Genomic DNA, 44789 nt, shown 5'->3' with positions numbered 1-44789 from the left:
TGGATCAATTTTGAATCCCTGATTATTGTAAATATCAAAATGACCAGTTACTTTCTCTTTAACAATATTGAATTCAGCAGTAATATTAGATCCTGTGAAGTTCTTATTGCCGTCAACAGGTTTTAATACTACAGTACCTTTTCCAGCTTCCTTATTTTCACCATAGGATACAATTTCAAACTGGTCAGTTACATCATTTCCATTTAAAGTAGCTTTAAATGTACGTGGTCTCACCTGCTTGCCAGTATAATCCTGATCATCAATGGATACTTTTACATCAGCTGTATTTGCAGCTGTAATTGTAAATGTTCCATTTGCAGTTCCTGCATATCCAGTCTTAGTATTCTCATTATAAAGACCTTTTACAGTAATTTTACCAGTACCAACATTTACAGCATCTGTTATAGAAACTTCTTCATACTCTGCTTTAGAATCGTCTTTCAGCTCACCTTTTTTGTAGAGTACGATAGAACCATCAACTACAGAATAAGTTGGTGTGATTTTACCACCAGTATATGTGTATGAAGATGGGCTTACAACTACCATAGCGTCTGTCAGTTTTCTGGCAACAATCTTTGTGTTGTTAGCAAAGTTCTTTAATGTAACAGTTTTTCCATCAACTGTATTCAGGATATAGTTTTTGTTTGTGATTGTTACAGTTGGAACAATTTCATTGCCAACAACGTTTCCATCAGTTGGAGTTTTCCAAGCATAATCTACAGTATAATCATTGGCTGTCAGAGTTTTTTCAACTTTTTTGCCGCTTTCATCTTTGGCAACAACAGTCAGACCTACTTTATAATCTGCTGCAGTTTTATTAGCTTTATTGATAGAAATATCTTTAGGAACAGAAACGTAAGTTGTTTTTACCTCTAATGGTTTGATTGTAAACGGAATAGCTGCTGTCTGATCTTTATAAGTTCCGCTTGTAATCTTAATATTTGCATACGCAGTTGGTACAGGTACTGATTTCCGTTGTTAGAACCATACTGAGTAGTTGCATCTGTATTGTTTGAATATCCAGTAATCTCATAAGCTGCGGAATCCAGAAGTTCTGTCTTTGTAGCACCATCAGTTCCGATATAAGTAATAGACAATTTTCCTAAATCGGATTTAGAAGGCTGAATTGCATTTCCTGTATAAGATGTTTCGTATGTTTTATCAGCAGTTACAGATTTCAGAGTTGCACTTGTTGCAATAACATTAAAGGTCTGCTCATTCTTGCACTTACTATCATCTTTGGCTCTTACAGTTACTGTATAAGTGCTTCCGTTTGTAAGTACATCATTTTCACCTACAGCACTACCATCAGCTTTTTTAACAATTACTACGTAGTTGCCTTTAAGATCTAAGGAACCACCTTCAACAGCAGTAAATGATAAATAATTATCTAAGGTTGCTGGAGTAGCAGTTACCGGAACATATCCACTGGCTGTATTAACAGTAATCTTTGTTCCACTTGTAGAAAGATCACGTTTTGTAATCTCTACTGTATTGGTTGTGGTAAGAGTTTTTCCGTCAAATGATTTAAAATTGGAAAGTTTACTTCCATCAAGTGTTACGGAAACAGCATTATTGCCAACTTTGCTTCCATCTACTGTAGCAGATTTGAATGCGCCGGACAAATCAGCTCCACCAAGTTTTCCATCATCACCATTATTGCCTGATTTTGATTCTTTTACAGTGATCTTATCTTTTGGAAGGTAAATTGTTTTACCAGTATACTGATAGCTTGTTCCTTTTGTAACATCAGCAACGATGTCGCCAGAAGCATAAGTCTTAGGATCAATTGTTATAGTTTTTGAAATACTTCCTTTATATGGTGAACCAGCCACCTTATCTGCTGATGCTGTAACAGTTACTTCTGCATATGCTGCTGTAGCACTTGTTGATGTAAGTGCATAATTGCTTGCATCAATAGTAGCTGCTCCTTTTTTCAGAATGACTTTTGAAGTATCAACTGACTGAGAAAATCCTTTGTATGTAAGTGTTCCAATACCATCAAATGATGCAACGTCTTTCAGATCCTGTTTTTCAACTGTAACAGTGATTCCTGTATTGATATCATATAATGTCTGGTTGTCTACACTGAGGTCATATACATAAAGTGTAAGTGTTTTTCCAGCCAGACTAGAAGTAGCAGTAAGATTCATATCTGCAACTTTTGTTGCATTACCTGCCAGTTCTTTACCGCTATTATCTTTTTCTACAATACCATCACTGTTAACCCAACGATATTTCCAAGATGCGGCAGCAGAGCCATCTTTATTAACAGAACCTGTGATTTCTACTTTTGAAGCATCATCCCATACAATACTAGATTTGCTAGCAGTTAAGTCAAGAGACATATTACCTTCGTTTATAATTGTAGATGCAGGAGCAGTTTCTGTAGCGTCCTCTACAACAGGTGCTTCTGTTTCGTCTGCAAATTCTGCAGGAGCTTCAGTAGCTACAGCAACATCTGTTCCATCGCTGAACTCAGCAGCCCATACCGGCACATTAGAAGTAGCAAGCATTGCAACTACAAGTGACATACTTAATGTCTTTTTTGCCATGCCCTTCTTTGTGTTTTTAATCTTTGTCATGATTATAGTTCCCCTTTGGGTGGTGTACAGGTTCATAAGTGGAAAAATATTTCCTGTTTAATGGTGATGATACGGATAGATTGTTCTTGTATTGAGATTTATAAATGGTGTTTTATTCCATAATATTTTGATTTTATACAGTTATATACAAGCATAGTAGCTCTAACCAAAGATATTCGGCAAAACTGGCAGTGGGGATATATCGGACAAGTGTTGGTTCCTGATGTTTGTCGAAAAGTTATTCTGGCAAATAAACAATTGTTCTGATAATATAAGTACAAAATATATGTCAGGAGGTGACACCCATCGTACGCCAAACCAATCTGGTGCAGACGATAGACCTTGCTGCAAGTCGTGCAAGGTATGATGAATGCGCTAAGAAATTACTAACTTACAAGGCAATTGTTGCCTGGATTCTCAAATCCTGTACGAAAGAGTTTTCTCAATACAGTGTCAGATTTATTTGTGATAATTGTCTGAGGGATGATATCGAAGTTTCCAGTTGTGCGGTACATCAGGATCAGCCTGACCGCGATGAAATGCTGAATGGAAATGAACAGATAAGCAGTCTCAACTCCGAGGCTAATTCGATCAAAGATCAGACGGTGTATTATGATATCCGGTTTAAAGCATTATGAAAAGCACCAGGAAGATTTTGGCATTGCCATGACAGAAGAATTTGAAAGCGAGGTGCAAGATATGTGTAATCTGGGAAAAGCGCTTGTGGAACAAGGAATCGAACAGGGAATCGAACAGGGCATTGAACAGAAAAATCTGGATCTTGCCAAAATGATGCTCAAAGATAAAGAACCCATTGACAAGATTGTGAAATATACAGGGTTTGCTACAGATAAACTAGAAGAAATGGCCAGATCCATGGGATGCTGCCAGCTGGAAACTTAACGCAAGAATCTGGCAGATATGCTTGAGATTCCTGAAAAAGTCCGTCCAATGGTGTCGGATTATAAAATGAATCTGCTTCAGCTGAGGGCAAGTGAGACCTGTGATTTTCAAGATCCAGAAGTTAGATACAAAAAGCCGCATACACCGGTACAATCTGGTAGTGTTCTTTACTTTTGAAGTCTTCTGTGGAGAGAAGATACATCTGTTTAAGCTGCTCCAGAGGACATGAAGAGTCTGTCTGGTGTCTGATATTGTATAACCGCATAAGATTCCTGCATTTCTGATGCGGGGTAATGCGGTAGTCTACAGCTATAAAGTGATTATTTTTGGACAGTAAAAATGGAACTTCTGCCTGGTTGCCGCTGGACCAGTAGGAGAGTGTGTAACCGTTCTGGATAAACTGCTGTGCGAGGAAGGTTTCTGTGCAGGCAGTGTTTGCAATGCTTTCTTCGCCAGTGAGAAGCTGATAAGCAGGGATTTTGAGCATGCGTGTGCAGAGTCCTGTGTCTATAGGATACAGATGCAGATTAATTTGTTGTCTGGCAGCATTTTTGCCATCCCGATTATCATGGCATGGCAGCACAAGTCCGTTTTGGATGAGCCACTGCAATGGTTCCTGGTAGGTTTTGGCGGTGGCGCCTTTGGCGATGCGTGTATATTGAAATTTACGGCTGGTTCTTCCGAGTTGCGATGGGATGGACAGCCAGCTGTTGCGGCAGTATCGTGTAGTTCCTTTGGGAGCGAGCGTACTAATATCATTGAGAAACAGATCGAGAAGCTTTTGCTGGGTATCAGGTACCATCAGAAGCTTCTTTTCTTTTTTGTATTCCATAATGGCAGCAGGCATTCCGCCGATGATCTGGTAGAGATGAAATTGCGAGAGGGCTTTTTGATGAAGGTCTTTTCCCATAGGTGTAAAACTGGTGAAATGGGCACGGATCTCACGGGCGAGAGCAAACTCGGCATTTGCCCAGAGAAATTCTTCGAAATCCAGAGGATAAAGTGTGAGGATATCGAAGTCGTGGTGTGAGTAGAGGTCAGAGTTTCCCACACTTCTGGTAACAGCGGCGATGTGATATTGTGGAAAGTCTGCGGCGATTGCAGAGAGGAGTGTGGAAATCTTAAGGGTGCGTTGGATGTTGTCGAGGATCAGCAAAGAGGAGGAAGGCCGCAGGGGGTTGTCTGCGTAGGTTTCCAGAAAGAGAAGCGCTTCCTGTGGGTCATGGGGAGTTGAGAGGTAGCTGGCAGCAGGCTGGTCTGTTTCGAGATTGATGTAGAGAGTGTTGTCGTATTGTTTGGAGGCAAAGTCCATAAGCAACCAGGTTTTTCCTGTCTGGCGGAGCCCCTGCAGAATTAAAGGCTTTCGTGCTGGGGATTTTTTCCAGTGAATCAAAGAGTCGGTACATTTTCTTCTCATAAAAAACCTCCTTTTTTACTGAAATTGCGGAGCGGTTAATAGTTATGTTTGAATTATAAATGGAAATCCAATAAAAATCTACACATAAATGTCGAAAAATGTCGATTTACACACTTTTGAATATTTGTTATCGTAATTGTATTGACAATATAACGGTTATGATAATGTAAAGGAGGATTTCTATGAAGAGAATTAACGCAATTTATGCAAGACAGTCAGTGGACAGAGCGGACAGTATTTCTATTGAGAGCCAGATTGAGTTCTGCAAGTATGAATTAAAGGGCGGTGCTTTTAAAGAATACAAGGATAAGGGATATAGCGGGAAGAATACAGTCAGGCCTCAGCTGCAGCAGCTTTTGACGGATATCCGACGTGGGGAAGTGGAGAAGGTGATCGTTTATAAGCTGGACAGAATCAGTCGTTCTATTCTTGATTTTTCAAATATGATGGAGCTGTTTCAGCAGTATCAGGTAGAATTTGTCTCTTCGACAGAGAAGTTTGACACTTCCACACCGATGGGGCGTGCAATGTTGAATATCTGTATTGTGTTTGCGCAGCTTGAGCGAGAAACGATACAGAAGCGTGTCAGTGATGCTTATTATTCCAGAAGTCAGAAGGGGTTTCGCATGGGTGGAAAGCCTCCTTATGGATATCGCCTTGAGGAGATCATGATGGAGGGAATCCATACGAAGAAGCTGGTGGAGGAGCCACAGGAGGCGGCAATCGTGCGGGAAATCTTTGAGATGTATGAGAAACCTTATACCTCTTATGGGGATATTACCAGATACTATGCGGAAAAAGGGGTGCAGTTTTATGGGAAAGAGCTGATACGCCCAATGCTCGCGCAGCTTCTGAGGAATCCTGTCTATGTTCGCGCGGATATGGATGTATATCGCTTTTTTAAGAGCCATGGTACAAATATTGTCAGCAGACAGGAGCAGTTTGACGGGATTCATGGATGTTATCTGTACCAGGGAAGGGACGCAGCGGCAGATAAGCTGCAGAATCTGAAAGGGCATATGCTTGTGCTTGCCCCGCATGAGGGACTGGTATCGTCGGAACAATGGCTGAATTGCAGGATCAAGCTCTTTGGAAATAAGACGATTCAGGCGAACAGAAAGGCTGTGAATACCTGGCTTGCCGGGAAGGTGAAATGTGGCCATTGTGGTTATGCTCTTATGAGCGTAAAAATACAGTCCGGTAAACAGTACTTGAGATGCACGAAGCGCTTAAACAACAAGGCATGTCCGGGATGTGGCAAAATTTATACAGAAGAAGTGGAGAATTATGTATATGGAGAAATGGTGCGCAAGCTGCGTGATGCGCAGACTCCGGTGGGATACACGAAACTGAATGAAAATCCGCAGGTAAAGCAGATCTACCGGGAAATTGAGGAGATTGAGGAGGAGATTTCGGTGCTTGTAGATTCCCTGATTGGTGCGGGAGAAACTCTTACGAATTATATTAACCAGAGGGTAGAGCAGCTTGATCATACGCGTCAGTTAAAGGCGGAGGAGATGACGACTCTTGCGGAGAATCATGCGACACCTGAGCAGATGGAGAAAGTGGTGTCCAATATAAGCCTCTGGAATGATATTGATTTTGATGAAAAACGATTTACAGTTGATAAGATGATTACATTGTTAAAGGTACTTCCTGGCTCAATTCAGATACAATGGAAGTTCTGAGGCGGGGGAGACGAGAATATGATGTAGAGATATGAGTTATGTTCGGGGCACAGAAGGTATGACATATTTATGGAGTGGAATGATTCTTATAGGAATCATATATGGAGCTCTGACCGGAAACTTTAAGGCGGTGACAGAGGCGGCTGTGTCTTCGGGAAAGGATGCGGTGACTTTATGTATTTCTATGGCCGGAATCGTAGCGATGTGGTCGGGACTGATGAAGATTGCACAGGAATCCGGGATGGTGGAGAAGCTTTCCGGGAAAATGCGTCCGGTAATAAGGTTTTTGTTTCCGAGGCTGCCTCTGGAATCGGATGCCTGTAAATATATTTCGCTGAATTTCTTATCAAATATCCTTGGACTTGGCTGGGCAGCTACGCCTGCAGGACTGAAGGCAATGGAGTGTCTTGCTGATCTGGAAGAGGAGAGGATTCGTTCGCGTGTAGCCAGCAAAGAGATGTGTACATTTCTTATCATAAATATTTCGTCATTGCAGCTGATTCCTGTAAATATGATCGCGTATCGTGCACAGTATGGAAGCATAAACCCGGCGGCGGTGGTGGGACCGGGAATTGTGGCTACTGCGGTAAGTACTGCGACAGCGGTGATTTTCTGCCGGATTATGAACCGCAGAGGGAGGGGGAGATGAAGCTTCTTTCTTTTCTGTCGGATATGATGATTCCGGTTTTTATGCTCTATATTATTCTGTGGGGCTTATTTGCGAAAAGGGATGTTTATAATGATTTTCTGGATGGAGCGAAAGACGGGTTAAAAACGGTAGCAGGCATCTGTCCGGCACTGATAGGTTTGCTGACAGGAGTTGGGATTCTCAGAGGTTCGGGATTTTTGGACTTTGTGGGAAATGTGTTGGGAAAGTTAACGTCAGGTTTTGGAATTCCTTCAGAAATTTTGCCACTGACTATTGTGAGGATGTTTTCTTCCAGTGCAGCGCTTGGGTTGTTGCTGGATATTTTTAAACAGTATGGGACAGATTCGAGAGCTGGGTTTATGGGAGCGGTGATCCTAAGTTCGACGGAGAGTCTGTTTTACTGTATGAGTGTGTATTTCGCAGCTGTGAAGATTGAAAAGACAAGATATACGCTGCCGGGAGCGCTTCTGGCGACATTGACCGGGACGGTAACGGCAATCGTATTGACTGGAATGTATATTTGAATGAAAAAAGCCTTATCATACATAAATTGAATGATAAGGCTTTTAGAATTTGCAAATATCTGGCTGAATCAATTCTGGGTAAGAGGTTTATTCTTTACCAGCATCTCATGAATAATATTCTGCGTGTATTCTCCGATATGTTTTTTATCTTCTTTGCTCAGCTCATCCGGGTAGATTGGCTTGCCGTATTCTACCACAACTTTTGCAGGTTTTATTTTCGGAAAGTGGGCTTCGAAGATATCGGCAGAATTGCTGATTGCGATCGGAATGACCGGGCATTTTGTTTTTGTAGCGATCTTGAAGCTTCCTTCATGGAATGGGAGCATATCGAGCTCGTCCTGGTTTCTGTTTCTGGTCCCTTCCGGGAAGATACAGATGGAAATTCCGGATTTTACTTTATCGACCGCTGTCAGGATGGTTTTCAGACCTTGTTTGATATCTTTTCTGTCAAGGAAAAGGCAGTGAAGGTAATGCATCCATGTAGACAGGAGCGGGATTTTCTCCATTTCTTTTTTGGCAATGTAGCCTGTGCGGATCGGGCAGCGGGAATAGGTAAGAAGAATGTCGAAGTAGCTTCTGTGGTTGCCGATGTAGAGCACTGGCGTATCTTTTGGCACATTTTCTTCTCCGATCACTGTGACTTTGGCGCCGGTAATCCAGAGGATGAAGCGAAATACTGCCTGGATGATCCGGAGAGAGCTGACATCCTTTGTCATAGGAGAAAATTTGCCTATGATCCATTCGACCAGAAGAATAGGAATGGACAGGATCAGATATCCGATCACCACGATACAGACGAGAATAAATCGTATCATTATTTAATTCCTTTCCGGGCATAAAAATGCTCATGTAATGTGACTGTATGTAATCATTCAGCAATCTGCTATCCTGTAAGATTGTTCAGGAAATTAACCAAATCAAGTAAGTCCCCTGCTTCAATTGCGAAGAGCAATAAGCAGTGGGTGGGGACTTGCTTGTATCAGAAGGGGTACAAGCCCCTTCTGATAAACTGCGAAGCAGTTATTTGGTTATGAGCAAGTAGCGAAAGCGGATTGCGAATATCCGATTGACCTTGTTGGTACACCAGGCGTTGAATGATTACGGTGTTCTTTCTATTATAAAGAATTATGGGATATCCTGCAAGAAATAAAAACATAAATTCACGCTGTATGGCTAAGGATTTGTTGCTGTGAAAAGAGTAAATCAGTAATATGCATTTCAGGAGAATCACATATGAACAATAGTAATAACCATCCGGATTAAAACATAAAATAGCTAGTAAAGAATGAACAGGGGTGCATTATGGGCAAAAAGGCCGCAGGGCTGGTCTGCATATTTCTGCTGATGGTCATATTAACGGGCTGTCAGCTGATCAGAATTGAAGAGGGGGAACGGACACCTCTGAAATATACGATCGTAAAACAGGAAGAAATCCCGGCGGAAGCTGTGGAACTGATGGAACAGAAGAAGGAGAAAACATTTCAGATGACATACCAGGTGGGAGATGTACGGTATCTGATGAAAGGATATGGGGAACAGCTTACGGGAGGTTACAGCATTCAGGTAGAGGAGGTTTCTGAATCGGAGAATGCAGTGTTCTGCAAAACAAGGCTGATAGGACCGACCGAGGAGAAAGCAGGAAGTGAGCCGTCTTATCCATGTATTGTTCTAAAGATAGCAGAAACAAAGAAGCCTGTGGAGTTTTCCGGTTGATTGAATCCTGAGTATCTAATTTGAGGGTACAGTGTGCCGGTGGCATACGTTTTGCGTTGGTCAGAGTAAAGGTGAAAAGGTATCATATCAGGAAAGGAATGAAGAAGATTGGAATTAAAAAAAGAGAGTATCCAAATGCTGCGTATCAAGAATAAAGCAACAAGTCAGGTGACTTTTGACGAAGATTATAATGTACCGGATGTGAAACCGGATATCGGCAGGATGGTACAGAGTAAAGCAGAAGTCTCTATGGATGAAGTCCGTCTGAGCGAGGGGAGAGCCCTGCTTAAGGGAACGCTGAATGTGGATTTGCTTTACGTGGGGGAAAAAGAGGGAAAAATATACAGTCTTTCAGCGAAGCTTCCGATGGATGAGGTCATCAACCTGGAGGGAATCGAAGGGGGAGATAAGCTGTGCCTGAACTGGGAGATTGAGGATCTCAGTGTTCATGTGATTCATTCCAGAAAATTAAATATCAAGGCAATCGTAACGTTTTATGCGGTGGTGGATGAGCTGGCAGAGGTTAAACTTCCTGCTGCTCTGGATGATGCGGAGATTTCTGTAAAGAAAAAGACAATTCCGCTTATGAATCTGTGCGTACATAAAAAGGACACTCTGCGTATCAAAGATGATATTACCCTTGCATCAAACCGGCCAAATGTGGAGAATCTTTTGTGGTATACCATCGAACCGCGAAATCTTGATATCCGTCCGGAGGAAAATAAGCTCCGGGTAAAAGGAGAGCTGGCAGTTTTTGTTTTATACACAGGTTCGGAGGAAGAAAATCCGCCGCAGTGGCTGGAGTATATTATGCCATTTAATAATGAGGCAGAATGTACCGGCTGTCTGGAGGAACTGATTCCGCATATTGAGGTATCGCTGATTCATCAGGGAATGGAAGTGAAACCCGATCCGGATGGGGAAGAGCGCATTTTGCAGGTGGACGCAGTTCTGGAGTTAAACATGAGGATGTACAAAGAGGAAGAACATGAGTTGCTTCTGGATGCATATAGCCCTGTAAAGGAGTGTGTTCTGCATAGAAAAAATGAGATGCTGGAGAGTCTTCTGGTACGCAATTTTTCCAAATGCAGGCTGACGGACAGAATAGAAGTGAAAGAGAATCAGGGAAAAGTTCTGCAACTTTGTCACAGCAGTGGCAAGGTAAAGGTGGATAAGACCAGAATAACGGACAAAGGAATTGTAGCAGAGGGAATTGTAGCTCTTAAGATTCTATATATTATAGGAAATGATGAGATGCCATTTTATTCCATGGATGCTATGCTGCCGTTTACGCATCTGGTCGAAGCGAAAGATATCGGGCAGGACTGTACGTATTTTCTGCAGGCGGATCTGGAGCAACTTTCCACTGCAATGGCGGATGGGGCAGAGATTGAAGTTAAGGCGGCAGTGGGATTGAATGTGCTGGTGTTCAGACAATGGGAAGAACAGATTATTGAATCGGTGGAGGAACAGCCGCTTGACCGCAAAAAGATTGAAAGTATGCCGGGAATTACGGTTTATATTGTTAAAAATGGGGATACTTTGTGGGACATTGCAAGGAAATTTTACACGACTGTGGATGAGATCTGCAATGTAAACAGTCTTGCAGAAAAAGAGGTGAAAGCAGGGCAGCCACTAATCCTGGTAAAGCAGGTGCCGCAATGATTAACAGAGATTATATTTATATGCTGATATTTTGCAATGATATTCTACAATCCGGGTAAATTCTGTGCATTGCGAAGAGTGTTACCTGGCATGGAGTGAATAGGAATCAATTGAAAAAAATTTTCCACAAAAATAAAGAAACATATATTGAAAACAGCTATGAAATGTTTTAAAATATGTACAAAATATTTTATTGTATACAAAGTACAAGAGAAAATCGGAGGGAATTATGCGTTTACGTGCATTTGCAAAGATAAATCTGGGATTGGATATTCTCAGAAAGAGGGAGGATGGTTATCACGAAGTCCGGATGATCATGCAGACAATTCAGATGTATGATGTACTGGAAATGAAGAAGGTGAAGAAACCGGGAATTTCTCTGTCTGTAAATTATCCGTATATTCCCAGCGATGAACGAAATCTGGTGTATAAAGCGGCGAAGCTTTTGATGGATGAATTTCAGGTAAAAGAAGGCGTAGATATCCGTCTTGAGAAATTTATCCCTGTTGCGGCAGGAATGGCTGGCGGAAGTTCAGATGCGGCAGCAGCGATGGTAGGAATTAACCATCTGTTTAAACTGGGGCTTAGTGAGAAAGACCTGATGGATCGTGCAGTGAATATAGGCGCAGACGTTCCTTATTGTATTATGCGTGGAACTGCGCTGGCAGAAGGAATTGGCGAGAAACTTACCAGAATCGCACAGGTTCCGGACTGTTATGTGCTGATCGGCAAGCCGGGAATTGGTGTATCTACAAAGACAGCTTATGAGAGTCTGCAGCTTGATAAGATTCAGTCCCATCCGGATATTGACGGAATGATCAGGGATATTGAGAATGGTAATCTTCTGGAGATGACGGATAAGATGGGAAATGTTTTCGAATCAGGAATCATCGGGAAGTATCCGGTGATTGGTGAGATTAAAGACCTGATGGAAGCGAACGGAGCGCTTAAAGCGATGATGAGTGGGAGCGGTCCGACGGTGTTTGGCATTTTTGATGATCGTGAGAAGATGGAGGCTGCGGCAGCAGTACTCAGACAGAGTAATCTGGCTAAGACTGTTTTTGCAACAGAAGTAACGAAAGTAAGGGAGAGACACAAATGACAAGTGAATTTTCAGTAAACATGAATGAATATCTGCCATTGAGAGATGTGGTTTTTAATACATTGCGTCAGGCAATCCTCAAAGGAGAGCTGAAGCCGGGCGAGAGACTGATGGAGATTGCCCTTGCAGAGAGACTTGGAGTGAGCAGAACTCCGATCAGAGAAGCGATGCGTAAGCTGGAGCAGGAAGGGCTGGTCGTGATGATCCCGAGACGTGGAGCTCAGGTTGCGAACATTACAGAGAAGGATCTGAACGATGTTCTGGAGGTTCGTATTGCCCTTGAAAACGTAGCTATTGAGAAAGCCTGCGCACGTATGTCAGAAGAAGAGATGAGTAGACTCTGGCTTGCTGCCAAGGAGTTTGAGCATACGATCACAGAGGGAAATCTTGTAAAGCTTGCCGAGGCAGATGTTGCGTTTCATGAGATTATTTATCAGGCTTCGGATAATAAGAGACTGATTCAGGTTCTCAACAATATGCGTGAGCAGATTTACCGTTATCGTGTGGAATATCTTAAAGAAGGAGAGACAAGAGATTTGCTTGTGAAAGAGCACGAGGAACTTACCAGGGCAATTAAGGAACGTGACGTCGAACGTGCGAAACAGCTTTCCTTCCAGCATATTGAGAATCAGAGAATGGCTATTCTGCGTTCAATTGAGGCTGAGAATGCAGAACGTGAGCGCTTAGAGAAGGAGAAATCCAGAGGTCGCAGATAGAACAGTGTTGGGATTGTGAATTGTTGCGTATATAATTTTTAATATCGGGAAATTCTAAGAGAGGCGAAAAGCCTCTCTTTTTTTGTCAGGCGGAGAATCCTGCAAGCAGGATTTTTATAGAAACGAGGTGATAACTGTGAAAGAACCGGAAATTTCCCGAAAGGTATCTGCAAATCTGCGGGAGAATGAAAAGTATCTGCGAAGCAGACTGGAGAATTGTGCTGATATTCTGATCCGTCCGATGAGACTCGGAGAGAACCATAAAGTAGACTGTCTCATGGTTTATATAGAGGTTGCGGTTTCTAATATGATGCTGGACGATTCTGCCATTGGAAAGATGATCAATCATTTCTGGGAAATTTCTCCCGGACAGATTCAGGAATTTGTTCAGCATAACAGCCTTGGAATCGCAGATGTGAAGAAACTGGAAGATCTGGACGAGGCCATAGAAGCCATGCTGACCGGAAATGCCATATTTTTTATAGATGGCTATGACAAAGCAATGAAAATCTCCAGCAAGGGTTATCCGTCTATGGGAGTGATGGAGGCCGAATCAGAGAAAGTTCTCAGAGGTTCCCGGGAGGGATTTTCAGACAGTGTAAAGAGCAACAGCGCATTGGTAAGAAAGAGACTTAGGGATACCAGACTTAAAGTGGAAGAGTATAAGATCGGAGTGCGTTCTCATACCCTGACTCAGGTATTGTATATGGATGACCTGGTACATGAAGAACTTCTGGAAAAGGTAAAAGAAAGGCTGGAGGAGTTTCAGATTGATGGGATTCTGGACAGCGGTATGCTGGAACAGCTGACGGAGGATGTATGGTATTCGCCTTTTCCGCAGTATCAGACAACAGAACGGCCGGACCGCGCTGTGCAGGAAATTCTGAACGGTAAGGTTGTGATTTTATGTGATAATTCACCGGAAGCTTTAATTTTGCCGGGGAATTTCAACAGCTTTATGGAGAGCAGCGAGGACTGGTATCACAGATTTGAAATGGCTTCTTTTCTGAGGATACTGCGATATCTGGCGGTGATTATGGCAACAATTCTGCCGGGACTTTATCTGGCAGTGATTCGTTTTCATACACAGATTCTGCCATCTTCGTTGATTTTGTCTTTTGCTGAGGCGAGGGAGGGTGTCCCTTTTTCAAGCGTAGTGGAACTTATTTTTCTGGAGCTGGCTTTTGAACTGATCAGGGAGGCAGGGGTGAGGGTTCCGGGATCGCTTGGAAATGCCATTGGAATCGTGGGCGGCCTGATTATTGGACAGGCAGCAGTAGATGCAAATCTGGTAAGCCCGATCGTTGTAATGATCGTGGCTTTGACAGCACTGGGTTCAATGACGGTTCCGAATGAAGAATTTGCAGCGGCATTCCGATTGGTAAAATATGGCTTTCTGATTCTGGGTGGATATCTTGGAATTTATGGGCTTGTATTAGGAGTATATCTGCTGGTGAGTCATCTGGCAGGACTGATGAGTTTCGCGGTTCCATATCTGGTGCCTTTTATAAAAAAAGAACAGGCGGGCAATGGAGGAGAAGGAATCTTGAGAATTCCTTTGCGAAGAAGAAGCTTAAGACCACTTTTTGCAAGAGAAGAACAGAAAATCCGGTTAAAAAGGAGGGGATCCGGTTCATGAGATTTGCAGAGAATAACAGAATTTCTCACAGACAATTATACAGACAGATGATACTGGCACTTCTTGCACCGTTTATGCTTTGTATTTTTGGAAAAGGTGGAATAAATGGGATCAGCGCTGTGACAGGGACTGTGCTTGCATTGATTTTACTTGGTTTCTATGTGATTTTGCTGATTCGCCTCACGCCTGCTTTTGATGATCTTGTAAAATCTGCGGGAGGTTTTGTTGGGCGGCTGATTGGGATTTTCTTCTTGCTTTATGTATTGCTGGCAGGAGGATATCTGTTGGCACTTTTAAGATATCTGGTTCCTGCGAGTCTTATCACAGGAGTTTCCGGCAGATGGATTGCGTTCTGGGCAATAGTGGCGTGTTCGCTGGGAACTTATAAGGGAATGCAGAGAAGAGGGCGAATGGCGGAAGTTTCCGGAGGCCTGCTTCTGGGGGGAATTGTGATTATGCTGGCACTTTGCGTACCTCAGGCGAAGGCAGAGTATTTTATGGAAGCGTTGCAGTGGAATGAGGTTACAGGGAAGAATATCCGGCAGTCTTTTTACGGGATATTATGTGCATTTTCGGCGGTTGCATTGTTGCCATTTCTGATGGGAGATGTGGAGAAATATGGAAGTGCAGGGAAGACTGCAGCGGGTGCGATCCTGACACTGGGGGTGCTCCTTATAGGAATGGAACTTCTGCTTCCGGCAGTGCTGGGATATGACAGGATAAAAGCGGAAAGTTATCCGGTTTTACCGTTATTGGACGGCGCTGATCTTCCCGGAAATGTGTTGGCGCGTTTTGATATTATATGGATGGGATTTTTGTTATACAGCCTGCTTTTTGCGATAGGAAGTTTGCTGCATTATGGACATCAGATCATCCGAAAAGCACACCTTGGTACGGGGCGGTTATGGATGCCGGTGATGATATTTCTGATATCACTTCTGGAAGAGAATGGAAATGGAATCTTAAATTATTTTGGGTGGATTCTGGCATATGTTTTTGTTCCGGGAATTTTAATCTGCCAGGTTTATCTGTTTTTCAGAGGAAAGGAGAGACATAAGAATCACAGGAAGAAAGCGCCTGCTGTGGTTGCCGGAATTCTGGCGCTCAGCTTTTTCCTGGGAGGATGTGGTGTGGCTGTGGAGCCAGAAAAGAGAATATATCCGATGGCGCTTGGCATGGACGCTTCGCCGGAAGGAATTCTTCTGTCTTATGGGATGCCGGATATGTCGGAGAGTACCGGACAGGGGAAAGAAGAGGAAGATGGCGGGGCAAGACTTCTGCAGATCAGTGGTTCTGATTTTACGCAGATTGAGCAGGCATATGACCGTTCGCAGGAGAAACTTCTGGATATGGGACATCTGCAGGTGCTGGTTATTGGACAGACACTTGTAGAAGATGGACGTTGGAGAATGGTCCTCGATTATCTGAAACAGGAGGCTTTTGTCGGGGAGGATTTTTATGTATTTGAAGCGGAAAATGCGGCAGAAATTCTGAACTGGCAGGGGGAGGATAATTCGTCGGTGGGAGAATATATTTCAGGGCTGCTTGAGAACAGAATGTTCGGGGAAAATACAGAGATGGTGACTCTCAGGGAGCTTTTTTATGAAAAGTATAAAGAGGATAAGCTAAAGGAATTGCCCTATGTGAATATCAGGAATGGAAGTATAAATCTTCAGAATGTGTAAATAATTTCAATAACAGAATTAACAGGAGGTTTATGCAATGATAAATAGAAGAAACGCAATGATAAAAAGAAAAACAGGTATAGCAGGAAAGATAACAAAGAAATTGACCATTACGATTATAGGAGGGCTTGTAGGTGTGATTCTGGCGGGAACGATGCCGCAGCAAGTACAAAATTTCGCACAAAAACGACAGGAACAGACAGCAGTTACCGCATGGTGGGGAACGCTCTATCCGAAATTCTGTTTCTCTCAGATCCCTGAGGAAAATAAAGACCAGAAAGATGACGTAAAGATATCCTTCTGGCTTGCGCGGGCTCTTGATTGGTGATAGAATAATGGGACAATCATTATGAAAGATAATGAACAATCGTAACAATTCAGCAGTCTGCTATTCCGCGAGGTACTGAACAGTTACGAACAATCAATAGAGATGGAGAGAAATTAATGAATATAGACAGAGAGGCACCGATTGGAGTATTTGATTCCGGTGTGGGAGGACTGACTGTTGCGCGTGAGATTATGCGCAATCTTCCTTCAGAGAAAATCGTATATTTTGGTGATACGGCGAGAGTGCCTTATGGAAGTAAATCGAAAGAGACAATTATCCGGTACTCCCGGCAGATCATCCGTTTTCTGCAGGAACAGCAGGTCAAGGCAATCGTCATTGCCTGTAACACGGCAAGTGCATTTGCACTGGATGCAGTAAGAGATGAATTTGATATTCCGATCATTGGTGTAATAGAACCAGGAGCTGAGGTTGCAGCAGCCCAGACTAAGAATAAAAGGGTTGGAATTATTGGTACTGTAGGAACAGTAGGAAGTGGTATACATGCAGAATACCTTAAGAAACTGGATCCAACGATCACAGTCTTTGCAAAAGCATGCCCCCTTTTTGTACCGTTGGTTGAGGAAGGATGGCTACATGATCCTGTGACAGATGAGGTTGCTGCCAGATATCTGAAGGAGCTGCAGGATAAAGAGGTAGATACACTTATCCTGGGCTGTACGCATTATCCACTGCTTCGATCTACGATCAGAAAGATCATGGGAGAGGATGTGTGTCTGGTGAATCCGGCTTATGAGACTGCGCTTGAGCTGCGCAGATTGCTGGATGAGAAAGGACTTTCCAGCGAAGGTACAGAGAAGAATGAATTTCCGTACCGCTTCTATGTAAGTGACCTGGCGGATGAGTTTAAGGCATTTGCCAATTCGATTCTGCCGTATGATGTGGAGATGACCAAGAAAATAGACATAGAAAAGTATTGATATATTATAGCTGCAAAAGAGAAGACAGTGTGATTGATTATATGAACTGTCAGGTACTGAATTATAGTGATTCTTAAAAATATTGTAGCAGCTGGAATGATACATAAAAACAAAGCTATAGAAGAATATCAGGAGTATGAGAGAAATGGATAAAGAAGTACTGATTCACGTAAGGGGACTTCAGACAATAGATGCAGATGGCGATCAGGAACCGGTCGAGATCGTTGTACCTGGACAGTATTATTTCCGGAATGGAAGTCATTATCTGCGCTATGAAGAGATTCTGGAGGATTTCGCAGAACCTACGATTAATTACATAAAAATATCACCTAAGGGCATGGAAGTCCGCAAAAAAGGTGTGGTTAATGTTCACATGGTTTTTGAACAGGGTAAGAAGAATATGACTTACTATACGACTCCTTATGGAACAATCGAGATGGGAATTGCTGCAACGAATATGAATCTGGAGGAAAATGACGGCAGCCTTGATATGAAGGTTGACTATGCATTGGATATGAATCAGGAGCATGTGGCAGACTGCTATCTTGCGATTAAGGCACAGCCGAAGGACTGTAAGGATTTCACGATTTAACCGAATCAAGTAAGTCCCCTGCGGAGGTTGCGAAGAGCAATAAGCAGTGAGAGGGGACTTGAATGGAACCTATAAATAGGAGAACTTACAGATAGGTGTAAAACGATTAGAATTAAATAAAAGACCGATGATCTTATATGGGGATATGCTGCCTGCGAAGCAGGAGACATATCAAAGATCATCGGTCTTTTTCATACAGTAAATATTCACCTGACTGATTTAACTGGTGATTATTTAGCAGCTTTATCTTTCTTAAATCTTGCGAAGAAACCTTTCTTCTTAGTAGCCGGTGCTTCCAGAGAACCACGGATTCCTTTCACGCCTACGATATAAAGACCGCTTACTTCGGCTTTGATTTCTTTCTTAACCGGAATCAGATCGAAGACTTTCTCATCTGCGATCATGATAGCAATCCTTGGTCCGACTTTGGCTTTAACGATCGGAAGTTTGGAACGGCGCATAAGCTTAGGTGTCTGTTCAATTACCATCTGAGGAAGTCCGGATTCTTTTAACGGCATCCTCTTTTTATCGATAACCAGCATGGAAACGGTTTGTTTTGTTGCTTCAATCTGAGCCTGCTGTTCTTCCTGTTTCTTCTGAGCTTTTTTGCCGAAGAAATATAAACCGATCAGTGCAGCGATCAGGATAACAAGAATGACCAGAAGGACTATTGTTACTGTACTCATTTGCATCCTCCTAATATGTGTGTTTTCACAGGGGCTGTTACAGATAGACAGCCCATTGCATAAAAATTATTTTATCATTAAACAGGACAAAACGCAATTATTAAAAAAGAATTCTTGGGATTTTGGCAGGTGTATATAAAAATATTTTGCGAGAAAGTGTAGTACGAATAGTAACTGGAAATTTGTATTATTATACGTTATAATTGTAGTAAAAACATTTTTACAGGATGGAAAGCCTGTGTGTGGTTATAATATGGTTATCCAGATAACAATAAAAGTACTGAACAAAAGGTAACTGTTCACCAATTACTTATTCAGAGGATAAAAAGGAGGAAAGTATGAGCAAATTAAAGCCTGACTCTGAAAATACAGAGGAGAGACTTTCAGATAAGGAAGAAGTAACTAAAAATGAAACGGCTGCAAATACGGCAGATAAGAATGCAGTAGATACAAATATGGCAGATGCCAATACAAATGCAGAAGATACAAAGGCAACAGATACAAATACAGAAGATACAAATGCAGATAGTGCTTTGCAGGAATCAGAAACAGAGAAACAGGCACAGACTTCAGAGACAGAAGTACAGGATAAGTCATCTGAGGAGGAAGAACCTCCGGCTGCAAGTGAGGATGAGGATTTCTTCTATGACGACAATAAAGCATATGAGGCCCGAAGAGCAGCCAGACTGGAACGGCGCAATAAACTTCGCCGCAGAAAAAAGAGAGTGCGTATTGCCGGTGGAATCGTAGTAGTGGCAGCGGTAGCAATCGGAATCGGCGTGGGATTTTACGGGGAAGAATTGCAGACATTTTTCAGCGAGCAGCAGACAAAGATCACTCAGATGGCAAAGTCATTTGGTACAAGGAAAGAAAAGACTGCCCAGACAACTGCAGAAGCAGAGGGAGAAGCGGAAGCTGAAAATACAGCAACACCTGAGGCAACGCCGGAAGGAGAGAGTCTGAGCAAAGAAGATAAAGCTCTTTACAGACAGGCAAAATATGCGGCAAATCAGTATGACTATGATAAGGCTATTGCTTTGCTTCAGGGCAGTGACACTTATCAGACAAGTGAGAAATTCCAGCATGCGGTCAAGGTTTACCAGAAGAAGAAAGATTCCTGTGTTTCCTGGCCGTTAGATCAGGTGACACATGTTTTCTATCATACACTGATCAAAGATACCAGCAAGGCATTTGACGGGGATTATAAAACAGGGGATTATGACCAGGTTATGACAACGATTGATGAATTTAATCAGATCACGCAGAGTATGTATGATAAGGGATATGTTATGGTCAGCATTTATGATATGGCGACAGCAGATGAGAATGGAAACATGAATATGGGAGAAATTCTGCTTCCGCCAGGTAAAGTGCCGTTTGTCCTTTCGCAGGATGATGTATGTTATTATCATTATATGGACGGGGACGGATTTGCCACGAAACTTATTGTGGATGATGAAGGCAAGGTCCGTAATGAATATGTAGAAGATGATGGCAGTATTTCTGTAGGAGATTACGATATGGTTCCTCTGATTGACCGTTTCGTGGAAGAACATCCGGATTTCTCATACAGAGGAGCAAAAGGAATTGTAGCGCTTACAGGATACAATGGAATTCTTGGTTATCGTACAGACAGCAGTTATGAAACCCGTCCGGATGATTTGGATGCAGATAAAGTGAAATGGCTTGATGAACATCCGGATTTTGATCTGAATACAGAGAGGGAAGGCGCTGCCAAAGTTGCGCAGGCCATGAAAGATGAAGGATGGCTGTTTGCGAGTCATACCTGGGGCCATCAGAATGTAAGTCAGGTAAGTCTGGAGAGATTACAGGCAGATACACAGAAATTTAAAGAGAATGTTGATCCGCTGATCGGTGGAACAGATATTATTATTTTTGCATTTGGTGCAGATCTTACCAGTGTAGAAGATTATTCAGGGGAGAAATTTGAATATCTTAAGGGCCAGGGGTATAACTATTATTGCAATGTGGATTCCAGTCAGTACTTCGTACAGATCCGTAGCAACTATTTCCGCCAGGGAAGGAGAAATCTGGATGGATACAGAATGTACTATAATCCGGAACTTCTTTCAGATCTGTTTGATGCACAGGCAGTGTTTGATTCTTCCAGACCGGTGCCGGTCCCGACTATGGGATGAGAATAATAAAGGGGACGAACAGTGTTCGCTGACAGAATAAAGGAGACGCATAATTGAAAGGGGCAGAATATGAGAAAAAAAGCAGCATGTGTGATGGCAGCAGTTTTATGCGTATCACTGGGATTTAGCGGGTGCGGAATCCTTCCGTTTGAACAGGATATTCCGTTCCTGAATTCCAAAGCTGGAAGTACAGAAACAGAGAAGGGAACAGTACAGACAGATGGTAGTCAGGATGCTGATACAGAACAGAATACTGATACAACAGAGAATGAGCAGCAGGATACCAGCCTGAATGAGGGAGAGCAGGCTGAAACACAGGAATCTCCGCTGGAGCAGGCTTCACTTATGGCAACACAGTACAATTATGATGGAGCCATAGAACTTCTAAAAAGTCAGCCGGATTATGATAGTAATACAGATATGCAGAATGCGGTGGCTGATTATGAGAACACGAAAGCTACCTGCACAGAATATCCGCTCGAACAAATCACACATGTGTTTTTCCATACACTGATTAAGGACACCTCGAAAGCTTTTGACGGAGAGTCGGATTCTGACGGATATAATCAGTATATGACAACAATTGATGAATTTAATAAGATCATACAGAGTATGTATGATAAAGGTTATGTAATGGTCAGCCCCCATGATATGGCAGTTGTAAATGAAGATGGAACAATGTCCAGAGGCAGTATTATGCTGCCACCGGGAAAGATTCCGTTTGTTTTATCACAGGATGATGTAAGTTACTATCACTATATGGATGGAGATGGGTTTGCGTCAAAACTTGTTGTGGATTCCAATGGTGAAGTTAAGAATGAATATATAGAGGACGACGGAAGTATTTCCACAGGAGACTACGATATGGTTCCGTTGATCGATACCTTTGTAAAAGAACATCCGGACTTTTCTTATCATGGAAGGAAAGGTATCCTGGCGATGACAGGTTATAATGGCGTTCTTGGCTATCGTACGGACATTGCATATAAAACAGGAAAGAAACTCCAGGATGACCAGAAGAAGTTTCTGGAGGAGAACCCGGATTTTGATTATAAGCAGGAAGTAAAGAATGCAAAGAAGGTAGCGAAGGCTATGAAAGCAGAGGGCTGGGAGTTTGCCAGCCATACCTGGGGACATAAGGATGTTGGAGCTACTTCGCTGGATGATTTAAAGAGAGATGATAAAAAGTGGCAGAAATATGTCGCTCCGATTCTTGGGAAAACAGATATGATCATCTTTGCATTTGGAGCAGATATCGGAAGCTGGGAAGGATATTCTGCTGATAATGAGAAATATGAATTTTATAAGAGTCAGGGATACCGTTATTTCTGTAATGTAGATTCCAGCCAGTATTTCGTACAGATTACAGGTGATTATTTCCGTCAGGGAAGAAGAAATCTGGATGGATACAGAATGTACTATAATCCTGAAATGCTCAGTGATCTTTTTGACGTATCAGAGGTATGGGATTCATCAAGACCGACTCCGGTACCGGGAATGTAGAAGGGAGTATTATTTATTATGAAGAAAAAAATATATCTTGCCATGTTTGCGGCCTGTTTTGCACTAACTGCATCCGCATGTGGTGATGGTGCGGCTGTTATTACAGACAATACAAAAACAGAAAAGTCTGCCGATAATAAAAAAGCAGAAGTGGGAACAACCAGGCTTGTGTCGGTTGAGAATGTAGATAAATATATTACGATTGGAGAATATAAAGGACTGACTCTGGATAATACAGTGGATGCAATCACAGATGATGATGTGCAGGCACAGATTGACCAGGATCTGCAGGATAAAGCAGAACCTGTATCTGACAGTGCCAAAGAAGGTGATCTGGTAACTGTGAACTATGTGGGAACTAAGAATGGACAGACTTTTGATGGCGGGACTGCCAATAATTATGATTTTGTGATTGGTCAGGGGCAGATGTTTGATGAGTTTGAGAATGGCGTAATCGGAATGAAGAAAGGCGAAACAAAGGAAATCAAGATTGATTTTCCGTCAGATTACGCAGATGAAACTCTGGCAGGTCAGGAAGTTGTATATAAAGTCACTGTACAGAATGTGCGCCGCGCAGGTGAACTTACCGATGAGTGGGTAGCAAAGAATACAGATTATACGACTGTGGATGAATATCGGGAAAGCGTTCGCAGCCAGCTGGAGGAAGAAGCGAAGAATTCAGCACAGGAAGTTCTTAAAAATACTGCATGGAGTACAGTACTTGAGAATTCGGAAGTGAAAGAGTATCCGCAGGAGGATGTGGATTCTGCAATTTCTGAGTTTAAGAGCAGTATGGAAGTTTATGCAAAACAAGCGGATATGACTTTAGAGGAATTCATAGACAGCCAGGGGATTTCCCAGGATGATTTTGACGAGCAGTGTCAGCAGTATGCAGAAGGTAAAGTGAAACAGAATCTGATTGTACAGGGAATCATGGATGCGGAAGGGCTGTCTCTTGATGATAAAGAGAGCCTTCAGCTGCAGGAGGAACTGGTGGAACAGATGGGTGCCGGTGATATCGCAGAATTGGTTGGAACATACGGGCAGACTTATGTAGACGAATCAATTGGTCTTCTCAGAGTAGAGGATTTTATTATAAAGAATGCAAGCGTTAGTGATAAAGTCGCGAATGGCGATGTGATCGCGGATGATGCAGAAGCAGCTGCAAAAAATTCAGACTCAGACAGTGAACAGGATATGACGGATACAGAAGATACGAATACTTCAGATGACGCGGGAAATTCAGATGACAGCGATAGCAGCACAAATCAGAGTGGTTCTGATGTTGACGTAAATCTGGAAGAGGAACTGGGGACAGAAGAAGTGGAATAATTGTTACCGGGTTACTGTTCACACACCACTATTCCGCGAGGTGTTTTGGCATGAATATGCCAAAATCCCGAGACATACAAGCCAAAATTCCATTGCCGCAGGCAATCTGGAATGAATTTTGGCAACGTTACTGCGAACGGAGCGAACAGTAACGTTACCGGGCACGGAGTGAACGTTAACGAATAATTGGCATTGTATTTGCCGGGTAAATGAGTTATGATTGAAGTTACAAAAAGAATGACAGTAACTTATGAAGCTATTCAGCAGTTGCAGATAAACGTTCTTGGCTAAATTAATGTAAATAGAAACGGGGAAAGGAAACAATGGATAAGCGGGTTTTGCGCGAGAGGATGCGCAGAAAAAAACGCCAGATGATGATTCGTCATTATACGAAGATCGGACTTTCCGTGCTTGGTCTGATTCTGGCTATTGTATTTGTGGTGAGAGGAATCATTATTCCAATCGCTCATCATGTAGCCGGAGGCGGAAGCAGTAATCAGACTGTGCAGGCCCAGGCAGATACGGAAGAGGTTCAGGCTAATTCTGATGCGGCTGTGAGACAGCCACTGAAGGGTAAATCAGATACGGATAAGATCTCCACGATGACAGCAGGCTGGCATGAAGATACTAACGGAAAGTGGTATCAGAATGCAGATGGTACATATTTTGCAAATGGATTTCAGGATATTGACGGTGTGACATATTCATTTGATGAAAACGGATATATTCAGACTGGATGGGTGACAAAGGGCGTAAAAGATTACTACTTTAATGATGATGGATCTTATGATCCGAGTCAGGTACGGCCGATGCTGGCATTGACCTTTGATGATGGTCCGGGACAGTATACAGATGAGCTTCTGGATTGCCTGGAGGCGAATAATGCACATGCAACATTCTTTATGCTTGGACAGAATGTAAGTGCATATCCGGATGCACCGAAACGTATGCTGGAACTTGGCTGTGAGATCGGAAGTCATTCCTGGGATCATACACAGCTGACTACGATTGACCTTGATTCAGTTGCCAAACAGTTTTCTGATACGGATGATGCACTGACTCAGGCCTGTGGACAGGCAGCGACAGTAGCACGTGCACCGTACGGAGATGGAAATACAGATATTTATAATACAGTAAATAAACCATTCTTTATGTGGTCTTTGGATACGGAAGACTGGAAGCTGATGGATGCGGATGCGGATTATAATGCAGTAATGAACGGAGATCTTACAGATGGAACAATTATCCTGATGCATGATATCCATGAGCCGTCTGTACAGGCTGCCATAAGACTGATTCCGGATCTTATTGCAAGAGGATATAAACTTGTGACGGTAAGTGAGATGGCAGAAGCTAAGAATGTAACATTACAGAATGCATGTTATGTTGATTTCTGGCCGAGTACACTCAGCAACGGTGGTGTTCCCGGATATCAGGGCGGAGCAGATGCAGCAGCTTCTACGGATTCCACAGATGGTACAACTGATTCATCAGATTCTTCTGACGGAAACTCAGATTATTCTGATGGAAGTGAGGATGGAAGTACAGATGACAGCAGTTCAGATGGAAACTATGACGACGGAAGCGGCGATTACAGCGATGATTCTTCGGAAGATTACAGTGACGATTCTGTGGATTACGGAGATGACTCTGAATATTAAAGGACAATAAAAAGTAATAAAAAGAGCAAAGAAATGCGAAAGACAGCGTTTCTTTGCTTTTTGTGTTTTTTACAAAAATAACACAAAAAACGCATGAAAATTGTTAAATATACACATATTTTTAATTGACGTAGCGAATGGGGGTTGGTATAATAAAGCTTATAGAATGACTAAGAGTCAGTTCATAGCCCTGCCGGGCCGGATCGCATTGCAGCAGTAAGGAAGATGTTGTCTGGAACGATCCACCGCAGGCTGAGAATCCTGCTTTGCAGGGTTCTTCTTGTGTTATTGTTTATGTTGCAGTGAGCAATAATATTTTCATATCCGTGAAAAGATAGAAACATGAATATTAAGGGAGGACTCCAGATGGGCGAGAGTATGAAATTTACGGATTTAGACCAGTATTTGTTTGGACAGGGAACCAATTACGAAGTATATAAGAAATTGGGCGCTCATCCTACTACATATCGAAGAAAAAAAGGCGTATATTTTGCGGTCTGGGCACCAAATGCCCAGTCAGTATCTGTAATTGGTGAATTTAATGACTGGGATGAAGAGGCCAGTCCGATGAAGAAGGTAGGACCGATCGGTGTCTATGAAGTGTTTGTTCCGGGAGCCAAGATTGGACAGTTATATAAATTCTTTATCGTAGGAGCACATGGAGAGAAGCTTTATAAAGCTGATCCGTATGCAAATGCGGCTGAGAAGCGTCCGGGAACGGCATCCAGGATTGTAGACATTACAGATTATAAATGGAAAGATGCCACATGGATCAAGAACAGAGAGAAGTTTGACGAGACAGTACAGCCGATGGCAATCTATGAAGTTCATCCGGGTTCCTGGATGAAACATCCGTGGACAGAGGAGAATGAAGAAGGATTCTATAATTATCGGGAACTTGCACATTCTCTGACTGCATATGTAAAAGAGATGGGTTATACTCATGTAGAATTAATGGGAATCGCCGAGCATCCGTTTGATGGTTCCTGGGGATATCAGGTAACCGGATATTATGCACCGACTTCCAGATACGGAACACCGCAGGATTTCAAATATATGATCGATTATTTCCACCAGAATAAGATCGGCGTTATTCTTGACTGGGTACCTGCACATTTCCCGAAAGATGCCCATGGTCTGGTGAATTTTGACGGAACTGCAGTATATGAGCATGCAGATCCGAGACAGGGAGAACATCCTGACTGGGGAACTAAGATTTACAATTATGGCCGCCCGGAGGTTAAGAACTTCCTGATCGCAAATGCTCTTTACTGGATTGAAGAGTGTCATGTAGACGGACTTCGTGTGGATGCGGTTGCCTCTATGCTTTACCTTGACTATGGTAAGAAAGACGGAGAATGGGTTGCGAATAAATACGGAGGAAACAAGAACCTGGAAGCGATTGAATTCTTTAAACATCTGAATACCGTTGTTCTCGGCAGAAATCATGGAACAGTGATGATCGCTGAGGAATCGACAGCATGGCCGATGGTTACAGGAGATGCTGAGAAAGACGGACTTGGATTCAGCCTGAAATGGAACATGGGATGGATGAATGACTTTCTGGAATATATGAAACTGGATCCATATTTCCGTAAATTCAATCATAATAAGATGACATTCTCCATGACTTATGCATACAGTGAGAGATATGTACTGGTTCTTTCTCATGATGAAGTGGTTCATCTGAAATGCTCCATGCTTGAGAAGATGCCGGGCGAACTGCCGGATAAATTCAAGAATTTAAAGGCGGCATATTCCTTTATGACCTGTCATCCGGGTAAGAAGCTCCTTTTCATGGGACAGGAATTCGGACAGCTTCGTGAGTGGAGTGAGGAGAGAGAACTTGACTGGTTCCTGCTGAATGAGGAACCTCATAAAGATCTGCAGAATTATGTACATGATCTTCTTACTATTTATAAGAAATATCCGGCGCTCTATGCGGCTGATAATGATCCGGAAGGCTTTGAGTGGATCAATGCCAATGACGGAGACAGAAGTATTTTCAGCTTTGTAAGAAAATCGCCGACGAAGAGAAATAATATTCTGTATGTAGTTAACTTTACACCGGTTGACCGTCCGGATTACAGAGTTGGTGTTCCGAAGAAGAAACAGTATAAGCTGATCATGGATGAGAACGGACTGACAGAGCCAAAGATATTCAAGGCTGTGAAACAGGAATGCGATGACAGACAGTTCTCATTTGCATATCCGCTGCCAGCTTATGGAGTTGCAATTTTTGTATATTAAGGTTATTGCTCAGACACCATTATCCTACGGGATATGTTGCTAAGAGCGGAGTGAACAATAACATATTAAGTTTTGACCGGAACAGGACTTGCGTTATTTAGCGATATTATAACTAAGCGTATGGAATACCTGGAAAATTCGTGCAAAATCAATAATTGCTTTTTGTATATAACTGCGTTATAATTAGCGCGAAAACAAGGAATAGAGAGAAAAGTTTACATGTTGAAAGGAGAATGAACATGAAAGTATCTAACATTAAAGATATTGAGAAGTTTTTTGAGGTAGTTGACAGCTGCGAAGGAAGAGTAGAATTAGTAACAGGCGAAGGTGACAGACTGAACCTTAAATCCAAATTATCCCAGTATGTGTCTCTGGCAAACATTTTCTCAGGCGGAGAGATTCCGGAACTTGAGATCGTTGCATACGAGAAAGAAGATATTGATAAATTAATGAGCTTTATGATCAACGGTTGATCATTAAAATACGAGAGGGGACATGATATTGGATCATGTCCCCTTCTTTGCGTGGGACAGGCTTGAATATGGAAGAAAGCTTGTGTATAATAAATGCGTTACGGACAAATATATAAGTAGATGGGATATAAGCGAATATGCCAAAATTCCGAGACATACAAGGTAAAACTCCATCGCCAAAGGCGATTTTTAACCGTAACTGTGGAGGTACTGAACAGTTACAATTATTTCATATCTGCTTACAAGATAAATTTGTAAAAAAACATAAAAATAGAAAAGGAGAAACAAAACGATGGCAACTAAGATTGATATTATCTCCGGTTTCCTTGGAGCCGGTAAAACTACATTAATCAAGAAGCTTCTGAAAGAGGCTTATGCAGATGAGCAGGTCGTACTGATTGAGAATGAATTCGGTGAGATCGGTATCGACGGTGGGTTCCTGAAAGAAGCAGGAATCCAGATCCGTGAAATGAATTCCGGATGTATCTGCTGTTCTCTGGTTGGAGACTTCGGAACTTCTCTGAAAGAAGTTGTTGATAAATATCATCCGGACAGAATCCTGATTGAGCCGTCAGGTGTTGGTAAACTGTCAGATGTTATCAAAGCGGTACAGGGTGTTCAGGGAGATGTAGATATCGTACTGAACAGCTACACAACTGTAGTAGATGCAAAGAAATGCAAAATGTACATGAGAAACTTTGGTGAGTTCTTTAACAATCAGGTTGAATATGCCGGCGCAATCATTATGAGCCGTACAGACATTATTGATGAGAAGAAAGCACAGCAGGCAATGGAACTTCTTCGTGGAATCAATGCAAAAGCAGCAATTATCACTACTCCGATCGAGAAACTGGATGGAAAGAAAATCCTTGAGGTTATGGAGAAACCGGTATCTCTTGAAGAAGAACTGATGGCAGAAGAAGAGGTATGCCCGGAATGCGGACATGTACATGAGCATGGCGAACACCATCATCACGACCATGATGATGAATGTGGCTGCGGACATGACCACGACGAGCATGAACATCATCACCATGATCACGATGATGAATGTGGCTGCGGACATGACCACGACGAGCATGAACATCATCACCATGATCACGATGATGAATGCGGCTGCGGACATGACCACGACGAGCATGAACATCATCACCATGATCACGATGATGAATGCGGCTGCGGACATGACCATCACGACCATGATCATCATCATGACCACAATGATGAATGTGGCTGTGGACATGATCACCACCATGATCATCACCATCATCATGCAGATGAAGTATTTACAAGCTGGGGACGCGAGACAATTAAGAAGTATACAAGAGAAGGACTTGAGAAAATGCTCGAAGCTCTTTCTGCTTCTGAAGATTACGGTATCATCCTTCGTGCAAAAGGAATGCTTCCGGCAGAAGATGGAACATGGATCTACTTTGATATGGTTCCGGAAGAAACAGAGATTCGTGAGGGAGCACCGGAATATACGGGCCGTCTCTGCGTGATTGGTTCTAAATTGAAAGAAGATAAACTTGCAGAGTTATTTGGCCTTGCAGAATAAAAAACAATTACCGCGTCCGGTAATAAAAAAAGTTACGGCTTACAGATAAACCGTAGCGCAGTGACAAAATAATCAGGATAAAGGAAATAGAATTATGGATGATATCAGAGTTCCCATTTATTTGGTAACAGGATTTCTGGAGAGTGGAAAGACAACTTTCCTGGATTTTACATTACAGCAGGACTATTTCGCCATTGATGGAAAGACACTGCTGATTCTTTGCGAAGAAGGCGAAGAAGAATATGATATGGATAAACTGAAACTTACAAACACAGTTATAGAAGTGATCGAGGATGAAGAAGATCTGACTCCTCAGCGTCTGGCTGCGATGGATATCATCCATCAGCCGGAACGTGTTGTGATCGAATACAATGGAATGTGGCTTGTAAGTAAATTCGAGCAGATGGAGCTTCCGGACGGCTGGGGTATTGAGCAGGAGATTACCTGCGTAGATGCGACAACTTATCAGGTTTATATGGCAAATATGAAGTCTCTGTTCATGGATATGGTGAGAAATACAGATATGGTTGTATTTAACCGTTGTAAAGAGGGAGATCCGCTTCCTGCATACAGACGTGGAATTAAGGTCGCAAATCAGAGTGCAGAGGTTATTTTTGAGGATGAAGAAGGTGAAATGGACGACATTTTCCAGGATGAGATGCCGTTTGATATTGATGCACCTGTCATTGAGATCCAGCCGGAAGATTACGGAATCTGGTTTGTAGATGCAATGGATAACCCGGAGAAATATGTGGGTAAAACTGTACGCTTTAAAGGTCGTGTTATGAAACCTCGTGGAATGGGAAGCAAATTCTTTGTTCCGGGACGTGTTGCAATGACTTGCTGTGCAGATGATACTACATTTCTTGGATATGTGTGCAGAAGTGATAATGCATCTCATATCAAAGAAGGAAGCTGGGTAGAGGTAACTGCAAAGGTTGCTTTTGAAAACCGTACAGAATATCAGGGCGAAGGCATTGTGCTTTATGCAAGTGATGCAAAAGAATGCGAACCTCTGAAAGACGAAATGGTATATTTTAATTAGGAGACGCGCATATGTATTTAGTAGTGGGACTGGGAAATCCCGGGAGAGAGTATGAAGCAACACGGCACAATATGGGATTTGACACCATTGATCATCTGGTAGAGGACTACAATGTTCCGCAGGGCGGCGTGAAATTTAATGCCATGTACGGAAAAACGATGATTGGCGGAGAAAAGGTTATTCTTATGAAACCTCTTTCTTTTATGAACCTGAGTGGCGGACCTGTCCGCGAGATGGCGAATTATTTCAAAATTGATCCGGAGACAGAACTGATTGTTATTTATGATGATATTGATCTGGAACCGGGACAGCTTCGCATCCGTAAGCAGGGAAGTGCAGGTGGACACAATGGAATTAAGGATATTATCCGTCAGCTTGGCACAGAGAAGTTTCTGCGCATTAAAGTAGGTGTAGGAGCTAAGCCAAAGGGATGGGATCTTGCAGATCATGTACTTGGCAGATTTTCCACAGAAGACAGAAAACTTGTGGATGAAGCAATAGAAAAAGCGGCAAAGGCTGTGGATATCATGATCTCACAGGGCGTAGATGCGGCGATGAACGAATATAACAGAAAAGTACCTGCACAGAAGTAAGAAGCGGCAAAGTGGTAAGTGGCACATGCTGGCTGCTTTTAATGGAAGAAAAGGAAGAAAAGCGGTGACTGTTAATGATGCTACAGCAGGAAAACAGGTGCCGCTTTTATCTTGCCACAGTGTTCTGGAACTTTTGACGTAATATTTTTAACCGAATCAAGTAAGTCCCCTGCTTCAATTGCGAGAAGCAAAAAGCAGTGGGTGGGACTTACGAATAGCAATGAATGGCAGAAAGATTTATTTATCGGAGACATATAAGAGGTGAATATGAAAGCATTTATGGCACCTCTGCAGGGACTTGCAGAGTTTGAACAGATTAAAGAAAAAAGTAAAACAAATAAGGGGATTCTGCAGGTTTCGGGATGTATGGAATCGCAGAAATCCCATCTGATGTACGGTCTTTCCGAGACTGCGTCATATCGTCTGATCCTGGCAGAAGATGAACGCCGGGCCAGAGAAATCTATGAAGATTACCGGTTTTATGATAAGAAAATATATTCCTATCCGGCAAAGGATCTTCTATTCTTTCAGGCAGATATTCATGGAAATCTGCTGATCCGGCAGAGAATGAAAGTAATCCGGGCATTGCTGGAGGAAAAGGAACTTACAGTTGTCACAAGCATTGACGGATGCATGGATTTCCTGGAACCGCTGGAAAAAATAAAAAGCCAGCTGATTCATTATGAAAATGACAGTACGATAGACATGGATCAGTTGAAAAATAAACTGGTGGATCTGGGATATGAGCGTGTAGGTCAGGTGGAAATGCCGGGACAGTTTTCTATTCGCGGTGGTATTGTGGATATCTATTGCCTCACAGAGGAAAATCCATGGAGAATCGAACTGTGGGGGGATGAGATCGATTCTATACGAAGTTTTGACGCTGAGAGCCAGAGATCCCTCGAGAATCTGGAGGAGATTACGATTTATCCGGCAGTAGAACATATCGGGGAATCTGATATGGTTTCTTTCCTGGATTATTTTCCAAAGGAGAAATCGGTTATTTTTCTGGATGAACCGAATCGACTGACGGAGAAAGGTGAAGCAGTAGAAGAGGAATATCGCCAGAGCCGTATGCACCGCGAGGAAAAAGGCAGCCAGAATCTGCCGGACAACTGGCTTTGTTCTTTTGAAGAACTTCAGAAAGAATTAAATAAGAGAAACTGTATTTCTGTCTGTGCGCTGGAACCGAAGCAGGCGGGCTGGAAGGTCCGGGAGAAATTTTATCTGGAAGTAAAATCAGTCAGTTCGTATAACAGTAGCTTTGAACTTCTGGTAAAGGATCTTCACCAGTATAAGAAACAGGGATACAAGATCGCATTGCTCTCCGGTTCCCGTACCAGAGCTGAACGACTGGCGAAGGATCTCCAGGAAGAAGGACTGGCTGCTTTTTACGGGCAGGATTATGACAGGGAGATTCTGCCGGGTGAGATCATGGTGGTTTATGGTCATGCGAAAAAAGGCTTTGAATATCCACTGATCAAATTTGCGGTGATGACAGAGTCGGATATTTTTGGTCAGGAACAGAAGAAGAGAAAGAAGAAAAAGAATTATAACGGAAAGCGTATCCAGGATTTTGCAGAGCTTTCTATCGGGGATTTTGTGGTTCATGAGAAGCATGGGCTTGGTATTTATCGCGGAATTGAGAAAGTGGAAGTGGACAGGATCGTTAAGGATTATATTAAGATTGAATATCGTGGCGGCAGCAATCTTTATATTCTGGCAACTCAGTTAGACTGTCTTCAGAAATACTCGGGCGGTGATACGGCAAAAACTCCGAAACTGAATAAGCTTGGAACGCAGGAATGGAATAAGACGAAAAGCAAGGTCCGGGGAGCTGTCAAAAATATTGCGAAAGAGCTGGTAGAGCTCTACGCGGTACGTCAGGAAAAGGAAGGCTATGTCTGTGGTCCTGATACGGTATGGCAGAGGGAGTTCGAGGAAATGTTTCCATATGAGGAGACAGAAGATCAGCTTAGCGCCATTGAAGATGCCAAGCGGGATATGGAGAGCACGAAAATCATGGACCGTCTGATCTGCGGTGATGTAGGTTATGGTAAAACAGAGGTTGCTCTGCGCGCCGCATTTAAGGAAGTGCAGGAGAGCAGACAGGTGGCGTATCTTGCCCCGACAACTATTCTTGCACAGCAGATATACAACACCTTTGTACAGCGAATGAAAGAGTTCCCGGTACGAGTGGAACTTCTCTGTCGTTTCCGTACGCCGGCGCAGCAGAAGAAAGCGATTGAAGACCTGAAAAAGGGACAGGTAGATGTAATTATCGGAACACATAGAGTCTTGTCGAAGGATGTACAGTTTAAGAACCTTGGACTTCTGATCATCGATGAGGAACAGCGTTTCGGGGTTGCGCATAAAGAGAAAATCAAGCAGCTGAAAAAGGATGTAGATGTGCTGACTTTGACAGCAACGCCGATTCCGCGTACTTTGCATATGAGCCTCATTGGAATTCGTGATATGAGTGTCCTTGAGGAACCGCCGATGGACAGAATGCCGATTCAGACCTATGTTATGGAGTATGATGAGGAGACAGTCCGGGAGGCGATCAACAGAGAACTGCGCAGGGGCGGACAGGTCTATTATGTCTATAATCGTGTTACGGATATTGCGGATGTTGCCCTGCGCATAGCGAAACTTGTGCCGGATGCGAGGGTGGATTTTGCACATGGACAGATGAGCGAGAGAGAACTTGAGAATGTCATGTATGCGTTTGTAAATGGTGATATTGATGTACTGGTTTCGACTACGATCATTGAAACAGGGCTGGATATTTCCAATGTAAATACCATGATCATCCATGATTCCGACAGATACGGACTTTCCCAGCTTTATCAGCTTCGCGGAAGAATCGGTCGATCTAACAGAACGGCGTATGCATTCCTGATGTACAGGCAGAACGTGATGCTGAAGGAGACTGCGGAGAAGCGTCTGGCGGCTATTCGTGAATATACGGATCTGGGAAGTGGATTTAAAATTGCCATGAGAGATCTGGAACTTCGAGGCGCGGGAAATCTGCTGGGTGCACAGCAGCATGGACATATGAATGCGGTGGGATATGATCTCTATTGCAAGATGCTCAGCGAGGCAGTCAAAGAGGCAAAAGGAATCCATACAATGGAAGATTTTGAGACATCGATTGACCTCAATATCGATGCATTTATTCCGGATTCCTATATCAGCAATGAATTCCAGAAACTTGATATTTATAAACGAATCGCTGGAATCGAAACGCAGCAGGACTATGATGATATGTTAGAGGAACTTCTGGATCGTTTTGGTGAACCTGGAAAGGCAGTGCTGAATCTCCTTGCTATCGCGAAGTTAAAAGCTATCGCACATCAGGGCTATGTGACAGAAATTAAGCAGACTGGAAAATCAGTGCGCATTACACTTTATGAAAAAGCAAAGCTGAATCCGGAAGGGATTCCGCTTCTCATGCAGAAATACAGAAGAAGCTTGCAGTTTAAGAATGAGCAGGAACCGAAATTTATCCTGGAACCTCAGGGCAGTCTGATTCCTGCGCTGACGGAATTTGCAGAAGAACTTAAGAATATGGCTGAAGAGTGTGTTTGAATGACCGCGCGTCGCATTCTCGTTACTTCAGTGATGAGTTAGATGAGTTAGACGCGCAATTTTTTTGTTAAAAAAAGAACGTATGTTTACAGAATAAGATATCTATAGTACAATTTGTTCATAGCACAAAATAAAACTTAAATGAAAAACTAAATTCCGGTTTTGGACCAAATGCAAGAGTAAATTCCATATAGGTCGAAGTTACTTTTGCATACATATTTGCCATATTGTCTTTGATAAGCATTACTCCGTATAATGTACTTGCAGCTGATTGCCTGCCTGTGCAGATTGGAGATAATTATGAAGAATAAAGGCAATCAGAAACATTTAACATTTGAACAGCGTGTTGATATCGAGAAAGGTCTTACTGAGAATAAAAGCTTCGCTGAAATTGGACGAATTATTGGTAAAAATCCATCTACCATATCAAAGGAAGTACGTCTCCACGCACATACAAAAGAACGTCCGGATTCAGGTTACACTCATCCGCCATGTATTCATCGCAAGAACTGTAAGATGACATGCTTGTGTGATAAGATGTGTGGCATTCATTGTAAGCTTTGCAGAAAACCATCCTTTCGCTGCACTGATATATGTCCCGCATATGAGACAGCTGAATGTGAGAAACTGAATAAACCACCCTACGTATGTAATGGCTGTGGTAAAAAGACCCATTGTCTTATGCCCAGAAGGTTTTATTCATCCAAATATGCCCATGATGAGTACCGTAGCGTGCTAGTCGATTGCAGAGCCGGCATTAACCAGACTCCGGAAAGCATTCAATCCATGAATGATTTATTGGTTCCATTGATCAAGGAGAAACATCAGTCCATCGGTCATATTTATGCTACTCATGCAGAAGAATTGGGTTGCTCCAGAAGAACACTTTACTCCTACATCAATGATTGTGTATTCGATGTCCGCAATGGTGACTTAAGGCGTTCTGTACGTTATAAGAAACGCAAGAAACCTACACAGACCAGTGCAAAAGATCGTTCTTATCGTCAAGGTCATAACTACGAAGATTTCCAGAATTATATGAAAGATCATCCAGATATAAATGTTGTGGAAATGGACTGCGTGGAAGGAAAGAAAGGCGAAAGCCGTGCCCTCTTGACCTTTACATTCCGCAACTGCAATCTTATGCTTATGTTCCTGTTGGAATATCAAGACCAGGAATGCGTGTTAGAGGTCTTTGTATGGCTTGAAACAGTGCTGGGGCAGGATGCATTCAAAAAGCTTTTTCCGGTGATTCTCACGGATGGAGGTTCAGAATTCTCAGCTCGTGAAGAGATGGAGGAATTCTGTGACGGAAGTAAAAGCACGACTGTCTTTTACTGTGATCCGTATAGCTTTTGGCAAAAAGGTGCCTGCGAAAAGAACCACGAGTATATCCGCTACATCCGTCCGAAAGGGAGTTCATTCGCTGATTTAAATGACGAGAAAGTCAGACTTATGATGAATCACATAAACAACGAAAAAAGAGACAGTCTTAATGGACATAGCCCATATGAACTCTCTCTTTTACTCTTGGACAACAAACTGCACAAAGCATTAGGATTAAAGGCAATCGCACCTGATGATGTTATGCTTAGTCCAAAACTTATAAAATAAAATAGTAAAGCACAGGCAGATTTCACTGCACCAGAATTTAGTCTTGCACATAAGGCATGTGGAATTTAGTCTTGCACACTATTTTCAGATGCCCGGTTAGTATGCATAAAAACATAAATCATGGGTGCTTACAGGTTCATTATAAGGCAAAAAAATGGAATTGTTAAGGTGCATTACAGAATTTAATCCCGCATATTTACTGAGATAATCCACAGCTGGAATTTAGTTTTTCATTTAAGTAGCACAAAATAAAAAAACAGTTCAGAGGAGAAGAAAATGCAGACGGTATCCAGTTATGGTGTGGAAATACGAAAACAGAATATCCCAATCCGCCAGACACTGGAAATCTATCGTCAGGCGGTCAGCTATCTGACGGAAATCTATGAACAGGTGTGGGCAGAACTGAAAATGATCCCGGAAGCAAAAAAACGCTTTAATGTAGCAGAACATCTGATTCACACAACGAAAAAGAACCATGCCCACTTTGATTTTGACATCCGTTTTCCGAAGATGCCTTCTTATCTCAGGAGAGCTGCCATCCAGCATGCACTGGGAAGTGTATCGTCCTATGAAAGCCGGATGGAACAGTGGGAGGCAGCGGGAGAACTCTCTGGGAAACCGAATTTTACCTGTGAAAACCATGCCATGCCGGTCTTTTACCGGGATGTGATGTACCGCGAAGGGACAGAGGGAAAAGATGAGGCATACCTGAAACTGTATGACGGGCATGACTGGAGATGGTTCCGTGTGTGTTTAAGCCATACGGATATGGAATACCTGCGCAGGAACTGGTATGGGAAAAAGGCATCTGCGCCGGCACTGGAGAAAAGACACCATAAATATTTCCTGCGTTTTTCTTATACAGAAGAAGTGACGCTTACTCAGACACCTGTTAAAGGGCAGATCATCTGCAGTGTGGATCTGGGAATCAATACGGATGCAGTCTGTACCATCATGCGGGCAGACGGAACTGTCCTGGGGAGAAAGTTTATTGACTTCCCCAGTGAAAAAGACCGTATGTACCGCACACTGGGACGAATCCGGAGATTCCAGAGGGAACATGGATCTGCGCAGGCAGGAGAAAGGTGGGCATACACCAGACGCCTGAATATAGAATTAAGCAGAAAGATCGCAGGGGCAGTTGCAGAATATGCATGGGAAAATCATGCGGATGTGATCGTGTTTGAGTATCTGGAAATGAACGGAAAGATATCGGGAAGTAAGAGGCAGAAACTGCAGCTTTGGAGAAAACGGGATATCCAGAAACGGTGTGAACATCAGGCACACAGGAAAGGGATGCGCATATCCAGAATCTGTGCATGGAATACGAGCAGGCTTGCGTATGATGGATCAGGGATAGTCCTGCGTGACTGGAGAAATCACAGCCTCTGTGCATTTCAGACGGGAAAAAGATATAACTGTGACTTGTCAGCTTCTTATAATATCGGGGCCAGATATTTTATCCGTGAACTTTTAAAACCCCTTCCGGCAACGGAAAGGTCTTTGCTGGAGGCAAAAGTCCCTGCAGTAAAGCGTAGAACCTCATGTGTTTATGCAGATCTAAGGGAACTCAGTTCTGAGATGGGACTCTTAATGGCTGCATAGATGCAGGCAGATATACAGCGGACTACCTGTAATGTGGGGACCTGCCATATCTGGCATGGGAAAAAGCGCATATCTGCGCAAACCTAAGTTACAGGCGTATCCGCCGATATTTAGTCTGACGCCTAAAGCGTCTGGAAGCACGTGACTTCAGTCATGTGAGGATATAATTCACGATCGTGATAAATATGTGAAATATAGCACTTATTTTTTAATTTACCTTGCCCTCAGCAGGAAAAAAGTTTATACTCTAGTAATAGCACAGTCTGGAAAAGTGGGACATGAAGAAAGACCAGACTGATAATATGGAGGAAGAAATGAAAGAAATGGCAAAGAGAACAGCCGTAGTAGCACTGGCAGGTGTGATGTCAGTTGGTATGCTTACAGGCTGCGGAAGTAAAACATTAGATGGAACAAAAACAGTGGCTACAGTAGACGGGACAGATATTCCGCTTGGAGTTGTCAGCCTTTATGCGCGTGAACAGCAGCAGCGGACAACCGCCATGTATATGTCTTATATGGGAAGCGCGGATAATATCTGGGATCAGACAGCAGATGAAGATTCTGGAGAGACATATGGTGATCAGGCAGTGACAAGCAGTCTGGAATCCATTGAGAAAATGTATATTCTGAAAGAGAAAGCATCTGATTACAATGTAGAACTTACAGATGAAGATGAAACAGCAATCGCAGATGCTGCATCACAGTTTATGGCTGCAAACAGCGAAGAGACAATCAAAGAACTCGCTGTAACAGAGGATCAGGTAAAAACATTACTGGAGCTTCAGACAATCCAGAAAAAGATGTATGACCCGATTGTTGCAGAGGGAAATATCACAGTTTCTGATGATGAGGCAAATCAGACAACCTTTACTTATGTAAGTATCTCTACAAGTGGTGATGATGTAACAGACGAAGATAAAGAAACTAAGAAAGAACAGGCTCAGGAGATTCTTGATAAAATGAAAGAAGATTCGACAGCTGATATGAGCGAAGTTGCTCAGGGAGTAGATGAGAGTTACTCAGCAGTACAGGGTAATTTTACAACTAAAGAAAGCGAAGATGAGGATGAAGACTCCAGCGGGGCAGCATATCCGGACGAAGTTATTAGTGTTTTACGTGGGCTGAAAGACGGAGAGGTTGCAGATGATATTATTGAGACTGATACAGGATATTATGTAGTAAGACTTGATAAGATTAATGATGAGGATGCAACAGCATCCAAGAGAGAATCTCTTCAGAATTCCAAAGAGAGCACATATTACACAGAGACAACAAATCAGTGGCTGGATGATGCGGATGTAAAAGTAGTAAAGAAAGTTCTTAAGACACTTAAGATTACAGATAAACATACTTTTACAGCTCCAACTTCGACACCTACTCCATCACCAGAAGCAACACCAGAAGTAACGGAAGAAGCAACACCAACACCGGAGGCTGATGTGAAAGAGGAAGCTGAAGCAACTGAGACACCGGCAGCAGAAGATACAGAAGCAGTAGAAGATACAGAGGCAACTGTAACACCAACAGAAGAAGCTGAAGCTACAGAAACACCAGAAGCAACACCGACAGAAGCTGCGGAATAAGACAGGAAAATTATATTGCTGTATCGCAGAGAATTGTGGTAATGAATAATAAACATAAGGTAACATAATAAAAGCAGCTATATGGAAAACAAAAAACGTTTCTCATATAGCTGCTTTTGCATTGCCAGAATAATATTTTCTGATGAATTGCGCAAAAACCTCGAATCAGGAATACCCTTGTGGATGCCATAAAATGCAATGGTACCGGAAAGTTCTGCAATATCAGGAAATTACGGTATCGCGCCCATGTGTTTTTCCGTAATAAAGCTTATCATCCGCATGTTTGATTAATTCTGAAATATTTGACTGATAGTCGTTTTCTTCTACACCGAAAGTCATAGTTACGTGAACTGTAATATCTTTATAGGTTATGATACATTTGCTGACTGCTATATTAATTTCATTCATGATTGTACTTGCATTGTCAAGATTCATTCCCGGAAAGAAGAAGAGAAATTCTTCGCCGCCCCATCTGCAGACGTGTCCTGAACCAAGCGTTTTTTCTTTAAAAAGTTCTGCGAGAGATTTTAGAACCTGATCGCCGCAATTATGACCATAAGTATCATTGATTTTTTTGAAAAAATCGATATCGCCAATGGCAATGCTGAAATTTTCATAAGGATTAGCTTTAATGTGATTTTCCAGAACCTCTTCCATACGGCGTCTGTTATACAGAGTAGTAAGAGGATCGGTTCCGGCCTGTTGTCTTAATTCAATGTTATACAGCATGAGATGCTTCTCTGCTTTCTGAAGATTATCGCTGAATGTCAGACAGATCACACCCGTGATCACAAATGATAAAATAGTATTTAAAACTTGTACAATCAGCATATGTGCTTCTGTAAGGACGTATATTGGCGGATAATTCTGACAATGAAAAAATAGTGCCATTCTCAGTATGAATAAAAAAACTGCAAATGCAATTTTGTTAAAGGTTGTATCATACAGGGAAAACATTGAAATTAACATTAGCGGCAGGATAAAGCTGGTACCGCCAACATTCCATCCATAATAATAGATGAAATAAGAAATCCATCCTGTGGAAATGATAACATAAAATAAAAAGTTCCATCGTATAAAGATACGATTCATGTAATGTCTTGCAAGAAGACATGCAGCCAGCCACCCCGCGACAGGAAGAACATTAACCGGATATCCAAAACATGTGATACAGACTATAAATAGCAGAAAGTATACAATGTAGATGTTATAAGATCTTGTTAATGCAAGAGAAAAATACAAAGGTGTAGTTTCGGCATCAAATTCATGATTAAATATACTCATATTGATTCTCCTGAGCATATAGAAATAACATATTCAAAAATGTTATTTCTATATGCTTTATATTAAATAAGGAGGAAATGCTTTAATGCATTAGCGATGCCATTATCCTCGATATTGGTTGTCTGGTAAGTGCAATGAGGAAGAATCAAAGGATCTGAATCACCCATTGCAATGCTGTTTCCGGCAAACTGAAGCATAGGAAGATCATTTGTGCTGTCGCCAAAAGCAAAGGTATCTTTGATTGATACTCCCAGGCGGTCAGCCAGAAACTGGATCCCTGTTGCCTTGCTGCAATTTTTCTGAGTTAATTCCCAGGCTTTATCATCATGGATAAAACACAGAAAATGTTCATCAACAAATTTGCGGAAGGTATCCGTATCAGAGTCTGCGGCAGGAAATGCCAGAAACTTGTCAAATGTAAAACTATGGTAGATTTCGGAAGTGTAGAGAGATAAATCTTCTACTTCAACTTCTGTTTTCAGATTCTGGATAGCACCAGGAAGAGAACAGGATCCGTTATCATATAAAATTTTGTCCGGACGCTCAAAAAATGCGGGGATCTTGCAATTTCTTAGTATTTCTATTATTTCACGACAGAGTGAATTGGGAATTGAACTGGAAAATAAAAGTTCTCCATTCATATAAATCTGGCTGCCACATCCACAGACATATCCGTCAAAGCCAATCTTCCGGATTATTTCAGGAATCATGGCATAAGTACGTCCGGAGTTGACAAAAAGCAGGTGTCCATTATCGTGGGCTTTTTTTAAAGCAATTCTTGCACTGGCCGGAACAGCCCATGGATAAGGGGTAAGTAAAGTCTTATCAATGTCAAAAAATAATAGTTTACGATTATTCTGCATCAGATGCCTCCTCTATTGTGTCACTGAATTCATCGTTTGCTTTAATATGGCTTCCGTTGCTGAAATCTTCGCTAAATTTTTCGCTGAATTCCTCGTTCGAAGAATCTTCACTTCCTGTATGTACGCGAATGCCATTAAGTTCGACTTCACCTTCCATTGGAATTACAAGACATTTTCGTCCATCAATCACGCGTGTCTCAACGAGATCGGCACGTTCAGGGTCTACGTGAACGACAACATCAGGAGTCTTAATCTCGAATCTTCGTGTATTGGTAATATTAGAAGCAACCAGAGAGGATTTTTCTCCGGCAGTAATTTCATACTGCTCGTCAAAAGACTGTAACTTCTCATCTTCTACGCCACATTCTTCGAAAAGACGTTTCACTTCGGATTTAGTCAGAACTACAGGCTCCGGTTCATCTTTCTGAGCTTCAATCAGGTCGTTTAATTTCTCGTGAATATTTAATACCGTATCATAGCTGCAGTCCTCACCAAGTGTATCTTCGACCAGTGCATTGAAAGAGTCACGCTGTCCACCGGCGGAGAGAGGGGCATTGCATCCAAGGAGTTCATCAATAAAAATATCTCTGAGTTCATTTACGTTCTTACTATAATAAAGAACTCCATGAATATCCGTACTGCGGTCATTAAACTGCGGGAAAAGAAAAGCAACATCCGGAAGTTCTACGATCCAGTCGCGGATGCGGTCCTGAATGCTGTTGGTCTCCGCGTTATAGCAAAGTCCTGCTTTGGAAAGTTTCACCGGGCAGATGCAACACATAATGTGTTCGTAAATTTCATCTGAGGCATCAAACATTTCGGAACCATCGGAGGATTTTCCGGGAATGTCATATACTCCATGAATCAGGATAATGTAATAATTCTCCGGATAATCATAGTTTTCGATGATTTTATCGTAAAAACTCTCGACCAGTGCATCGTCTGTAAGTTTGCTTTCTCTCAGTTTCATAAGGAAATGCTGAGTTCCGCCTTCGGATTCCTGTTCAAGAGGAAATTCCATGTTCATCAGGTTCTTCCCAATTGTTCCGGAAAGGGATTTGCGGAAGATATCAAAATATTTGAACATTTCTTCTTCGGAGAGGGAGAGAAATGCTTCTTTTAATTCGGTTTTTTTGTTCTTTTCTCCGTCAACATAGCATCCGCAAATGCGGGTGATAGAGCAGTTCTCTGGTGTGAACTGCTTCTTGATTTCGGAAATTTCTTTTTTGTTCATATAAGTTACACCTCGTAATAGTATACTTTCCATTATAGACTAGATAGGGACTGGGGGCAAGGATGATTTGTCTGTGAAAGTGTGAAATTATAGATGAGTTTTGACAAAGGTGGTGGTATAATATAGGAAAATTTGTTGCTGTTTACTATGTGAAAATACAGGAGGATACTGACATGAATGAAACAATGAAAAATCTTTTAGAACGCAGAAGTGTACGTGGATATAAGAAAGATCTTGTGCCGGAAGAGGTATTAAATGAGATTCTTGAAGCTGGTGAGTATGCGCCGAGTGGAATGGGACAGCAGGGAACTCTTATGGTAGTGACTCAGAATCCGGAGCTTGTTGCGAAGCTTTCTAAAATGAATGCGGATGTAATGGGGGCAAAGAGCGATCCGTTTTATGGAGCATCGACTGTTATTGTGGTTTTTGCTGACAGTGAGCAGGGCACTTGTGTGGAAAATGGAAGTCTTGTTATGGGAAATCTGATGAATGCGGCTCATGCAGTTGGTGTGGATTCCTGCTGGATTCATCGTGCGAGAGAAGTGTTTGCGTCTGAAAAGGGTAAAGCGCTGAAAGCTGAGTGGGGTGTGCCGGAGTCTTATATTGGTATTGGCCATTGTGTACTTGGTTATCGTTCTGGAGAGTATCCGGAAGCTAAGGCGAGAAAAGATGGATTTGTGATCAGAGTTTGATTGTGAAAAACAGGGAGTAGGGGTGTATATGTGTAGAGCGACTGATGAGATGAGGATGACTGAGTGAGTATATTTGGTAATAGAAAGAAAAAGAAGTATAGAACTTTTCTTCAGGATTCTGAGACGGGTGAGGATGATACCAGGGAGTATGAGAAGGGCCGGGGAGTCTGGGGGGAGAATAATTTGCAGGAGGGACATGGGTCGGAGATGAGTGAGAATCTGATCAGGAAGCATTATTGGTTTTCGGGGAGAGTGCAGGGGGTCGGGTTTCGGTACCGGGCGTGTTATATTGCGAGTTCTCTGGGAGTGACCGGATGGGTGAGGAATAACTGGGATGAGCGTGTCGAGATGGAGGCGCAGGGGACCAGGGAGGATCTTGCCAGGATGGTGGAGATGTTGTATAGGCAGAGTTTTATTGGGATTGAGGGGGTTGAGGAGAAGGTTGTGCCGGTTGAGGTGGAGAGTGGATTTTATGCTCGTTAACCGCTGATTAAGGGACGCCAAGTCCGTCAGATCATTCCTGTCGGCTCGGTTTCGGGGGATAAGGGACGCCAAGTCCGCCAGATCATTCCTGTCGGCTCGGTTTCGGGACTTAAGAAAAGCTAAGCCCCGGGAAATCCGCTAAAAGCATTCGCAGATAACTCAAACTCGCTGCGCTCAGACAGTGAGTGATCTGCTCATAACGCGGATTTCCCGGGGCTAAGTTTTTCTAAAGTCCCTGCAAATGTCGCTCGACAGGAATGATCTGGCGGGCTTGGCTGGCTGTTGGTAGTGGAAAAGTGGCGGTGGGAAGTTGTTCATTAATAGATTGGTTTTCTTATAGGTAAAAGGGAATAGGTGGGTGGATAAGATAAATGGAAAGGGGAAAATAAAAAAAGTTTGTCAAATTATGAAATTAACTGTTGACATTGTGATCTTT

General features: G+C 42.5%; 37 protein-coding genes. 29 read left to right on the top strand and 8 right to left on the bottom strand.

What is annotated here, in order from left to right; genetic code table 11:
* Positions 1-546 (bottom strand): hypothetical protein (locus AC058W_RS12700; RefSeq protein ID WP_479390143.1); only part of this gene is annotated, 546 nt, incomplete at its 3' end.
* A 326-nt stretch (positions 547-872) separates the two neighbouring features.
* Entirely contained in the window at positions 873-2585 is a 1713-nt protein-coding gene (locus tag AC058W_RS12695; RefSeq protein ID WP_479390142.1) for a hypothetical protein, read from the bottom strand.
* A 296-nt stretch (positions 2586-2881) separates the two neighbouring features.
* On the opposite strand from AC058W_RS12695, the gene AC058W_RS12690 reads away from it, so the two are divergent.
* Both AC058W_RS12690 and AC058W_RS12685 read left to right on the top strand, forming a co-directional pair.
* Positions 2882-3223, top strand: a complete 342-nt coding sequence (locus AC058W_RS12690; RefSeq protein ID WP_243104191.1) for a hypothetical protein — start codon at positions 2882-2884, stop codon at positions 3221-3223.
* Entirely contained in the window at positions 3198-3488 is a 291-nt protein-coding gene (locus AC058W_RS12685; RefSeq protein ID WP_243009634.1) for a hypothetical protein, read from the top strand. Before AC058W_RS12690 ends, AC058W_RS12685 begins: the two co-directional genes overlap by 26 nt.
* A gap of 121 nt (positions 3489-3609) precedes the next feature.
* On the opposite strand, the gene AC058W_RS12680 is transcribed toward AC058W_RS12685, so the two are convergent.
* A complete protein-coding gene (locus AC058W_RS12680) occupies positions 3610-4905 on the bottom strand; it encodes an ATP-binding protein (protein ID WP_479390141.1) in 1296 nt (431 codons plus the stop codon).
* 182 nt (positions 4906-5087) lie between these two features.
* Here AC058W_RS12680 and AC058W_RS12675 point away from each other — a divergent pair, with 182 nt between their 5' ends.
* The 3 genes from AC058W_RS12675 to AC058W_RS12665 are packed head-to-tail and all read left to right on the top strand — an operon-like array spanning position 5088 to position 7766.
* On the top strand, positions 5088-6593 hold the full coding sequence (locus AC058W_RS12675) for a recombinase family protein (RefSeq protein ID WP_479390140.1): 1506 nt from the start codon (positions 5088-5090) through the stop codon (positions 6591-6593).
* A gap of 58 nt (positions 6594-6651) precedes the next feature.
* Positions 6652-7242 (top strand): nucleoside recognition protein, encoded by a 591-nt coding sequence (locus AC058W_RS12670; RefSeq protein ID WP_118516666.1) that lies wholly within the window; start codon positions 6652-6654, stop codon positions 7240-7242.
* Positions 7239-7766 carry a spore maturation protein gene (locus tag AC058W_RS12665; protein ID WP_117677227.1) on the top strand — a complete coding sequence of 176 codons (528 nt, stop codon included), beginning with the start codon at positions 7239-7241 and terminating at the stop codon, positions 7764-7766. The genes AC058W_RS12670 and AC058W_RS12665 overlap by 4 nt, the downstream gene beginning before the upstream one ends.
* Positions 7767-7834: 68 nt before the next feature.
* Here the strand turns inward: AC058W_RS12665 and AC058W_RS12660 are convergent, their stop codons facing one another.
* Entirely contained in the window at positions 7835-8581 is a 747-nt protein-coding gene (locus AC058W_RS12660; RefSeq protein WP_117677226.1) for a lysophospholipid acyltransferase family protein, read from the bottom strand.
* Between the two features lie 487 nt (positions 8582-9068).
* Here AC058W_RS12660 and AC058W_RS12655 point away from each other — a divergent pair, with 487 nt between their 5' ends.
* The 9 genes from AC058W_RS12655 to AC058W_RS12615 all read left to right on the top strand — a co-directional run bounded on the left by AC058W_RS12655 (position 9069) and on the right by AC058W_RS12615 (position 18144).
* On the top strand, positions 9069-9479 hold the full coding sequence (locus AC058W_RS12655; protein WP_181977725.1) for a protease complex subunit PrcB family protein: 411 nt from the start codon (positions 9069-9071) through the stop codon (positions 9477-9479).
* Between the two features lie 108 nt (positions 9480-9587).
* Positions 9588-11144 carry a DUF3794 and LysM peptidoglycan-binding domain-containing protein gene (locus AC058W_RS12650; RefSeq protein WP_117846232.1) on the top strand — a complete coding sequence of 519 codons (1557 nt, stop codon included), beginning with the start codon at positions 9588-9590 and terminating at the stop codon, positions 11142-11144.
* Positions 11145-11373: 229 nt separating this feature from the next.
* A complete protein-coding gene (ispE, locus tag AC058W_RS12645) occupies positions 11374-12246 on the top strand; it encodes a 4-(cytidine 5'-diphospho)-2-C-methyl-D-erythritol kinase (RefSeq protein WP_479390139.1) in 873 nt (290 codons plus the stop codon).
* A complete protein-coding gene (locus AC058W_RS12640; RefSeq protein ID WP_118137436.1) occupies positions 12243-12962 on the top strand; it encodes a GntR family transcriptional regulator in 720 nt (239 codons plus the stop codon). Before ispE ends, AC058W_RS12640 begins: the two co-directional genes overlap by 4 nt.
* A gap of 136 nt (positions 12963-13098) precedes the next feature.
* On the top strand, positions 13099-14601 hold the full coding sequence (locus tag AC058W_RS12635) for a spore germination protein (RefSeq protein WP_479390138.1): 1503 nt from the start codon (positions 13099-13101) through the stop codon (positions 14599-14601).
* Entirely contained in the window at positions 14598-16286 is a 1689-nt protein-coding gene (locus AC058W_RS12630) for a GerAB/ArcD/ProY family transporter (protein WP_479390137.1), read from the top strand. The genes AC058W_RS12635 and AC058W_RS12630 overlap by 4 nt, the downstream gene beginning before the upstream one ends.
* Positions 16287-16323: 37 nt before the next feature.
* Complete coding sequence (locus AC058W_RS12625) at positions 16324-16614, top strand: hypothetical protein (protein WP_479390136.1); 291 nt, start codon at positions 16324-16326, stop codon at positions 16612-16614.
* 116 nt (positions 16615-16730) lie between these two features.
* Complete coding sequence (gene murI / locus AC058W_RS12620) at positions 16731-17552, top strand: glutamate racemase (protein WP_479390135.1); 822 nt, start codon at positions 16731-16733, stop codon at positions 17550-17552.
* Positions 17553-17697: 145 nt separating this feature from the next.
* Positions 17698-18144 carry a YwiB family protein gene (locus tag AC058W_RS12615; protein ID WP_178761071.1) on the top strand — a complete coding sequence of 149 codons (447 nt, stop codon included), beginning with the start codon at positions 17698-17700 and terminating at the stop codon, positions 18142-18144.
* Between the two features lie 230 nt (positions 18145-18374).
* Here the strand turns inward: AC058W_RS12615 and AC058W_RS12610 are convergent, their stop codons facing one another.
* Positions 18375-18830 (bottom strand): hypothetical protein, encoded by a 456-nt coding sequence (locus tag AC058W_RS12610; protein WP_117677218.1) that lies wholly within the window; start codon positions 18828-18830, stop codon positions 18375-18377.
* Between the two features lie 338 nt (positions 18831-19168).
* Between AC058W_RS12610 and AC058W_RS12605 the strand changes: the two genes are divergently transcribed.
* The 13 genes from AC058W_RS12605 (at position 19169) to AC058W_RS12545 (ending at position 39797) form a co-directional block, all read left to right on the top strand.
* Positions 19169-20989, top strand: coding sequence for a polysaccharide deacetylase family protein (locus tag AC058W_RS12605; protein WP_479390134.1), 1821 nt, complete (start codon positions 19169-19171; stop codon positions 20987-20989).
* A gap of 69 nt (positions 20990-21058) precedes the next feature.
* Complete coding sequence (locus AC058W_RS12600; RefSeq protein WP_118420096.1) at positions 21059-22492, top strand: polysaccharide deacetylase family protein; 1434 nt, start codon at positions 21059-21061, stop codon at positions 22490-22492.
* Positions 22493-22510: 18 nt separating this feature from the next.
* On the top strand, positions 22511-23824 hold the full coding sequence (tig, locus tag AC058W_RS12595; protein WP_117846234.1) for a trigger factor: 1314 nt from the start codon (positions 22511-22513) through the stop codon (positions 23822-23824).
* 350 nt (positions 23825-24174) lie between these two features.
* Positions 24175-25485, top strand: a complete 1311-nt coding sequence (locus AC058W_RS12590) for a polysaccharide deacetylase family protein (protein ID WP_243010105.1) — start codon at positions 24175-24177, stop codon at positions 25483-25485.
* Between the two features lie 366 nt (positions 25486-25851).
* Complete coding sequence (gene glgB, locus AC058W_RS12585; RefSeq protein WP_118420093.1) at positions 25852-27735, top strand: 1,4-alpha-glucan branching protein GlgB; 1884 nt, start codon at positions 25852-25854, stop codon at positions 27733-27735.
* A 239-nt stretch (positions 27736-27974) separates the two neighbouring features.
* The gene (locus AC058W_RS12580) at positions 27975-28208 is read left to right on the top strand and encodes a polya polymerase (RefSeq protein ID WP_117677213.1); all 234 of its coding nucleotides are present in this window, start codon (positions 27975-27977) and stop codon (positions 28206-28208) included.
* Positions 28209-28500: 292 nt separating this feature from the next.
* A complete protein-coding gene (locus AC058W_RS12575) occupies positions 28501-29766 on the top strand; it encodes a CobW family GTP-binding protein (protein ID WP_118247977.1) in 1266 nt (421 codons plus the stop codon).
* A gap of 94 nt (positions 29767-29860) precedes the next feature.
* The gene (locus tag AC058W_RS12570; RefSeq protein WP_117677211.1) at positions 29861-30811 is read left to right on the top strand and encodes a TIGR03943 family putative permease subunit; all 951 of its coding nucleotides are present in this window, start codon (positions 29861-29863) and stop codon (positions 30809-30811) included.
* A gap of 11 nt (positions 30812-30822) precedes the next feature.
* A complete protein-coding gene (gene pth, locus AC058W_RS12565) occupies positions 30823-31404 on the top strand; it encodes an aminoacyl-tRNA hydrolase (protein ID WP_117677210.1) in 582 nt (193 codons plus the stop codon).
* A gap of 267 nt (positions 31405-31671) precedes the next feature.
* The gene (gene mfd, locus AC058W_RS12560; RefSeq protein ID WP_479390133.1) at positions 31672-34995 is read left to right on the top strand and encodes a transcription-repair coupling factor; all 3324 of its coding nucleotides are present in this window, start codon (positions 31672-31674) and stop codon (positions 34993-34995) included.
* Positions 34996-35295: 300 nt separating this feature from the next.
* Positions 35296-36609, top strand: a complete 1314-nt coding sequence (locus AC058W_RS12555) for an IS30 family transposase (RefSeq protein WP_182438295.1) — start codon at positions 35296-35298, stop codon at positions 36607-36609.
* Positions 36610-36885: 276 nt separating this feature from the next.
* Positions 36886-38214 (top strand): nuclease/transposase family protein, encoded by a 1329-nt coding sequence (locus AC058W_RS12550; protein ID WP_479390132.1) that lies wholly within the window; start codon positions 36886-36888, stop codon positions 38212-38214.
* 278 nt (positions 38215-38492) lie between these two features.
* Positions 38493-39797 carry a peptidylprolyl isomerase gene (locus tag AC058W_RS12545; protein WP_479390131.1) on the top strand — a complete coding sequence of 435 codons (1305 nt, stop codon included), beginning with the start codon at positions 38493-38495 and terminating at the stop codon, positions 39795-39797.
* Positions 39798-40019: 222 nt separating this feature from the next.
* Here AC058W_RS12545 and AC058W_RS12540 read toward each other — a convergent pair whose 3' ends face one another.
* The 3 genes from AC058W_RS12540 to AC058W_RS12530 all read right to left on the bottom strand — a co-directional run bounded on the left by AC058W_RS12540 (position 40020) and on the right by AC058W_RS12530 (position 43178).
* Positions 40020-41081, bottom strand: coding sequence for a GGDEF domain-containing protein (locus AC058W_RS12540; RefSeq protein WP_178761068.1), 1062 nt, complete (start codon positions 41079-41081; stop codon positions 40020-40022).
* Between the two features lie 62 nt (positions 41082-41143).
* Positions 41144-41944: an HAD family hydrolase gene (locus AC058W_RS12535; RefSeq protein ID WP_117677207.1), complete on the bottom strand. Its 801-nt coding sequence runs from the start codon at positions 41942-41944 to the stop codon at positions 41144-41146.
* Positions 41934-43178, bottom strand: a complete 1245-nt coding sequence (locus AC058W_RS12530) for a DUF4317 family protein (protein ID WP_243098546.1) — start codon at positions 43176-43178, stop codon at positions 41934-41936. The genes AC058W_RS12535 and AC058W_RS12530 overlap by 11 nt, the downstream gene beginning before the upstream one ends.
* 173 nt (positions 43179-43351) lie before the next feature.
* On the opposite strand from AC058W_RS12530, the gene AC058W_RS12525 reads away from it, so the two are divergent.
* Together AC058W_RS12525 and AC058W_RS12520 are read left to right on the top strand one after the other, a co-directional pair.
* A complete protein-coding gene (locus AC058W_RS12525) occupies positions 43352-43870 on the top strand; it encodes a nitroreductase family protein (RefSeq protein WP_117846239.1) in 519 nt (172 codons plus the stop codon).
* A 63-nt stretch (positions 43871-43933) separates the two neighbouring features.
* Positions 43934-44353, top strand: coding sequence for an acylphosphatase (locus tag AC058W_RS12520; RefSeq protein ID WP_479390130.1), 420 nt, complete (start codon positions 43934-43936; stop codon positions 44351-44353).
* Positions 44354-44789 lie beyond the last annotated feature (436 nt).

Source organism: Blautia sp. CGZ-1-C1, assembly GCF_056504575.1.
The sequence above is the reverse complement of the archived record's forward strand: the minus strand, read 5'-3'. Positions and strand labels throughout refer to the sequence as shown.

What these genes read in the sequence shown, in the direction of transcription:
- AC058W_RS12615 (WP_178761071.1), top strand. Translation starts at nt 17,698, where the DNA reads ATGGATAAAGAAGTACTGATTCACGTAAGGGGACTTCAGACAATAGAT.
- AC058W_RS12530 (WP_243098546.1), bottom strand. Translation starts at nt 43,178, where the DNA reads ATGAACAAAAAAGAAATTTCCGAAATCAAGAAGCAGTTCACACCAGAG.
- AC058W_RS12665 (WP_117677227.1), top strand. Translation starts at nt 7,239, where the DNA reads ATGAAGCTTCTTTCTTTTCTGTCGGATATGATGATTCCGGTTTTTATG.
- AC058W_RS12575 (WP_118247977.1), top strand. Translation starts at nt 28,501, where the DNA reads ATGGCAACTAAGATTGATATTATCTCCGGTTTCCTTGGAGCCGGTAAA.
- AC058W_RS12655 (WP_181977725.1), top strand. Translation starts at nt 9,069, where the DNA reads ATGGGCAAAAAGGCCGCAGGGCTGGTCTGCATATTTCTGCTGATGGTC.
- murI (WP_479390135.1), top strand. Translation starts at nt 16,731, where the DNA reads ATGAATATAGACAGAGAGGCACCGATTGGAGTATTTGATTCCGGTGTG.
- AC058W_RS12695 (WP_479390142.1), bottom strand. Translation starts at nt 2,585, where the DNA reads ATGACAAAGATTAAAAACACAAAGAAGGGCATGGCAAAAAAGACATTA.
- AC058W_RS12540 (WP_178761068.1), bottom strand. Translation starts at nt 41,081, where the DNA reads ATGAGTATATTTAATCATGAATTTGATGCCGAAACTACACCTTTGTAT.
- AC058W_RS12625 (WP_479390136.1), top strand. Translation starts at nt 16,324, where the DNA reads ATGATAAATAGAAGAAACGCAATGATAAAAAGAAAAACAGGTATAGCA.
- ispE (WP_479390139.1), top strand. Translation starts at nt 11,374, where the DNA reads ATGCGTTTACGTGCATTTGCAAAGATAAATCTGGGATTGGATATTCTC.
- AC058W_RS12610 (WP_117677218.1), bottom strand. Translation starts at nt 18,830, where the DNA reads ATGAGTACAGTAACAATAGTCCTTCTGGTCATTCTTGTTATCCTGATC.
- AC058W_RS12675 (WP_479390140.1), top strand. Translation starts at nt 5,088, where the DNA reads ATGAAGAGAATTAACGCAATTTATGCAAGACAGTCAGTGGACAGAGCG.
- AC058W_RS12550 (WP_479390132.1), top strand. Translation starts at nt 36,886, where the DNA reads ATGCAGACGGTATCCAGTTATGGTGTGGAAATACGAAAACAGAATATC.
- AC058W_RS12640 (WP_118137436.1), top strand. Translation starts at nt 12,243, where the DNA reads ATGACAAGTGAATTTTCAGTAAACATGAATGAATATCTGCCATTGAGA.
- AC058W_RS12525 (WP_117846239.1), top strand. Translation starts at nt 43,352, where the DNA reads ATGAATGAAACAATGAAAAATCTTTTAGAACGCAGAAGTGTACGTGGA.
- mfd (WP_479390133.1), top strand. Translation starts at nt 31,672, where the DNA reads ATGAAAGCATTTATGGCACCTCTGCAGGGACTTGCAGAGTTTGAACAG.
- AC058W_RS12685 (WP_243009634.1), top strand. Translation starts at nt 3,198, where the DNA reads ATGATATCCGGTTTAAAGCATTATGAAAAGCACCAGGAAGATTTTGGC.
- pth (WP_117677210.1), top strand. Translation starts at nt 30,823, where the DNA reads ATGTATTTAGTAGTGGGACTGGGAAATCCCGGGAGAGAGTATGAAGCA.
- AC058W_RS12570 (WP_117677211.1), top strand. Translation starts at nt 29,861, where the DNA reads ATGGATGATATCAGAGTTCCCATTTATTTGGTAACAGGATTTCTGGAG.
- AC058W_RS12590 (WP_243010105.1), top strand. Translation starts at nt 24,175, where the DNA reads ATGCGCAGAAAAAAACGCCAGATGATGATTCGTCATTATACGAAGATC.
- AC058W_RS12555 (WP_182438295.1), top strand. Translation starts at nt 35,296, where the DNA reads ATGAAGAATAAAGGCAATCAGAAACATTTAACATTTGAACAGCGTGTT.
- AC058W_RS12600 (WP_118420096.1), top strand. Translation starts at nt 21,059, where the DNA reads ATGAGAAAAAAAGCAGCATGTGTGATGGCAGCAGTTTTATGCGTATCA.
- AC058W_RS12605 (WP_479390134.1), top strand. Translation starts at nt 19,169, where the DNA reads ATGAGCAAATTAAAGCCTGACTCTGAAAATACAGAGGAGAGACTTTCA.
- tig (WP_117846234.1), top strand. Translation starts at nt 22,511, where the DNA reads ATGAAGAAAAAAATATATCTTGCCATGTTTGCGGCCTGTTTTGCACTA.
- AC058W_RS12545 (WP_479390131.1), top strand. Translation starts at nt 38,493, where the DNA reads ATGAAGAAAGACCAGACTGATAATATGGAGGAAGAAATGAAAGAAATG.
- AC058W_RS12660 (WP_117677226.1), bottom strand. Translation starts at nt 8,581, where the DNA reads ATGATACGATTTATTCTCGTCTGTATCGTGGTGATCGGATATCTGATC.
- AC058W_RS12535 (WP_117677207.1), bottom strand. Translation starts at nt 41,944, where the DNA reads ATGCAGAATAATCGTAAACTATTATTTTTTGACATTGATAAGACTTTA.
- AC058W_RS12580 (WP_117677213.1), top strand. Translation starts at nt 27,975, where the DNA reads ATGAAAGTATCTAACATTAAAGATATTGAGAAGTTTTTTGAGGTAGTT.
- AC058W_RS12630 (WP_479390137.1), top strand. Translation starts at nt 14,598, where the DNA reads ATGAGATTTGCAGAGAATAACAGAATTTCTCACAGACAATTATACAGA.
- AC058W_RS12680 (WP_479390141.1), bottom strand. Translation starts at nt 4,905, where the DNA reads ATGAGAAGAAAATGTACCGACTCTTTGATTCACTGGAAAAAATCCCCA.
- glgB (WP_118420093.1), top strand. Translation starts at nt 25,852, where the DNA reads ATGGGCGAGAGTATGAAATTTACGGATTTAGACCAGTATTTGTTTGGA.
- AC058W_RS12670 (WP_118516666.1), top strand. Translation starts at nt 6,652, where the DNA reads ATGACATATTTATGGAGTGGAATGATTCTTATAGGAATCATATATGGA.